Consider the following 54187-nt stretch of genomic DNA (forward strand, 5'->3'; position numbering starts at 1 on the left):
GACGCGGGCACCTCAGGATGATGGGAGAGGGCGGGGCAGGTCACATCAAGACCGTCCCTCCAGGGGATCAATCGATGTCCTCGACGCCTTCGACGCCGCCGTAGACCCGCTGGGCCAGGGAGGCCTCCATGAACGGGTCGATGGCCCCGTCGAGCACCTCGTCCGGGTCGGTGGACTGGGTGCCCGTCCGGAGATCCTTCACCAGCTGGTACGGCTGCAGCACGTAGGAGCGGATCTGGTGGCCCCAGCCGATATCGGTCTTGGCGGCGGCCTCCGCGTTGGCCTTCTCCTCGCGCTTCTTCAACTCCGCCTCGTACAGGCGGGCGCGGAGCATGTTCCAGGCGGTGGCCCGGTTCTTGTGCTGCGAGCGCTCCTGCTGACACGCCACCACGATCCCCGTGGGGTTGTGGGTGATGCGCACCGCCGAGTCGGTGGTGTTGACGTGCTGGCCGCCGGCGCCGGACGAGCGGTAGGTGTCGATCCGGCAGTCGGATTCCTTGATCTCGATCTCGATCCGGTCGTCGATCACCGGATAGACCCAGACGCTGGCGAAGCTCGTATGCCGCCGGGCATTGGAATCGTAGGGCGAGATCCGCACGAGGCGGTGGACGCCGGATTCGGTCTTGAGCCAGCCATAGGCGTTGTGGCCCTTGATCAGGAGCGTCGCGCCCTTGATCCCGGCCTCTTCGCCGTCGGTCATCTCGACCACGTCGACCTTGAACTTCCGCCGCTCGGCCCAGCGCGCGTACATGCGCTGGAGCATGTTGGCCCAGTCCTGGCTCTCGGTGCCGCCCGCGCCGGCATGGACTTCCAGATAGGTGTCGAACCCGTCCGCCTCGCCCGACAGCAGGGTCTCGACCTGCCGGCTCGCGGCCTCCTTCTCGACGGCGAGGATCTGCTGCTCGCCCTCGGTGATGGAGGCGGAATCGCCCTCCATCTCGCCGAGTTCGATCAGCGTCGCCGCGTCTTCAAGGTCGCGCTCCAGCTTGCGGATGGCCTGGACGGATTCATCGAGCTGCTGGCGCTCGCGCATCACCGCCTGGGCGGCTTCGGCGTCGTTCCACAGGTCCGGGTCCTCGGAGCGGGCGTTCAGCTCCGCGAGGCGTTTGTCGACTGTGTCCCAGTCAAAGATGCCTCCTCAGCAGTCCTATAGACTGCTTGGCGGCATCCGAGGCTTGCTCGATCTCGGCGCGCATCTGGTGTTTCGGAAGAGAGGAAAGTCAGGGCCGGGGTGATACCGGCGGCGTTGGGCGGTGTAAATGGGCGAAGGCGGCGGCGCCGTCTTTGCGAGCGCAGCGAAGCTACCCAGGGCAGCGGGCCGTGTCCGCACTTGGCGGATCCCTGGATTGCTTCGCTGCGCTCGCAAAGACGAGGTGGCCGGGCTTCCCGCGTTACGCCCCGTCCGGCGCCCATTGCATGAACACCGTGCTGTCGAAGGCGAAGACCGGCTCGTCGCGCTGGTTCACCCCCGTGTTCCGGGAGAACGCGATGCCCCAGCCCGGGCGGGAGCCGGAGGCGCGCTTGTCGGTGAGGCGTGTGGCGAAGCGGATCGTGTCGCCGGCATAGACGGGCCTTATCCAGCGCATGTTGCGGAAGCCCGGCGAGGGCCCGGATTCGGGCACGGGGCCCCGCGCGGCGGTGAAGGCCGCGTCCCGGGCGCGGGTGGTGAGCAGGCGGTTCATGTAGGCCGCCGCCGTGTGCCAGCCCGAGGCACAGAGCCCGCCGAAATGCGTCCGCCGGGCCGCCCCGTCATCGAGGTGGAAGGCCTGCGGATCGTAGGCCCGGGCGAAGGCGACGACGGACTCCGCGTCGAACGTATATGACCCGAGCTCCCGGGTCAGGCCGATCGCGGCCTCGCCCAGAAAGGGAATCGCCTCGGCATCGTTGGTCTCCGGCAGCGGATGCGGCGCGGCGAGGGTGACGGGCCGGGGCGGCAGGGGGTCCGTGCCGGCGCGGGCGAGCATGAATGTGAAGCGCTGGGTCATCACGCTCTCCCCCCGGCCGTTTTCCAGGCCGAGGAGGGCACTCACGAAGCCGAGGCCGGGCTTGGTCGCGGAATCCCGCAGGCCGGTGATCTCCAGCCGCACCCGCAACGTGTCGCCGGGCAGGACAGGCGCCAGCCAGCGCAACTCGTCGATCCCCGGGGCACCCAGCGACGAGCCTCCCTGGAACGGCCCCTGCTGCAACAGGCGCATCCCGAGCGAGGCCGTGTGCCACCCGGAGGCGATGAGGCGCCCGGCGAAGGTCTTCTCCGCCGCCGCCTCGTCGAGGTGGAAGGGTTGGAAGTCGAACGCCCTGGCGAAGCCGACGATGTCCTCGCGGGTCACCGCCAGCGGCTCGCCGGTCAGAACGTCGCCGACGGAGAAGTCGTCGAAGGTCAGGTCGGGCATTCGGTGTCCGGCTGTGATGGGAGGTCAGTTCGCGAAGCGGAAATGCAAGACGTCGCCGTCCTGCACCACGTATTCCTTCCCCTCAAGCCTCAACTTGCCGGCATCCCGCGCGCCGGACTCGCCCTTCAGGCTGGTATAGTCCTTGAAGGCGATGGTCTCGGCGCGGATGAAGCCCTTCTCGAAATCCGAGTGGATCACCCCGGCGGCGCCCGGCGCGCGGGTGCCCTTGGTGATGGTCCAGGCCCGGGCCTCCTTCGGGCCGACGGTGAAGTAGGTGACGAGGCCGAGCAGGTCGTAGCCCGCACGGATCACCCGGTTGAGGCCGGGCTCGGTCAGGCCCACCGCCTCCAGGAAGTCGCCCTGGTCGGCGGCCGGCATCACGGCGATCTCGCTCTCGATCTTGGCCGAGACCACCACCGCCACGGCGCCCTCCGCCTTGGCCCGGGCGAAGACGGCATCCGAATGGGCGTTGCCCTTGTCGGCGTCGCCCTCGTCCACGTTGCAGACGTAGAGGACGGGCTTGGCGGTCATCAGGCCCAGCGACTGGAACAGGCGCTCCTCCTCGGGCTTGCGCTCCACGAGGCGGGCGGGCTTGCCCTCGCGCAGCAAGGGCAGGGCGCGGTTCACGAGGTCCAGCGCCTCCTTGGCCTCCTTGTCGGAGCCCTTGGCCTTCTTCTCCAGGGCGACGGCCCGGCGCTCCAGGCTGTCGAGGTCGGCCAGCATCAGCTCGGTTTCGATGGTCTCGATGTCCGCGGCCGGGTCGACCTTGCCGTCGACATGGGTGACGTCCCCGTCCTCGAAGCAGCGCACCACGTGGGCGATGGCATCGACCTCGCGGATGTTGGCCAGGAACTGGTTGCCGAGCCCCTCCCCCTTCGAGGCGCCGCGCACGAGGCCGGCGATGTCCACGAAGGTCAGCCGCGTCGGGATGATCTCCTTCGAGCCGGCGATGCGGGCGAGGTCATCGAGGCGCGGATCGGGCACCGCCACCTCGCCGACATTGGGCTCGATGGTGCAGAACGGATAGTTCGCCGCCTGCGCCGCCGCGGTCTGCGTCAGCGCGTTGAAGAGGGTCGACTTGCCGACGTTCGGCAGGCCGACGATGCCGCATTTGAAGCCCATGACGTGTCCTAGTGTTCTGCGCCGACGGCTTCAGGGCCGACAGTGAAGGGGTTGAGGATCGTGACGCCGTGAAGCGTGCGACCGTGTTGAAAGTCCTCGGTCAGCAGATACCGGCAGCCGGCGCGAAGGGCTGCGCCGAGGATGGCACAATCCCACCATTGGAACGCGGTCTCCCGCCGGAGTGACCACGCGATCCGAATCAATTCAAGGTCGACGGCACCTTGGGAGTAGGCTTCAAGTTCGAGGGTCGCTTGCCGGGCCGCGTCGGCCGTGATCGGCAGCTTCCCCCTGAGGGTGACGTGGAGAAACTCGCCGAGCACCTGAGGGCTCACCACAAGGGCACCCCGGTCCGCCAGCACTGACAGCCAGCGAGCCGCAGCGGCTTGCTTCGAAGGTTCACGGTCGTCACGGGCGTACAGGAAGACGTTCGTCTCGACGAAGACCGACTCAGTCGTCATCGTACATCTGATCGCGGGTCGGTGCCTTTCCGTTCGCATCCAGAACGTGCAGCGGCGGCCCGGCGAGGAACCGCTTCATCGCCTCGGACTGTGGCAGCGTCGGACGCCCGACGCGCTGCTCGACCGTCTTGGCGATGAATTCGGACAGGCTCGTCCCCTCGCGGGCCGCATCCTCCTGCGCCCGCTGGAGCACCACATCGTCCAGGCTCACGGTGATGGTCAGCATCGTTCCGGCTCCGCTACCCCGGATATCGTGTCCCCGTGTTTTCGTGTCAATTTTTCGCGCCGAGCGTCTTCACCTCGTCCCAGCCGCGACCGGCCATGGCGAGGTGGACCTTGTTCTGGAAGCTCGCATCCTCGCCCGCCGCGAGCACGGCGGCGTGGTCGGCCACCGCCCGGCAGAGGTCCTCGACCCAGGGCATCTCGGCCTTGCCGAAATCGTTGAGCACGTAGGCGTGGACCAGCGCCTTGTCGCCGGGGTGCCCGATGCCGAGCCGCACCCGGCGGTACTCGTTGCCGCATTGGGCGGTGATCGAGCGCAGGCCGTTATGCCCGGCATTGCCGCCGCCCTGCTTCACCCGCAGCTTGGCCGGGGGCAGGTCGAGTTCGTCGTGGAGCACGATCACGTCCGACAGGGCGATCTTGTAGAAGCGCTGTGCCTCGGCGACCGCGCGGCCCGATTCGTTCATGAAGGTCTGTGGCTTGAGCAGGATCGCGCGCTCGGAGCCGAGCGCCACCTCCGCCGCCTCGCCCTGGAACCGCCGCCGGAACGGGGCCGCCCGGTGGATGCGGGCGATCTCGTCGATGGCGAGGAAGCCGATATTGTGCCGGTTGGCGGCGTAGCGGGGGCCCGGATTGCCCAGGCCGACGATCAGACGCATCCTGTCCCGGAGCGTCCCCGCGGGCCGCCCCGTCCTCCTATGGGGCGCTCACCGGAACCGGGAGCGCGCGGCGGGAAAGGCCCGCGCATAGCAGATCGCCGGGGGCGCCGACAGCCGCGCCGTCCCTGCCCCCGCCAATCACCCAGCAGCTCCCGAGGGCGCGTTCCCCCGCGGGTCAGGCGGTAGCGAATTGGCGGCGCAGGAAGCCGCGGAGCATCCGGAAGGGCAGGAGCGGCAGCTTGACCAAGCCTCCGACGGCGACGACGGCGAGGACGGTCAGGATCGCGACGACGGTCTTGAACACGGGGGGCTCCGTGGCTATGCGGCCACAGTGAACCGCAGAACGACACAGGGCGCCTCAAAGCGGGCAACAGTGTGGAGTTCCCAACACGGTGCCTGCGGCGAAGGTGATCTTGTGCGCCGCGGCAGAAGCATGGGCGTGCCGGCGGGGGCGCCGAGATCTGCGCCATGCTCATGCCATCGTCGGGAGGCATCCGCATCGCCGCCGCCGGGTTTCAGCCCCGGCGACGTGGTGAAGCGTAAAGGGAAGTTCGATGTCCAAGACCCTGGCGGCCCTGCTGGCCCTCGCCATCGGCGCGGCCCCCGCCGCGACCCTCGCCGAGTCCTCGCCCGCGCGGAATGCGCTCAAGCGGGCCTGCACCGGCGACTACATGGAGCTCTGCAGCGCCTATTCCCCGGGCGGCCCGGAGGTGGAGGCCTGCTTCCGCACCAACATGAAGAAGCTGTCCGCCGACTGCGCCACGGCGATCACCGCCTACAAGCGCGAGCAGAAGGCCACCCGCCGGGTCAGCGAGGCCCGCTGACGGGCTCCGCCCCCGACGGGCCGCGGGTCACGAGGCCCGCGCCAGAGTGACGAAGGCTCCCTTCGGGACCCCGTCCTTGTCAGTGCCGCCCTTGGGAACGCCCCCCTCCGGAACGGCGACCCTGTCGGGGCCGACGAGCAGGTCCGGGATCGGGGCCCCCGCGGTCATCCCGGACAGGATCCCGTCCATCTCGAATTTCGGCATGGCCCGGCCGAACAGGTAGCCCTGTCCGAAATTGCAGCCCTGGTCGGACAGCCAATCGACGCTGGCGTCGGTCTCGATGCCCTCGGCGGTCGTGGCGAGGCCGAGGCTAGAGCCGAGCTTGATGATCGCGTCCACCAGCTTGGCGCGCTCGTCGCTCATGGTGATCGCATCGACGTAGCTCCGGTCGATCTTGAGCTTGTCGAACTTCAGTTCGCGCAGGTGGTACAGGCTGGAATAGCCGGTGCCGAAATCGTCGAGCGCGATGCGCACGCCGAGGCGCTGGAGGGAGGTCAGCGTCGCCCGCGTGGCCTCCAAATCCTGGATCAGGGCGCTCTCGGTGATCTCGACCTCAAGACGTCCCGGCGGGAAGCCGGTTTCGGTGAGGATCGCGAGGATGCGCTCGGCGAGCCACGCGTCCTGGAACTGGTGCGGGGCGATGTTGACGGCCAGGACCAGGTCGCCCGGCCAGTCCCGCGCATCGATGCAGGCCCGGCGGATCAGGTTGTAGCTGAGTTCGGAGATCATCCCCGTCTCCTCGGCCACGGGGATGAACTCGTTGGGGCTGACGAGGCCGCGCTCCGGGTGGCGCCACCGGGCGAGAACCTCCACGCCAACGATCTTCTTGTCGGGCAGGGCCACCACCGGCTGGTAGAAGGGCTCGATCGCCCCCTGCTCGATGGCGGTCCGCAATTCGCCTTCCAGGCGTGCGCGGGCACGAAGCTCCTCGTCCATGGCGCTGCGGAAGAAGCGGTAGGTCCCGCGGCCTTCCTTCTTGCCCTGGTACATGGCCAGATCCGCCGCATGGAGGATCGCGTCGGCATCCGCGTAATCCGCCGTGGCGGCCGCGACGCCGACCGTGGCCCCGACCTTCAGCTCGTTCTGGCTCCACTCGATCGGCGCGGCGATGGCCGCGATGACACCCTGGGCGAGGCGGGTCAGCCCCTCGCTGCCGTGGGTGAGGGGGACAAGAAGGGCGAACTCGTCGCCGCCGAGGCGCGCGGCGACGCCGCCCTGCGGCAGAAGGGCCGTCAGGCGTTCCGCCACGGCGCACAGCACGGCGTTGCCCGCGGCATGGCCGTAGAGATCGTTGACTGGCTTGAACCGGTCGAGGTCGATCAGCAGCACCGCCGACAGGTCCGACGGCGATTGCCTGCGGACGCGCTCGACCTCTTCGAGGAACCGGCGGCGGTTGGCGAGGCCGGTGAGGCCGTCGTGCCGGGCCACCGCCTCGGCATGGGCGGCGGCGGCGTCCCGCTCCAGCATGAGGTGGCGCATGAGGATCGACTTCCGGACGCTCGCCCCGCAGATCGCCACGCCCATGCAGGCGCCGAGGATCATGAAGTCACCGAGGCGGTAGGTCTGCACGACCTCGTGGAGGACGTCGAAGGAGCCGAGGGTGATCCCCACGAACCAGATCCCCGCCCCGATCAGCAGGAGGCAGAGCGTCTCGTACAGCTCCCCCTTTCGCCACCGTTTGATGGTCGCTTTGGTCATGTCGCCCGCCTTTCGGATGGGGATCAAAGCACCGATCACCTAAGGTGTGGTGAAGCCGGTCACAGAAACATGCAGTTGTGTGCTCCACTCAAGCGGTATTGAGAGCTTCCTCCGCCCATATGGATGCCGGCTCTGCGTTATAAAACGCAGCAAAAACAACGAAATGGAGCGCGTTCTGTCATATTTGGATCACGTCCTCTCCGCTGTCATTGCGAGCGAAGCGAAGCAACCCAGGGATCCGGTTTGGCCTGAGACGTCCCGATGCCCTGGATTGCCTCGCTCCGTTCGCACTGACGGAGAACGCTGGCGCGTGAAAGGATATAAATTCGGTCATCTCCCGGGATGTGTTGAACTTGACTCCACGGGGCGAAGGCGCTGGAAGCGCCTACCAAATCAGCCACTCCATGATGGCGTCCGGCCGGACGGCTTGCCGGGACAGCCACTCGGCCACGTCGCCGAGGCGGTGGTGCTCCGCCGAGACGCCGAGTTCCTCCGCGTGGATCCCCCGGGCGACGAGGAGGCTCGCGATGCCGAAGCCGCCGGCCCCGGTGATGTCGGTGCGGATGGCGTCCCCGATGGCGAGCACCCGCCCCTTGTCGTCCGGTGCACCCCCGTCGAGGGCGGCGGCGGCGGAGAGTGCGGCCTCGTAGACCGGCCGGTGGGGCTTGCCGGCATAGATCACCTCGCCGCCGAGATCCGCATAGGCCGCGGCCAGCAGCCCGGCACAGGGAATGAGCCGGTTGCCGCTCTCGACGACGAGGTCGGGGTTGGCGCAGATCATCGTCAGGCCCCGCCGGGCGAGGCGGCTCAGCTCGTCGCGATAGTCGTCGGGCGATTCCGCTCGGTCGTCGAACAGGCCGGTGCAGACGACGAGGTCGGCTTCCTCTTCGGGCACCAACGTCAGGTTGAGACCGGCGAAGACGCCAAGGTCGCGCTCCGGCCCAACATGGCGCACCCGGGCGCCGGGCCGGGCCGCGATCAGATCGCGGGTGAGGTCGCCTGAGGTGAGGATCCCGTCGTAGGCTTCCCGCGGGACGCCGAACCGGTCGAGGATGCGCTGTACGCCGTCGCCCGGCCGGGGGGCGTTCGAAACCAGCACCACCCGCCGCCTGCGCGGGCCGGGGAGGGCGCGGAACCGGATCAGCGCCTCGCCCGCGGCACGGTGCGCCTTCTGCCCGTCATGGAGCACGCCCCAGACGTCGCAGAGGATCAGGTCGCGCCCCTCGGCGATCTCCGACAGGCCGGACAAGGTGGGGATGGGCGCGGTCATCGGTTCGGGTCCTGGTCTCTGCATCGTGGCGGACGTCAGCGGGATTTCGGCAGCCGGTGCCCGGCGAAGAAGTCGAGCATCGCCCGGGAGGCGTCCGGTCCCCCGGGATCGGTATAGCTGCCCTCCGGCCTGCCGCCCGACCACGCATGGCCGGCGCCCCGGATGCGCCAGTCCTCCAGGACGACGCACCCGGCGCGGTCGGTATAACGCGTCCGCGTGAAGGCGTGGCCGCCGAAGCGCGCATCCGTGCCCTCGAAGCTCTCGGCGCTCGCCGTGAGACCGGAGGCCTCGGCCTGGGCCAGGATCTGGTCGGCGTTGCGCACGCTCACCGTGTTGTCGTCGCTCCCGTGGAAGACGATCGTCGGGATTCGCTTGGGTGTGACGGCAGCGCCGAAATGCGGCCCCGTCCCGAGGCCCGGCGCCCCGACCTGCATCGCCACCAGGGCCGAGCCGAGATCCCGGGCGCAACCCGCCGCGAGACCCGAATGGACGCCGACGGCGGCATAGAGGTCCGGATAGGCGTGGGCGATGTTCAGGGCCGCCGCGCCCCCCGCCGACATGCCCGCGATGTAGACCTGGCCCGGATCAATGGGGAATTCGGCCATCACGGCGCGGGTGATCGCGGCCACGATGGCGGGCTCCCCGGTCTCCCGGCCCTGGTCGCCGGGATCGTACCACTTCCAGCACTTCTGCGGATGCGCCGACCGGCTCTGGGCCGGGTAGGCCACGAAGATCCCGGCCCGCTCGGCCAGGGCATTCATGCCGGTGCCGGCGGCGAAGTCGTCGGGGTTCTGCGTGCAGCCGTGGAGCATCACCACGAGGGGGGCCCCCTCCTGCGGCGCGCTCGGGATGAAGAGCTTGTAGTCCCGCGAGCCGGCGGCGACCGAGAGGCTACGGCCGACGAAGGATCCCGGCGTGGCCTCACCATCCGCCTCGGGCGCCGGGGCGCGCAGGGGATGGCCGAGGCCCTTCAGCACCGGCCCGATCCCGCGCACCACGGTCTCGACCACCTCCCGCATCCGCAGGCCCGGGGACGGCTCGGCGCCCTGGCGCGGCAGTCCGCCCTTGCCGGACAGGGAGCGCTGGATGAGGGCGGTCGCCTCCTCCAGGCGTCCGAGACCCGTCAGCCGGGTGGCCTCCGCCAGATCCCCCAGGGGATCCCCCGGAGACCGGGTCCCGGACTTCGGGTCGAATTTGCCGAATAGGTCGGACATGGGTGTCCCTCGTCTCGGGATTGCGGTCAGCGCAGGCGGTCGGCGAGGGCGGCGCGGACGGCCGGGCTCGCCTGGAGGCTGCCCAGGACTGTCAGGGTGCCGATGGTGTCGCGGGCGAGTTCGGGGGTGACGTCCGGCCCGATGGTGGCGAGGCCGAGCACCCGGATGTCGAGCATCCGGCCCTCGGCCCGGGCCGCCTCGAGCTCAGCCCGGCCGATCCGGCACAGCCCGAGTTCGATGCTGCGCCGCTCCACCGATTGCTTAGTGATGTCCGCGTGCCGACCGATCTGGTTGCGGATCGCCGTGCGGATGAAATCGCTGCGGTTGGCGTAGACGCCCTCGGCCACGAGCAGATCCACGTAGCCGAGATCGACGTGACCAAGATTGATGGTGATCTTCTCGCTCTCGGGGACCCGCGAACCCGGCCCCGCTTGGCTCTGCAACACTTGGGCTCGCGCCACGACCCGTCTCCTACCATCCAGCTGGATGGCATATAGAGGGTCATTTTTGCATTGCAATAGGCGCTTGTTGCAATGCAGCGCAGGAAGGATAGGGCAGGCGGATGGGTCCGATCGCGCAGCATGGCGCGATCGGACGGATTGGATCAGGCGGGTTCCGTGCCGCCGATGTAGTCCGACCAGATCGCCCCCGCGCCAAAGCTCCCGCGGAACGCATCGTGACGCTCCCGTTCGGCATCGGTCAGGCGGCTGCGGAAGGCCCTCGGTGCCACGGGCACAGCGCCGGGCGTGTCGGAGGCGGCGGGGGCGGCGGCTTCCGCCATGAGGAGGCCGAGGCTCGTCTGCTTGCCGCCGAGCAATTCGACATAGACCTCGGCCAGGATCTGCGCGTCGAGGAGCGCCCCGTGCTTGGTGCGGCGGGAATTGTCGATCCCGTAGCGGGAGCAGAGGGCGTCGAGATTGTTGGCTGCGCCGGGATGCTTGCGCCGGGCCATGGGCAGGGTGTCGACGACATCCTCCAGCCGGATCGGCGGGGGGGCCTTCGCACCGAGCCGGGCATATTCCATGTTGAGGAAGCCCACGTCGAACGGGGCATTGTGGATGACGAGGCGGGCATCCCCCAGGAAGTCCAGCAGGTCGGGCAGGATCGCGGCGAAGACCGGCTTGTCGAACAGGAACGCGTCGGACAGCCCGTGCACGGCGAAGGCGCCCTCCGACACCGCCCGCTGCGGGTTGACGTAGCGGTGGAAGTCCCGGCCCGTCGGGATGTGGTTGAACAGCTCGATGGCACCGATCTCGATCAGCCGGTCGCCGTTCTGGGCCTCGGTGCCGGTGGTCTCGGTATCGAGGACGATCTCACGCAGCATTCTGTCGGGTCCTGCCGGTCCGTGGGGCGATGGCCGCCGAACCTACGCCCTTAGCGCGTCTTCGGGAACCGTGGGATCGGCTCCCCTCCGTCCCAGCCTCGTCGTCATTGCGAGCACGGCGAAGCAATCCAGGGCCGCGGGACGTCTCGGAGTGTGGCGGATCCCTGGGTTGCTCCGCCGCGCTCGCAATGACCGCGGGGATGACCTGATCCAAGGATGATAAAAATGCTTCAGCCCACTGGTTTTGCCGCGTTCGACCGCGGCAGGGGGTGGGCGCCGAGCACCGCCACGATCCGCGCCACCTCCGCCTCGGCGTAGGAAAAGCCCCTGCCGGTGTCGATGACGTAGTCGGCCCGGGCCCGCTTCTCGGCATCGGGCATCTGCTTGGCGAGGATCGCCGCGAAGGCGGCCTCGGTCATGCCCGGTCGGGCGAGGACGCGTTCGCGCTGGACGGCGGCCGGTGCGCTCACCACTGCCACGGCATCGCAGCGGCCCTCGCCGCCGGTCTCGTAGAGGAGGGGGATGTCGAGGACGACGAGGGGCGCGTCCCGGTGCGCCAGCAGGAAGGCATCCGATTCGATCCGCACCAGGGGATGGACCAGGGCCTCGAGCCGGGCGAGCCGGTCCGGCTGCCCGAGCACCGCCGCCCGCAGCGCCCCCCGATCGACGCCACCCTGCGGATCGATCACCCCCGGGAACTCCCGGCCGATGCCCCTGGCGGCCGCGCCCCCCGGCCCATAGAGGGCGTGGACCGCCGCATCCGCGTCGTGGACGGGCACACCCAAAGCCCGGAACATGGTGGCGGTCGCCGACTTGCCCATCCCGATGGAGCCGGTGAGGCCGAGGATGCAGGGCCGGCGCCGCCCCGCCGCGCTCATCGGAGGAGGTCCGCGACGATCACGTCGCGCAAGGCGGGCGTCACCTCCGGCCGCACGCCGAACCACGCTTCGAAGCCGGGTACGGCCTGGTGCAGCAGCATCCCGAGCCCGTCCACCGCAGCGAGCCCCCGGGCACGGGCCGCGGCAAGAAGGTCCGTCTCCAGGGGCGCGTAGACGATGTCGGCCACGGCCGCGCCGGCCGGGAGCGGGGCGAGGTCGAGGGCCAGGGGCAGCTGCCCCTTCATGCCTAGCGACGTGGTGTTCACCAGGAGGCCCGCCCGCGCCATCGCCGCCGGAAGGTCCGCCCAGGCGAGGGGCTCAGCGACGCCCGGAGCCAGGGCGGCGACCGCCTCGGCCCGCGCCTTCGTGCGGTTCGCCACCCGGATGCGCGAGACGCCCCGCTCGGCGAGGCCAACCACGATGGCCCGCGCCGCGCCGCCGGCACCCAGGATCACCGCCTCGCCGCGCACCGGCCAATCCGCCCCGAGGCTCCGGTCGAGATGGGCGCAGAAGCCCGGCGCGTCGGTGTTGTCCCCGTGGAGGCGGCCGTCTGCGCCGACGACGAGGGTGTTCACCGCGCCGATCGCCTCCGCCCGGGGGGTCAGGGTGTCGGAGAGGGCGAAGGCGGCCTCCTTGTGCGGGAGGGTGACGTTGCCCCCGGCAAAGCCCGACTCCGACAGGCCCCGCAGGAACGCCTGGATGTCGGCCGGAGGCACGTCGATGCGCTCGTAGCTGCCGTCGATCCCGTGGGCGGCGAGCCAGTGACCATGAATCAGCGGCGAGCGGGAATGGGCGATGGGATGCCCGACGACGAAGGCCCTGATCATGCCGCGCAGGCTCCCGCGAGGCGGCAATCGGGGCCGCCCGCCTCCTCGATCTGGAGGGTGGCGTGTCCGATGCCGAACCGTTCACGCAGGCCGTCGGCCGTCTCGAGGAGGAAGCCGTTGCCGGGATGCCCTTCCCCCATCACCAGATGCGCGGTGAGGGCCACGCTCGTCGTGCTCATCGACCAGATGTGCAGGTCGTGCAGATCGGACACCCCGGGCCGGTCGCGCAGGAACCCTTCCACCGCCGTGGGGGAAATCTCCGGTGGCACGGCGTCGAGGGACATGGCCACGCTGTCGCGGAGCAGCCCCCAGGTCGCCCAGACGACGAGGCCCGCCACCACGAGGCTCACGGCCGGATCGATCCATTCGAGACCGGTCGCCCAGATGGCGAGGCCCGCCAGCACCACCCCCGCCGAGACGGCGGCGTCGGCGGCCATGTGCAGGTAGGCGCCCCGGATGTTGATGTCTCCCTTGGCGCCGCTGGCGAACAGCCACGCCGTCACCCCGTTCACGAGGATGCCGATGGCGGCCACCACCATCACCGTGCCGCCCGCGACGGGCTCCGGGTGGACGAGGCGCACCGCCGCCTCCCACATCACGGCGCCCATGGCGATGAGCAGGAACACGGCGTTGAACAGGGCCGCGAGGATCGACGAGCCGCGCAAGCCATAGGTGAACCGCGCCGTCCTCTGCCGCCGGACGAGGACCGAGGCAACCCAGGCGGCGAGGAGGCCGAGAACGTCGGACAGGTTGTGGCCCGCATCCGCCACCAGGGACATGGCGTTGGCGGCGTAGCCGTAGCCGGCCTCGATCACCACGAAGGCGGTGTTCAGGGCGATGCCCACGGCGAAGGCCGTGCCGAACCGTTTGGGCGCATGGGAATGGCCGCCATGGGAATGGCTGCCGTGGCTATGGCCACCATGTCCGTGATCGTGTCCGGCGCCCATGCTGTTCACCCTTGCCTCGGAAGGCCCGTCATACCTCACCCGGCGCCGTCTGTTACCCTTCGATCTGCCCGTCGGGCGACCGGTGCGGGCGGCGGACGAGGCACCCAATGGCGGGTCCGGCCAACGGGGACGCTCAGGAACGCCATCCGTCATCCCCACCCGCTGCCTCATCCCTCATCCTGAGGTGCCGCGTCTGCGGCCTCGAAGGAGGGCTCCAGGGATCGCGCGGAAGCTGGAGCCCTCCTTCGAGGCCGACGCTTCGCGACGGCACCTCAGGATGAGGGACAGGGTGGGGCGAATCGCGGTTCACAGTCTCCCTGCCTGGCGTGCCCCGGCCGGACGCGGCTTCAGAACCGCAGCAGGCCCGCCGCCCGGAGGCGGGCGAGCAGGGGCGTGAGGGGCAGGCCCAGGATCGTGCTGTGGGCGCCCTCCACCGCCTCGAACAGATGGATGCCCGGCCCTTCCAGCTGGTAGCCGCCGACGCTGCTGCAGATGCGGGCTTCCCCGGCGCAGGCGACATAGGCTTCGATCGCATCCGCGGAGAGGGGGCGCATGGTCATCCGCGCCGTATCCGTGAAAAGGTCGCTCACCCCGTCATGGACCAGGGCCACGGCGGAATGGAGCGCATGGGTCCGGCCCGCGAGCCGGGCGAGGTGCTCCCGTGCCGCCAGCCCGTCCGCGGGCTTGTGGAAGACGGTCCCGTCGAGGGCGAGCACCTGATCGGCCCCCACCACGACCCGTCCGGGGTGGCGAGCGACCACGGCCTCCGCCTTGGCCCGGGCCAGGGCGAGGGCAAGATCTTGAGGCGACAGGTTCTCGGACGCCGCCTCCACCGCCCGTTCGTCCACGCCGGGGGAAGTTGTCTCGACGGGTAGGGCCGCGCTTTCCAGAAGCAGGCGGCGCGTGGCGCTGGTCGAAGCGAGGAGAAGCGGCGCCGGGCCGAGCCAGGGAGACGTCATCGCCCCAGTGTCACGGTTCGCGGCGATCCTGCAAGGGAATCGGCTCGCTGTGCGACGCGCCCCACCGCCGGCTCCGGGCCGGTCGGCAGGGCTGTCGCCGGGGCCGCTACGCCACCTGACCCCTGCCGGGACACTCGCAGAAATCGGTTAGCCGAATGTCAACGCAGGGGCTTGGAAATGCCGGGAATGGCCTTGGTGAGGCCGGGCACGGCCTTGTCACTCACCGTGTGGCGGGCGGCCATGGCGGTGTTGATCTCCCAGAGGAGGAGGTCGGCGGCGAGACGGAGGGCGCCGTGGCCGCTGCGGCCGAGGGCGGTGCGCACCTCGATGCTGCGCTCGGCAGCTTCCATCAAGGGATCGACCGGCTCGGCGGCCGACACCGGGCGCGGGGATGCGATACAGGTCGCCTCGGCCGAGAGTGCGTCATCGCTGGTAATGTCGATGAACACGCCGCGGCCGATGATTCGGCCATCCTCGCTCCATGCGAACAAGCCCCGTGCCTGGATTCGCCGCAATCCGACCCTGGGGAGGATCGCCCGGAATTCCATCAGGGACGACCCGCCCGACCGCATGCGCTCCCGGCAGTGATTGGTCGCGGCCTGCCTGTCGTCCTCGTGGACCATGGCGAAGGTCCGGGCGAGGGGCACGGCGACGCCCGCCAAGTTCTCGTCGTCGAAGACGTACCTGGCCCCCGCCCGGTCGAGCGTTCCCGTCTCGGCCGCGCCGTCGATCTCCCACTGACCGACGATGCCGGCGGCCGCGAGGGCCGATGGCGGAGAGGCGAGACGTGATCCCATCGACGGACCTTTGCATTGGAGCGCGAGAAGGATCGTATCTCCTGAATCGGCGTCCGCCGGCAACCCTCGAGATTGTTTCTAAACTTTATTTTATGTGTTCATCGAGTCGAAGAAATCAGTGTTTGTCTTTGTCTGGCGCAATTTGTCCAACAAGAACTCAATTGCGTCAGTCACGCCCATCGGATTGAGGATTCGCCGCAGGACATAGGTCTTCTTGAGCGAGTCCGGCGGGACCAGCAGTTCTTCCTTGCGGGTGCCCGACCTCGTGATGTCGATGGCGGGGAAGATTCTCTTATCGGAAACCTTCCGGTCGAGAATGATTTCCGAATTGCCGGTGCCCTTGAACTCCTCGAAGATCACCTCGTCCATGCGGGAGCCGGTGTCGATGAGGGCCGTGGCGATGATCGAGAGCGATCCGCCCTCCTCGATGTTGCGGGCGGCGCCGAAGAAGCGCTTCGGCCGCTGCAGGGCGTTGGCGTCCACGCCGCCGGTCAGCACCTTGCCGGAGGACGGCACCACCGTGTTGTAGGCCCGGCCGAGGCGGGTGATCGAATCGAGCAGGATGACCACGTCGCGGCCGTGCTCCACGAGACGCTTGGCCTTCTCGATGACCATCTCGGCGACCTGCACGTGGCGGGTGGCCGGCTCGTCGAAGGTGGAGGCGATGACCTCGCCCTTCACCGAGCGCTGCATGTCGGTCACCTCCTCCGGGCGCTCGTCGATGAGCAGCACGATGAGGTAGCACTCGGGGTGGTTCAGGGTGATCGACTGGGCGATGTTCTGCATCAGCACGGTCTTGCCCGTGCGCGGCGGCGCCACGATCAGGGCGCGCTGGCCCTTGCCGATCGGGGCCACGATGTCGATGATCCGGGGCGAGAAGTCCTTCTTGGTCGGGTTGTCCAGCTCGAGCTTGAACCGCTTGGTCGGGAACAGCGGCGTCAGGTTGTCGAAGTGGACCTTGTGCTTGATCTTCTCGGGGTTCTCGAAATTGATCGTGTTGACCTTCAGCAGCGCAAAGTAGCGCTCGCCGTCCTTCGGGCCACGGATCGGACCCTCGACCGTGTCGCCGGTCCGCAGGCCGAAGCGGCGGATCTGGGTCGGCGAGATGTAGATGTCGTCCGGACCCGGCAGATAGTTCGAATCGCTGGAGCGCAGGAAGCCGAAGCCGTCCTGGAGCACCTCGACGGTGCCGGCGCCGATGATCTCCACCTCCTTCGAAGCGAGCTGCTTCAGGATGGCGAACATCAACTCCTGCTTGCGCATGGTCGATGCGTTCTCGACCTCCACCTCTTCGGCGAAGGCGGTGAGCTCGGTCGGCGTCTTGGCCTTGAGCTCGGAGAGTTTCACCTCGCGCATGCCGGCGAGGGCGGCCACGGCGGTCTCGGCCGGTTCAACGGTCTCGAGATCGGCGAGGGCGTCGGAGTCTGAAGTCATGGAATGTCTTGAACCGACGAAGGAACGGGACAGGGAGGTCGGTTTCGCGCCAAACGCCCGGGGAAGGGCTCCGGAGGGCGGGCCGCACCGCGGCGTGAAGCCCGTACATCGACTTTGGCGAACCGTCTTGGCAGGACCCTGGGGAGCTCACGGGCGCGCTGCGGCGCGGACCTTGTGAGAAGGGCACCGGATACTTACCCCGTTTCCGCTGGGATCTCAAGACCCTCCCTCGCCCTGCCGGCCGTTAGCGGCGAAGGGGAGGGCGGAACCCGGTCCGCCCGAGCCCGTTGCCCGTCCCGTTCACGGCGTCGCGGCGAAAGGCCGGGCGGGGGCCCCGCGCCGGAGCCGATGCAGACTGTGAGAGACCGTTCCATGCACGACGACGCCACGGGCCGCACCATTGTCGCCCGCGAACCCCGCCGGATCCCCTGGCTCGATATCGTGTTCGGCTTTGGCCCAATGCTGCCCATCGCGGCGGGCGCGGCCGTGGCGTGGTGGCTCCAGGGGCAGCCCCTCGACTACCTCGTGGCCCTGTGCACGCTGCTCTATTCCGCCTCGATCCTGTGCTTCCTCGCCGGCGTCCACCGGGGCGTCAGCTTCCGCACGGAAGGCGGGCCGCGCCTGTCGCAGATGGTGACGATGCTGGTGCTCTACGGTCTCGGCCTCGGGAGCCTGTTCTCCGCGGTGCTGGGCAAGGTGGTGATCGGGCTGGCCATGTTGATCCTCGGCTATGCCCTGGTGGCGGTGCTCGATCCCATCGAGGCACGGTCGGGCTCCGTGCCCCTCGCCCATGCCCGGCTCCGCCCCATCCAGATGCCGATCGCGGTGGTGAGCCTCGCCGTCCTGCTCTGGGTGAAGCTCAACGCGCCGTACTGACGCCCGCTTGCCGCTCCCCGACCGCCTGCGTTAGAGCCCGGGGGAACGGCCGCCTGGGCCAGGATACGACAGCAGCGGCGCCTGCGAAGGCGCCTGCGGGAAGCGAACGATCACACCATGTCGAAGGCCGAGAACCGGGCCGACACCCTCAAGCCCCGCCTGCCCCGGGGCTTCGTCGACCGCCGCGCCGACGAGATCGCCGCGCAGGGCCGGATGCTGGAGACGATCCGGACGAGCTTCGAGCTCTACGGCTTCGAGGCCCTGGAAACGCCCTTCGTGGAATACACCGAGGCGCTGGGCAAGTTCCTGCCGGACCTCGACCGGCCGAATGCGGGCGTCTTCTCCTTCCAGGACGACGACGAGGCGTGGCTGTCGCTCCGCTACGACCTGACCGCGCCGCTCGCCCGGTTCGTGGCCGAGCACTTCGATTCCCTGCCCAAGCCCTACCGGAGCTACCGCGCCGGCTACGTCTTCCGCAACGAGAAGCCGGGGCCGGGCCGCTTCCGCCAGTTCATGCAGTTCGACGCGGATATCGTCGGGGCGCCCACCGTGGCGGGGGATGCCGAGATCTGCATGCTGATGGCAGACACCCTGAACCGCCTCGGCCTCGCCGGGCAGTTCGTGGTGAAGGTCAATAACCGCAAGGTGCTCGACGGGGTGATGGAGGCCGCCGGCCTCGCGGGCGCCGACAAGGCCGCCCAACGCCTCACGGTGCTGCGGGCCATCGACAAGCTCGACCGCCTGGGTGTCGACGGCGTCCGCGACCTGCTCGGCACCGGCCGCAAGGACGAGAGCGGCGATTACACCAAGGGCGCCGGGCTGCCCCCGGAGGCGGCTGAGCGCATCCTGGCCTACGTCTCCCTCCAGGCGGATCCGGGCGAGGGCGCCGACCGGGTGGCGTTCTGGGAGCGCTTCTTCGCGGGCTGGCACGCGGCGGTGGGCGAGTCCGAGACCGGCCGCGAGGGCATCGCCGAATTGCACGCCATGATGCGGCTCTGCGCGGCGGCGGGCTATGGCCACGACGTGATCCGGGCCGACCCGAGCGTGGTCCGCGGCCTCGAATATTACACCGGCCCGGTCTACGAGGCCGAGCTGACCTTCCCGGTCACCAACGAGGACGGGCAGACCGTGCGCTTCGGTTCGGTCGCCGGCGGCGGGCGCTACGACGGGCTGGTCGGACGCTTCCGCTCCGAGCCGGTGCCGGCGGCGGGCTTCTCCATCGGCGTGTCGCGCCTGTTCTCGGCCCTGCAACTGGTGAAGAGCCCCCTGCTCGCCGGCACCACCGCGCCGGGCCCGGTGGTGGTGCTCGTCCTCGACCGGGAGAACATGGCCGACTACCAGCGCCTCGTGGCGCTGCTGCGGGCCGACGGCATCAAGGCCGAGCTCTACCTCGGCACGGCGGGGATGAAGGCCCAGATGAAGTACGCAGACCGCCGCCGGGCGCCGGTGGCGGTGATCCAGGGGTCGAACGAGCGCTTGGCCGGCGAGGTCCAGATCAAGGACCTGATCGAGGGCGCCCGCGCCGCCGAGAACATCGCCAGCAACGCCGAATGGAAGGCCGCCCGCCCGGCCCAGTTCTCCTGCCCCGAACTCGACATGGTCGCCCAGGTGCGGGCCGTCCTGGCCCGGCATTTTTCGGACGAGCGGGAGTGAGCGAGGGGCACGTCCCGTTCGAGGGGTAAGTCGGCGCTTTTTGATTGTAACAACTCATCCAATGGATTAGTCATTCAATGCCGAGGGTCATCCCCATCTGCGTTGTGGAGACCCCTGAATTCCTGTCGGCGACGCGCAAGCTGATGAGCGACGAGGAACGGGCGCTGTTGGTGGATTTTACATCGCCTACAACCCGTTGGCGGGCGATCTCGTGCAGGGCACCGGGGGCATCCGGAAGCTGCGCTGGGGCCTGGAGGCCCGGGGCAAGAGCGGCGGCGCGCGGGTGATCTACTACTACCACGATGCGGGGATGCCGCTCTTCGCTTTGACCGCATACGCAAAGAACGACCGGGACGACCTCACTCAACAGGACCGTAACGATCTGAAGCAGCTGACGGCCCTGCTGACGGCGATGTTCAAGGGGAGGAACCAATGAGCGCGGTGGCCGACAGCATCCGCCGGGGCCTTGAACAGGCCATCGCTTACGTCGATGGCACGGCGGCCGAGGGCGATTATCGCGTTCACATACCCGAACGAATCGACGTGAAGGCGATCCGCGCCAAGCTAGATATGACCCAAGAGGAATTTGCGGGGCGTTTCGGCTTCTCCGTGAACACGTTGCGTCATTGGGAGCAGGGGTCGCGCCAGCCGGAAGGCCCCACGCGCGCTTATCTTCTGGTCATCGACCGGGCGCCGAAGGCCGTCCAAGAGGCATTGCGGCCTGCTTGAACAGGAACGACGAGGAATGAACGACGCGACGCCCTCCGACCGGATGCCGGAACTCCCGGCCGAGGCCTTGACCGAGGCGCAGCAGATCGCCGCCGCGGCGTTCCAGGCCGAGCGGGGCGTGCCGGTCTTCGGGCCGTTCACGCCGCTCCTGCGCAGCCCCGAGCTGATGCAGTGCGCGAGCCGGATGGGGCTGTACCTGCGCTACAACAGCGTCCTTCCCCTCCGGGTGAGCGAGTTCACGATCCTCATCGTCGCCCGGGAATGGAGCCAGCAGGTGGAGTGGCACATCCACCACCCGATCGCCCTCAAGGCCGGCGTCGCCCCCGAGACCGCGCAGGCCATCGCCGAGGGACGCCGCCCCGCCGCGATGAGCGGGGACGAGGCCCTGGCCTACGATTTCTCGATGGAATTGCAGCGCCACCGCGCGGTGAGCGACCCGACCTACGCCGCCGTCGTCACCCGGTTCGGCGAACAGGGTGCCATCGACCTCACCGGCATCAACGGCTACTACGCGTTGCTCGCCATGACGATGAACGTCGCCCGCACGGCCCTGCCGGAGGGGGCACCGCGCCCCCTGCCGCCTCTCACGCCGTGAGGCGGGTATGATGCCGCTGCCGCTTGTGGCGGCGGCCGCTTCGGTCTAACCCCCGCCATCCCTTTCCCCGGCCGGACGAGAGCCATGGTCGCCCATACCCGCGCCGAGCCGGCGCGCCGCCCCGCCGACCCGACGGTCGCCGGAGCCCGCATCCTCGTCGTCGAGGCCCGCTACTACGACGGCCTCGCCGACGAACTCTTGAAGGGCGCCCGCGCCGCCATCGCGGCGGCCGGCGCGGTGGCGGAGGTCGTCACCGTGCCCGGCGCCCTGGAGATCCCCGCCGCCGTGGCGATCCTGTTCGAGACAGGCAGCTACGACGCCGTGGTGACGCTGGGCTGCGTGATCCGCGGCGAGACCGGCCATTACGACATCGTCGCGGGGGAGAGCGCCCGCGCCCTGATGGATCTCTCCGTTCACCGGAAGATCCCCCTGGGCAACGGCATCCTCACCGTCGAGACCGAGGAGCAGGCCTGGGCCCGCGCCCGGGTCGAGGAGATGGACAAGGGCGGCGGCGCGGCCGAGGCGGCGCTCGCCGTCCTCGCCATCAAGCGGGCCGCGGGGGGCACGACGCGATGACGGAGAACCCCATGGCCGAGGCCTCCGAGGGCAAGGCCCCCGCGATCAACCCCCGCAGTGGCGCCCGCCTCGCGGTGGTTCAGGCGCTCTACGAGATGGACATCTCCGGCAAGGGCGTCCTCGACGCGCTTGCCGAGTTCGAGGCCCACTGGATCGGTCGCGAGGTGGACGGCATCCTCCATCCGCCCGCGGAGACGGCCTTCTTCCGGGACCTCCTGCGCGGGGTGGTCGATGAACAGCGCGCGATCGACGTGCAGCTCGATGGCGCCCTGAGCGAAGGCTGGCCCCTGCGGCGGATCGAGACGGTGCTCCGGGCCATCCTGCGGGCGGGCGCCTATGAGCTGATGTTCCGCCCCGACGTGCCGGCCCGGGCGGCGATCTCGCAGTATGTGGACGTGACCCACTCCTTCTACAGCGCCGACGAGCCGGGGCTCGTCAACGCCGTCCTCGACCGCCTTGCCCGGCAGGTGCGGCCGACGGAAGTCGCGGAGAAGGCCGAGTCCGGCAAGCCCGGGCCGAAGCGGGCCTAGGCATGGCCGGGCAGGCGCCCCGGGCCAGCGAGGACGGGCTGATCGCCCGCTACTTCGCGCCCCTGGCGGGGCCGGGCGCCGACGGGATGCGCGACGACGCGGCGACCCTCACCCCCTCGCCGGGCTGCGACCTCGTTCTCACGGCCGACGCGGTCGTGGCGGGTGTCCACTACTTCCCCGACGATCCTCCCGCCTCCATCGCCCGCAAGGCCCTGGGGGTGAACCTGTCGGATCTGGCCGCCAAGGGCGCGGCGCCCCGGGGCTTCCTGCTGACCCTGGCCCTGCCCGACGACTGGACGGAGGGCTGGCTCTCGGCCTTCGCGGAGGGGCTCGGCGTGGCTGCGGCTGCGGCGGCCTGCCCGCTGCTGGGCGGGGACACCGTCCGCTCCGGCGGCCCGGCGCTGATTGGCGTCACGGCTTTCGGCGAGGTGCCCGCGGGCGGCATGGTGCGGCGGACGACCGCCCGGGTCGGCGACCGGCTCTGCGTCGGCGGCACCATCGGCGACGGGGCCCTGGGCCTGCTCCTGCGCCGGGATCCCCCCTGGGCGACCACCCTCGACGGCGGGATGCGTGACCATCTCGCCGACCGCTACCTCCATCCCCGCCCTCGCCTCGCCCTAGCGTTGCTCCTGCGGCGGTACGCCCGCGCGGCGATGGACGTGTCGGACGGGTTCGCGGGCGACCTCGCCAAGATGCTGGGCGAGGGGCGCGGCGCCCTCGTCGAGGCCGGATCCATCCCTCTCTCCCCCGCCGCCGCGGCGGCGCTGGCCACCGAGCCGGAACTGATCGTTCCGATCCTCACCGGGGGCGACGATTACGAAGTGCTCTGCGCGCTTCCGCCGGAGGCCCTGGACGCCTTCCTCGCCGAATGCAGCGGGGCCGGCATCCCCATGACCCCCGTGGGGACGGTGGTGGCAGGCGACCGCACGCCGGTCTTCGCCATGCCCGACGGCACCCATCGCCGCTTCGGGGCGGGCGCGTTCAGTCACTTCTGAGCGACGCCGTCCTCTCAGCGAAGGGGGCCGTCGCCGACCCCGTCTTTGCGAGCGGAGCGAAGCAATTCAGGGGCCCGCCACGGTCGTAAAACGTCCCGCTGCCCTGGATTGCTTCGCCTCGCTCGCAATGACGGCGGGGAGGTGAAGGCACGCCTTGATTTCACGACGATCCCCCCGGGCAGGAGGAGGCTTCTCGAAAACATCCCAAGTCTTAAGACCTCGCATTTGCGAAAACCGCGTGCCGGCAAAGCGGTTTTATTTCGCAACGCACCATAAAGACCACTATCCGAAGGTCTCGTTTGCGCTCTGCGGTGAAGTTTGGCAATCAATGCATGGTTCTGGGAAGGAATCCCCGAAACCGAGCGCCACGTCCCGCGGCCCCTCCGGCCGAGCTCGCCAACGACAAGCCCCAGCCAGGCACCAGACACCCAAGGACGGTCGAATGCTTCCCCTGATTCTGATCATCGTAGGAGGGCTGTGCGCCATCGCCTACGGCATCGTCACGATCACCGACGTGATGAAGCGCGACGCGGGCACACAGCGCATGCAGGAGATCGCGGGGGCGATCGCCGAGGGCGCGCAGGCCTATCTGAAGCGGCAGTACCTCACCATCGGCATCGTCGGCATCGTGCTGTTCGTGGCGCTGGCGGTGTTCCTCGGCCTGAAGGTCGCCATCGGTTTCCTGATCGGCGCCGTGCTCTCGGGGGCGGCGGGCTTCATCGGGATGAACGTTTCGGTGCGCGCCAACGTCCGCACCGCGCAGGCCTCGTCCTTCTCGCTGGGCGCCGGCCTCGACGTGGCGTTCAAGTCCGGGGCGGTGACGGGGATGCTGGTGGCGGGCCTCGCCCTGCTGGGCGTCGCCCTCTACTACCTCGTCCTCACCCGCGGCGCCGGGCTCGACCCGTCGAGCCGTGAGGTGATCGACGCCCTGGTGGCGCTGGGCTTCGGCGCCTCCTTGATCTCGATCTTCGCCCGCCTCGGCGGCGGCATCTTCACCAAGGGCGCGGATGTCGGCGGCGACCTCGTCGGCAAGGTCGAGGCCGGGATCCCGGAGGATGACCCGCGCAACCCCGCCACCATCGCCGACAACGTCGGCGACAACGTGGGTGACTGCGCGGGCATGGCCGCCGACCTGTTCGAAACCTACGCGGTGACGGTGGTCGCCACGATGGTGCTGGCGGCGATCTTCTTCTCCGGCCCCTCCGGAACCGGACGGGCGGTGTTGGAGCCGATGATGCTCTACCCGCTGGCCATCGGCGCGGCCTGCATCGTCACCTCCATCGCCGGCACCTATGCGGTGCGGCTCGGCGCCAACCAGTCGATCATGGGCGCCCTCTACAAGGGGCTGATCACCGCGGGCCTTCTCTCCATCGTCGCCATCGCCGCGGTGACGTGGACCCTGCTCGGCGGGTTCTCCACGGCGTTCACCACCTCGACGGGGGTGACCTTCACGGCGGGCGGCCTGTTCGGCTGCGCGGTGATCGGGCTCGCCATCACCGCGCTGATCGTGGTGATCACCGAATACTACACCGGCACGAACTTCCGGCCGGTGAAGTCCATCGCCGACGCCTCGGTGACCGGTCACGGCACCAACGTGATCCAGGGGCTGGCGATCTCGCTCGAATCGACCGCCCTTCCGGCCATCGTCATCGTGGCCGGCATCATCGGCACCTACGCGCTCGCCGGGCTGTTCGGCATCGCCATCGCGGTCACGGCCATGCTGGCGCTTGCGGGGTTCATCGTGGCGCTGGACGCCTTCGGCCCGGTCACCGACAATGCCGGCGGCATCGCCGAGATGGCCGGCCTGCCCCCGGACGTGCGCAAGTCGACGGACGCGCTGGACGCGGTGGGCAACACCACCAAGGCGGTGACGAAGGGTTACGCCATCGGCTCGGCCGGTCTCGGCGCCCTGGTTCTGTTCGCGGCCTACACCTCGGACCTGAACTACTTCACCGCCAACGCGAGCCCGACCCAGTACCGCTTCTTCCAGGGCGTGAGCGTCGATTTCTCGCTCTCGAACCCCTACGTCGTCGTCGGCCTGCTGCTCGGCGGCCTGATCCCGTTTCTCTTCGCGGGCATCGCCATGACCGCGGTCGGCCGCGCCGCCTCGGCGGTGGTGGAGGAGGTCCGCCGCCAGTTCCGGGAGAAGCCCGGCATCATGCAGGGCATCGACCGGCCGGATTACGGCCGGGCCGTCGACATGCTGACCCGGGCGGCGATCAAGGAGATGATCGTCCCCTCGCTGCTGCCGGTGCTGTCGCCGATCGTGCTGTTCTTCGTGATCCAGCCCATCGCCGGAAAGTCGCAGGCCTTCGCCACGGTCGGCGCGATGCTGCTCGGGGTGATCATCACCGGCCTGTACGTGGCGATCTCGATGACCTCCGGCGGCGGCGCCTGGGACAACGCCAAGAAGTACATCGAGGACGGCCACCACGGCGGCAAGGGCTCCGAGGCCCACAAGGCTGCCGTGACGGGCGACACGGTCGGCGACCCCTACAAGGACACCGCCGGCCCGGCCGTGAACCCAGCGATCAAGATTACCAACATCATCGCCCTGCTGCTGCTGGCGGTGCTGTCGCACGCTTGAGGCAAGGCCGGCGCAAGCTCTTTCGCGCCGGCGCCCCGTCCCTCCCACGCCGTCGTTGCGAGCGAAGCGAAGCAATCCAGGGACGTGCACGGTCGGAATCCGCCCGTTGCCCTGGATTGCTTCACTGCGTTCGCAATGACGGGTTTGGCGACAAGCCAGGCGCCGGCAGCATCGCTAGGGATGTCCGGGCGATGCGCTCCAGTTCCTCCCGGGGGGCGCCGTCCCGGGCTTGCACCGACATGCCCTGGAGCACCGCCGTGAACACCGCGGCGAGCGCCGCGACATCCGCGTCCGGCGGCAAATCGCCGGCGGTCACGGCCTGCTCGAAGCGGCGCTGGAAGCCGGTGCGGCTGGCCTCCCGCAGGGTCTTCATGGCGTCGCAGATGTCCTGGGCCTCCGGCGCGACGTTGGCGGTGGCCAGCACCACCACGCAGCCACAGGGCACGTCCCGCATCGACAGGATCGCCGCCGCCTCGCACAGGAACCGCTCCAGCGCCCGGCGCAGGTCGGGCTCCTCCTTGAGGCGGCGCCAGGGGGCCGCCCAGTAGGTCGTCTCGTAATGCTCCACCGCCTCCAGGAAGAGGGAGGCCTTGTTGCCGAAGGCGGCGTAAAGGCTCGGCGGGTTGATCCCCATCGCCGCGCAAAGCTCCGCCATGGTCGCCGGCCCGTAGCCCCGGGTCCAGAACACCTCCAGCGCCCGGTGAAGGGCCTGCGCCCGGTCGAAGCTGCGGGGGCGGCCCTTGGCCTTCGGGAGAGTCTCATTTTTCGGGGGAATGATGGCGGTCATCGCCTGCTCGGTCTCGTGTCCCGGACCCTGACCCGGCGCCCGGTGTTGTGGCGCACATCCGGCGCGCGAGTGGCCGGGGCAGCCTTGACGCGCTGTAGTGCCCGTTACAGATCTAGTCACCGTAACGGCCGTTACAATAACCGATTCACCGCCCGGCGGCGACCGGGTCCCGGCCCGGCGGGTGCGCCCATTGTGCACTGCGCCCTGGCAGGTCCCCGGCTCGGCCCCATCTCGGCGGGCACACGAACTTCCCCCCGGTCGGCGGTCCGCCGGCCCAGCAGCGAGACGATCCAGCATGCCGTCCTTGTTCGATCCGATCCGTATCGGCGCCATCGAGGCGAAGAACCGGATCTTCATGGCCCCGCTCACCCGCGGCCGGGCGACCCGCGAGCACGTGCCGACGCCGATCATGGCGCAGTACTACACGCAGCGCGCCGGCGCCGGCCTGATCCTCACCGAGGCCACCGGCATCTCGCAGGAAGGCCTCGGCTGGCCCTTCGCGCCGGGCATCTGGTCGGATGCGCAGGTCGATGCGTGGCGCCCGGTGGTGAAGGCCGTCCACGACCACGGCGGAAAGATCGTCTGCCAGATCTGGCACATGGGCCGGATGGTCCATTCGGACTTCCTCGGCGGCAAGCCGCCGGTCTCGTCCTCGGCGACGACAGCGCCGGACCACGCCCACACCTACGACGGCAAGAAGCCCTACTCCCAGGCCCGTGCCCTGGAGGTCTCCGAAATCCCGCGGCTGCTCTCCGACTACGAGACGGCCACCGCCAACGCCCTCGCCGCCGGGTTCGACGGGGTGCAGATCCATGCCGCGAACGGCTACCTGATCGATGAATTCCTCCGGGACGGCACCAACCTCCGCACCGACGAGTATGGCGGCTCCATCGAGAACCGCGTCCGCCTGCTCCGGGAGGTGACGCAGGCGGTGACCAAGGTCGCCGGGGCCGAGCGCACGGGCGTCCGCCTGTCGCCCAACGGCGCCATCCAGGGCACCAACGATTCGAACCCCGAGCCGCTGTTCGTCGCCGCCGCGAAGGCGCTCGACGAGATCGGCATCGCCTTCCTGGAAATGCGCGAGCCCGGGCCCGACGGCACCTTCGGCAAGGCCGACCACCCGCCGATCGCCCCGGCCATGCGCAAGGTGTTCCGCGCGCCCCTGATTCTCAACGCCGACTACGACGGCAAGAGCGGCCAGGAGGCCCTGGACCGGAACGAAGCCGACGCCATCGCCTTTGGCCGGACCTTCATCGCCAACCCGGACCTGCCGGAGCGCTTCGCCAAGGGCGCGCCGCTCACCAAGGACGAGGCCTCGACCTGGTACTCGCAGGGGCCGGAAGGGTACGTCGACTACCCGACGCTGGCCGAATCGAAGGCGGCCTGACGGCCTGCGAGAGCGCCGCGCCCGACCGGTGCGGCGCTCTCTCCAGCGGGAGCAGCCCGAGGCGCGGGCTGCCCGGTTCCGGACGGCCTTCGGGGTCCGGATCGGCCGGGCGATGACTGCGCAGACTCACGGTTAGCCCACGGCCGGACTTCGCTTTTTCGTGTCCCGCCCTAGGCAGGCAGCTTCGCCATGGCTATGTCAGGCGCAGATCATGACTCAGCCGAAGCCCGGCGCCTGCGCCGTCCCAGAATTGGCCGACTCCCGGCGGGAAGCCGCGGATCGGGTGGCGGAGCTCCACGAACTCGGCATCCTCGATACGGCGCCCGAGCGGGCCTACGACGACCTCGCCTCCGTCGCCGCCCATGTCTGCAACGCCCCCATCGCCCTCGTCAGCCTCCTCGATGCCGACCGGCAATGGTTCAAGGCGGAAGTCGGGCTCGGCATCCGGGAACTCGGCCTCGAGCGGACGATCTGCGTCCACACGCTCGCCGAGGGTGGTGAACTCACCATTCCCGATCTCACCCTGGATCCGCGGACCGCGGACGGCCCCCTCGTCACGCAGGACGGCTTCCGGTTCTATGCGGGCGCGGGCATTCCCGGCCGGGGCGGCGTCTTCCTCGGCGCCGTCTGCGTGCTGGACTACAAGCCCCGTCCGGAAGGCCTCACCAGCGCCCAGAAGACGACCCTCGCCGCCCTGGCGCGGCAGGTCTCGACCCTGTTCGAGCACCGCCGGGCGCTCGGCCTCGTGGCCCGGCGCGAGGCCGAACTCGCCGCCAGCGAGCGCCGCTTCCGGGTGATGACCTCGGCCATGCCGCAGATGGTCTGGACCACCCTGCCCGACGGTTTCCACGACTACTACAACGATCGGTGGTACGAGTTCACCGGCGTCCCCCAGGGCTCCACAGACGGCGTGGGCTGGAACGACGTGTTCCACCCGGACGATCAGGAGCGGGCCTGGAGCCGCTGGCGGCATTCCCTGGCCACCGGCGAGCCCTACGAGATCGAGTACCGTCTGCGCCACCACAGCGGCGCCTACCGGTGGACCCTCGGGCGGGCGATACCGCTCCGCGATTCGGAGGGGCGGATCGAACGCTGGTTCGGCACCTGCACCGACATCGACGACCTGAAGCGCGCCGAGGGGGAGGCCCACCAACTCGCGGCGATCGTGGAGGCGTCCAAGGATTTCATCGGCCTCGCCTTCGACGACGGGCGGGTCAGCCACCTGAACGAGGCCGCCCTCGCCCTGATCGGCCTGCCCGACCGCACGGCGGCCCGCGCGGTGACGATGATCGATCTCTTCGCCCCGGAAAGCCGGCGGCTTCTGGCCGACACCGTCATGCCGGCGGTGCGCCGCGACGGCTGGTGGGAAGGGGAGCTCGCCCTCCAACACCGGACGACAGACGAGAGCATCGCCGTGCATTCGGCGATCTTCCCCATCCGCGACGCGGCGGGCACCCTCGCCGGCTACGCCACCGTCAGCCGGGACCTCCGGGACGCGAAACGGTCCGAGGAAGCCCGGGACCTGCTGATCCGTGAATTGTCCCACCGGATCAAGAACATCTTCGCCGTCGTGGGCGGTCTGGCCGCCCTGACCGCCCGGAGCGACCCCGCCGCCAAACCCTTCGCTGCGGCCTTCCGCGAGCGCCTGGGCGCCCTGGCCCGGGCCCACGAATACGTCCGCCCTCATTCGCCCGATAGCGCCCCCTCCGTGGCGGCGCAGACGGTGCTGGGCCTCATGCGCCTCCTGATGGCGGCATATGTCGAGAACGGCCGGGAGCGGGTGGCGATCAGCGGCGACGATGTCGCCATCGGCGAGCGGGCCGCCACGGCGCTCGCGCTCATCATGCACGAGCAGGCCACCAACGCGGTGAAATACGGGGGCCTCTCCCAGGCGGGGGGGCAGGTCGCCCTGACCGGACGCCATGTGGACGGGCGCTATACCCTGATTTGGTCCGAGAGCGGCGGTCCCCCCGTCACGGCGCCCCCCTCGCGAAAAGGCTTCGGCACCGTGCTCGCGGAGCGCAGCGTCGCCGGCCAGCTCGACGGTTTGCTGGACCACGATTGGGCGCCGGAGGGCCTCGTGATGCGCCTCGACGTGCCGGTGGACAATCTCCGGCACTGACGGCAACCCCCTGGACCGCCCGCCGCCCTACGCCCTGGTCGTCCTCGACTTCGACGGGACGCTGGCCGACAGTTTCGGCTGGTTCGGCTCCGTGCTGAACGGCGTCGCCGACCGCTATCGCTTCCGCCGGGTCTCGGCGGACGAGGTCGAGAATTTGCGGCGCCTCGGCGCGCGGGAGATCCTGCGCCATCTCGGCATCCCGCGCTGGAAGGTCCCGCTCATCGCCCGGCACATGCACGGCCTCGCCGCGCGGGACGCCGACAGCCTCCGCCTGTTCCCGGGGATTGGGGCGATGCTCGCAGGCCTCGCCGATGCGGGGGTGGAACTCGCGGTCCTGTCCTCGAACCGGGAGGACGTGGTGCGGCGGGTGCTGGGGCCGGAACAGGCGGGGCGGATCGCCCGGTGGTCCTGCGGCGCCTCGGTCTTCGGCAAGGCGCGGCGGCTGCGGCGGCTCGTGGCGGCCACGCGCCTGCCACCGGGCCGGGTGCTGTGCGTCGGCGACGAGATCCGGGACCACGAGGCTGCCCGGGCGGCCGGCTGCGCCTTCGGGGCCGTGGCCTGGGGCTACACGGACGGGCCGGCGCTGGCTGCCCTGGGCCCGGACCATCTGTTCGGGTCGCCGGACGAGGTGATACCGGCCGCGCTGGGACGAACCCCCGCCTTCGCGGGGGGATCGGGGTCATCCGAAGGCGCCGCGCTCCGCGCGCGGCGATGACGGAGCGCCGGGAGGGCCTTACTGGCCGCGGTTGGCGCCGGGCACGATGCTCGCGCCGGAGCCCGAGCCGAACGGCTCGTAGCGGGTGAGGCCGCGGAAGAGCTGGCTGAGGAAGGCCCGGTCCTGGCCGCTGGTGGGCGTCGTGCGCTCGATGAAGTCGAACACCTTGCCGTCCTGCAAGCCGTAAAGCGCCACGCGCTCGACCTTGAACCCAGGCGTAAAGTAGACCGCGATGACCTTCTGGTCGTCGACCTGCTCGCCGAGGAACATCACCGTCCGGGTGGTGTTCTGCGAGATGTAGTACCAGGACTTGTTGCCGACGGTGGAGACGGTGGAAGGCGTGCCCAGGATCTGGAGCACCTGCTCCGGCGCCATGCCGGGCTTCACCGTGGCCAGGGCCGCCTGATCCACCTGATAGCCGTGGCGCAGCTCCTCGCCGATACAGCCTGACAGACCTGCGCCGACGAGGCCGAGCAGAGCAAGGCGCGCGAAAGACGAGACGAGACGGCGCCGCATCGGCCCCCCAAGCAATCGGTTGACGGCCCGGACGCAGCCGACCACCGGCACGGGAGGTGCGGCAGCGCTTGCGCCCTGGGCGTGGGTTGGCCTACCGCGGTGATATGGCTTTGACAAGGCAAGCTCGGCCACACATCCCCGGCCGACCGCTCTCACTCCGCCAGGAGGCATCCCCGTGATCGCCCGGCTCTTCCGGCGCGGGCCGGACCGCCGCCGTCCCGTCGCGGCCCTGCACGCGGCCATCGCCGCCGCGGCCCGGCAGCCGGGCCTCTACACGGCCCTTCACGTGCCGGACACGGTGGAGGGCCGGTTCGAGGCCCTGTGCCTGCATGTCTACCTCGTCCTGCGGCGGCTCAACCGGCTGCCGCCCCCCGCCGCCGACCTCGCCCAGGAGCTCGTGGACGCGGTCTTCGCGAGCCTCGACGCCAACGTCCGGGAACTCGGCGTCAGCGATGTCGGTGTGGGCAAGCGGATGAAGAAGCTCGCCATGGCTTTCTACGGCCGGGCCCGGAGCTACGATGCGGCCCTCGACTCACCGGCCGGGGAGGGCGACGCGCTCCTGCGGGCGGCCCTCCTGCGCAACCCCCTGGCCACCGTGCCCTCCGCCGACGCGGCGGGGCTTGCCGCCTATGTCCGTGCCGCCGAGGCGGCGCTGGCCCAAGCCGACCTGGCGTCGATCCTCGACCCGGGCCCTCCCTTCCCCGATCCGGGCGCCTTCGGGGCGGCCCGTGCCAACGAAGAACGACCGGTATGAGCGTGTCCCCCGCCTCCCCCCTGTCCCGCCCCATCGAAGTCGGCCGCCTGCCCCGCGGGCGGGCGGAGGTTTCCGTCGAGGCGAGCCCGGAGGAATGCGCTGCCCTCGCCAGGGATTTCGGCATCCCGGAGGTGCGCGACCTCGTCGGCCGTTTTGTGATCACGGGAATGCTGAGCCGGCTCACCGTCACCGGGACGGTGGAGGCGACCGTGACCCAGGTCTGCACGGTGACGCTGGAGCCCTTCGAGTCTGAGGTGAGGGAGCCGGTGGAGGTCGTATACAGCGATGCGCCCCCGCCGGAGGAGCCTGAGGAGGGCACCGTCGAGGGCGCGCCGGAGCCCCCCGATCCGATCGTCAACGGGCGGATCGACCTCGGCACCCTCACCGCGGAGTTCCTGGCGCTCGGCCTCGACCCGTATCCGCGCAAGCCCGGCGTGAGCTTTGAAGTGCCCGCGGCCGGGCCGGAGACGGGGCCCTTCGACGTCCTGCGCCGGCTGCGCGACGGGGACGCCTGACCCGACGGCGCCCCCCGGCCTGCGCGGGGCGGGACCCGAACCCCCACCGAATTCGTTTGCCCATGCGGCGGGCATCGCTATGGTCCGCCGCGCCCGGCGGCCCGTCCTGCGCCGCCGGATCCTTTCCCGCCGAGGCCGCGAACCAGAACCGATGTCCGACCGCGTCCGCATCTCGCTCGACGCCATGGGCGGCGACCACGGCCCCGCCACCGTGGTGCCCGGCGCCGCCATCGCCCGCGAGCGCCATCCCGGCATGACCTTCCTGCTGTTCGGCGACGAGGCCGTCCTCGCGCCGATGGTGGCGAAGGAGCCCCGTCTGAAGGACTGCGTCGAGATCCGCCACACCACCGTCGCCGTGGCCATGGACGACAAGCCCAGCCAGGCGGTGCGCCACGGCCGGGGCAAGTCCTCCATGTGGCAGGCGGTCCAAGCCGTGCGGGACGGGCAGGCCGATGCCTGCGTCTCTGCCGGCAATACCGGCGCGCTGATGGCGATGTCGAAGATCTGCCTGAAGACCATGTCGGGGATCGAGCGGCCGGCCATCGCCTGCCTGTGGCCGACGGTGCGGGGTGAGAGCGTCGTCCTCGATGTCGGCGCGACCATCGGCACCGATGCCGAGCACCTCGTGGAGATGGCGGTGATGGGCTCGGCCATGGCCCGGATCGTCTTCGACCTCGACAAGCCGACGGTGGGCCTGCTCAACGTCGGCACCGAGGAGATGAAGGGCAACGAGGCGGTGAAGGAAGCCGCCCGGATGTTGCGGGAAATGGACGCGGCGGGCCTCGCTTATCACGGGTTCGTGGAGGGCACCGACCTCGGCAAGGGCACCGTGGACGTGGTCGTCACCGAGGGGTTCACGGGCAACATCGCCCTCAAGACCGCCGAGGGCACCGCCAAGCAGATCGGAACCTACCTCCGCTCGGCCATGACGCGGACCCTCTCCGCCAAGATCGGTGCCTTCTTCGCCCGCCACGCCTTCCGGGCGCTCCGGGACAAGATGAACCCGAGCCGGGCCAACGGCGGGGTTTTCCTCGGGCTTGAGGGTATCGTCGTGAAGAGCCACGGTTCGGAGAACGCCGCGGGCTTCGCTGCCGCCATCGACCTCGCCCATGACATGGCGCGCCACGACATGATCCGCACCATCCGCGACATGCTCGACCAGACGCCGGCCCTGGCCCCGGCCTGAGCCGAGCACCGGAGACGGGCGGGCCCTCCGCGGGGCCGCCGGAAAGGACCAAGCGATGTCAGTTCTGCGTTCCGTCGTCGTCGGCACCGGCTCGTGCCTGCCCGAGCGGGCGGTCACCAACGCGATGCTCGCCGAGCGGGTCGAAACGTCGGACGAGTGGATCGTCCAGCGGACCGGCATCCGGCAGCGCCACATCGCTGCCGCGCACGAGACCACCTCGACGCTGGGCACCCGTGCCGCCCAGGCCGCCCTCGACGCGGCAGGGCTCGGCCCGGAGGCGATCGACCTCGTGATCTGCGCGACCTCGACGCCGGACCACACCTTCCCGGCCACGGCCACGGAGATCCAGGCGGCCCTCGGCATCGGCCAGGGGGCGGCCTTCGACCTCCAGGCCGTCTGCGCCGGCTTCGTCTTCGGCGTCACCACCGCCGACAAGTTCATCGCCACCGGGGCGGCGACGCGTGCCCTGGTCATCGGTGCGGAGACCTTCTCCCGCATCCTCGACTGGGAGGACCGGACCACCTGCGTCCTGTTCGGCGACGGGGCGGGGGCGGTCGTGCTGGAGGCCCGGGAGGACGGGGAGCGGGGTGTGCTCTCCTCGTCCCTGCGCTCGGACGGGCGCTACCGGGAAAAGCTCTTCGTGGATGGCGGCCCCGGCTCGACGGGCACCGTGGGCCATCTGCGCATGGAGGGCCGGGAGGTCTTCCGCTTCGCCGTCGGGCAGGTCACCGACGTGATCGCCGACGCCTTCGACAAGGCGGGCCTGACCGCCTCCGACCTCGACTGGTTCGTGCCCCACCAAGCCAACCGACGGATCATCGAGGCCTCCGCCGACAAGCTCGGCATCGCCCGCGAGAAGATCGTGCTGACCGTGGATCGCCACGGCAACACCTCTGCCGCCTCCATCCCCCTGGCCCTCGACGTGGCCGTCCGGGACGGCCGCATCAAGCCGGGCGACCTCGTGATGATCGAAGCCATCGGTGGCGGCTTCAGCTGGGGCGCGGCGCTGATCCGCTGGTAGGCCCTGTCGTAACGAGAGGACGGGTGGCCCGACCGCGGTTGACCGGGCGGTTGCGGCGGATTAGCGTGGCGGATCATAGAGATACGGCTAGACGGGCAGTGCGGTGCAGCCGTGTATCTGTCCGGCTGGGCACGGATTGAGACGGCGAGGGGACCAGGAATGGCGGGGAAGACGGTGACGCGTGCCGACCTGAGTGAGGCCGTCTACCATCAGGTCGGGCTGTCGCGGACCGAGTCGGCCGCTCTCGTCGAGACCGTCCTGTCCGAGATCTGCACCTGTCTCGCCAATGGCGAGACGGTGAAGCTCTCCTCGTTCGGTTCGTTCGTGGTGCGGAGCAAGGGGCGGCGCGTCGGCCGCAACCCGAAGACGGGCGTCGAGGTGGCGATCGAGCCCCGTCAGGTCATGGTGTTCAAGCCGTCGAACGTGCTCAAGGCACGGATCAACGGCCTCAACGGCGAGGCCGATGACGACGACGAGTGAGCCGCGGGCTCAGAGCCGCCGCTCGTAGCGCCACGCCTCCATCCCGTCCTCATAATAGTCCGGCCGCACCGCGAACCGGGTGTAGCCCCGGCGTTCGTAGAGGCGGATGCCGGCCCCGTTGTCAGCGCGGACCTCCAGACGCAGGCGCTCGCAGCCATGTCCGCGGGCGGTCTCCTCCGCCGCATCCAAAAGCTTACCGCCGAGGCCGAGGCCCCCCCGGTTCGGCGCCACGGCAATCGAGGCGAGGCGGGCGATGCGGCTGACCTTGCGCCGCTCCAGGACTGCCGCACCGACGAGCATGTCCCCGTCGATGAGGGCCACGAGCACGTCCATCGTGGCAGAACGGATGGCGTGGCGGATGGCCCGCCGTTCCGCCCGGTCCGTGGCGAAGGCGGCGTGCTCCAGGGCGACCAGGGCGTCGAGGTCGCCGAGGGTGGCCGGCCGCAGCTCCGGCACCGGACGTGCCGGTTGCGGATCACGCGGAGGCGCTTTCACGGGCGCGTTCACGCCGTGGCCCGCGATCGTCTCGACTTCCGTCCTGTCGGCCCTGCCATCGCCCGTCCGTCGGATCCGCCTGCCGGAGGGAGATGCCCCGAACCGGTGCGCTTGGAAAGGGTGAACAGGCTATCTGCTGCGCTTCTGCAACACCGGGGCGGGAGCGAGTTGTATTTTAAGGATAGGGCACAATCCGGTCTTGATGTCCGGGGCGTCTGCCCTTATGTCCGCCCTGCCCAATTTCGCACGTGCCTGTGGCCGCGTGTCGGTTGGTGGGTATCCGGTCAACTGCCGGACAGCCGCCAGGGGTCTTAGGATCGATGGTCGTGGGGGTGGATCCCCCGCTTCCGGCAATCCAGGTGGCAACACCGGACCCCGACAACAACCGGCAGCCGGAGGCGAAACCGGCGAACCCCGCTCTCCACGGGGGACGCAGCTTAAAGCAACGACGAACGGGCTTTTTTGGTCTCGCCGACCCTCCAAAGGTCGGCACCGAAGAGGCTTGTTTCTCTTTGCCCGGCGTGCGGTGGGGATTCTCCCTTCCAATCCACGGCAGCTTCCGGGTGCTCTGCGCCCGCCGGACTGGTGCGTCTCCACAGCACACCGAGTCCGCGCGACGCATCGCCCCCTGACGCCGGCGGCCTGCGAAGCCGCCTGATTTCGATCACGCGCCCCGTGCGAGGGCGCTCTCGAGCCGTGGTGGGAGCCAACCATGACCGACCGGATCCGCGACTTCCTGCGCGTGCGCCGCGACCTCGGCCGCGACGAGGGCCCTGTGATGGTCCTCGACCTTGATGTCGTGCGCGACAACTACACCGCCTTCGCCCGCTCACTGCCGGATACCCGTGTGTTCTACGCCGTGAAGGCGAACCCGGCCCCGGAAGTGCTGCGTCTGCTCGCCGAGATGGGCTCCTGCTTCGACACGGCCTCGGTCGCCGAGATCGAGATGGTGCTCGCCGCCGGCGCCACGCCTGAGCGAATCTCCTTCGGCAACACCATCAAGAAGGAGCGTTGCATCGGCCGCGCCCTGGCCCACGGCATCCGCCTGTTCGCGGTGGATTGCGAGGCCGAGGTGGAGAAGATCGCCCGGGCCGCCACGGCGGCGGGCCTGGAGGTCGGCGCGGTGCAGGTGTTCTGCCGCATCCTCTGCGACGGCGCCGGGGCCGACTGGCCGCTCTCGCGCAAGTTCGGCTGCGTGCCGGAAATGGCGACCGACGTGCTGGAGCATGCTCACCGCCAGGGCCTGTCCGCCTATGGCGTGTCCTTCCACGTCGGCTCGCAGCAGGGCAACACCGAGGCGTGGGACGGGGCGCTGGCCTCGGCCGCCACGATCTTCCGCGAGTGCGCCGAGCGGGGCATCTTCCTGTCGATGGTCAACCTCGGCGGCGGCTTCCCGACCCAGTACCTGAAGGCGGTGCCCGGGGTGGAGAGCTACGGCGACGCGATCTTCCGGGCGCTGACCAAGCATTTCGGCAACCGGATCCCCGAGACGATCATCGAGCCGGGCCGTGGCATGGTCGGCAATGCCGGGATGATCGAGGCCGAGGTGGTGCTGGTCTCGAAGAAGTCCGCGGATGAGGACGAGGTGCGCTGGGTCTACCTGGACATCGGCAAGTTCGGCGGGCTCGCCGAGACGATGGACGAGGCGATCCGCTACCCGATCCGCACCCGCCACGACGGCGAGCGAACCGAGCCCTGCGTGATCGCCGGCCCGACCTGCGATTCGGTGGACGTGCTCTACGAGCGGCAGCACTACCCGCTGCCGGTCTCGCTCTCGATCGGTGACAAGGTGTTGATCGAGGGAACGGGCGCCTACACCACGACTTATGCCGCGGTCGCCTTCAACGGCTTCCCGCCCCTGCAGCAGATCGTGATCTGAGGGGAGTCCAGAGGGCGTTACGCCCTCTGGTGGGGTCCGGGGGTGAAGCCCCTGGGCTTGGCAGGGCTCTGCCCTGCACCCGCAAAAGGACCCGTCCTTTTGAAACCCTGTTCTGTCACCTGGGACGACCCTGGGAGGGCACGTCTGTGATCGAGATCCGCTCGGAATTCCCCCAAGACGTCCCGGCGCGCGAGCGCCTGCTCGACGCGTGCTTTCCCGGCAACCGCCGGGCCAAAACCTCCGAGCGCCTGCGCGAGGGGCGTCTGCCTGCCCGCGGTCTCGCCTTCGCCGCGACCCGCCGGGGCCGGCTCGTCGGCACCTTGCGCCTGTGGCACGTCGAGGCCGGCGAGGGGTGCCCGGCGCTTCTCCTGGGCCCGCTCGCCGTCGATCCGTCGATCCAGGGTCAGGGGCTCGGCTCCGTCATGATGCAGGCCGCCATCGGCCGGGCCGAGGCGCTCGGCCACGGGGCGATCCTGCTGATGGGGGATGCGCCGTACTACGCCCGCTTCGGCTTCCGCGAGGATCCGGCCGCCGGCCTCGCCATGCCCGGCCCGTTCGAGCGCGACCGGTTCCTCGGGCTGGAACTGCGGGAGGGCGCCCTGATGGGGGCGGAGGGTATTCTGCGGCCGACGGGCCTGCCGGAGCCGCTGCCGGCCGCCGTCGGTGTCGGCGGACGACGACGCGCTGCGTGAGGTCTAGGGCCGGGGGATCGGTGCGGCATCCGCCTTCGACCGGTCCTACCCACCCCCCTCATCCTGAGATACCGCCGCGAAGGAGCCCTCCAGACGGCACTGCGATCCCTGGGGCCCTCCTTCGAGGCAGCTTCGCCGCACCTCAGGATGAGGCCTTCGAGGCCCGCTTTCGCGGGCACCTCAGGATGAGGCGGGAGGGTGGGATCATCCCACTTCTCCGACGTCATTGCGAACGAGAGTGAAGCAATCCAGGGCAGCGGGACGCCTGGGAATGGGGCGGTTCCCTGGATTGCTTCGTTGCGCTCGCAATGACGGAGAAGGCCGTCAGCCCCATATCCCCTGGCACCACCGGGAGACCCCTTCGTACAATGGCCGACGACCCGACTGCCCGCCGCTTCATTCCCCTGGGGATCGCGGTGCTCACCGTTTCCGACACCCGCCGCCTGGAGGACGACCGCTCCGGCGACACCCTGGCCGGGCGCCTGACCGAGGCCGGGCACCGCCTCGCCGCCCGGGCCATCGTCCCCGACGACGTGGGGCGGATCCGCGCCCAGGTGGAGGCGTGGCTCGGCGATCCGGCGGTGGACGTGGTGCTCACCACCGGAGGCACGGGCTTCACCGGCCGGGACGTGACGCCGGAGGCGTTAGAACCCCTGTTCGAGAAGCGGATGGACGGCTTCTCGGCGGTGTTCCATCGCATCTCCTACGACAAGATCGGCACCTCGACCCTGCAGTCCCGGGCCACCGCCGGGGTGGCGAAGGCGACCTACATCTTCGTGCTGCCGGGCTCCCCCGGGGCGTGCAAGGACGCCTGGGACGGGATCCTCGCCCAGCAGCTCGACTACCGGCACCGGCCCTGCAACTTCGTGGAGATCATGCCCCGGCTGGACGAGCATCTGCGGCGGGGGTGATCGCGACCGCCTGCCATCATTGAGAGGCGGGGCGGTTACGCGGTCGTCCCGTTGCGCTTGCGCAGCACCGAATGCCGCCGGCTGTAGAAGACATAGATCACGAGGCCGATCGCCATCCAGATCACCAGCCGCAGCCATGTGTCGAGGGGCAGCCCCGCCATCAGCAGCAGGCAGAACAATATGCCGAGGATCGGCACAAGGGGCACGGCCGGCGCCCGGAACGGGCGCTTCATCCCCTTCTCGGAGCGGCGGAGGTGGATGACCGCCCCGCAGACGAGGCAGAAGGCGGCGAGCGTGCCGATGCTCACCATCTCGCCGAGGATGTTGATCGGCACCAGGGCTGCGACCAGGGCGACGCAGGTGCCGATCAGCGCCTGGCTGCGATAGGGCGTCCGGTAGGTTGGGTGGACGTGGGAGAACAGCCGCGGCAGCAGGCCGTCCGAGGCCATGGTGTAGAAGATCCGGCTCTGGCCGTAGAGCAGCACCAGGATCACCGTGGTGAGCCCGGTGAGGGCACCGAGCTTGATGAGCGCCCCGAACCAGCCGATCCCGATGGCGTCGACGCCCTTCGCGATCGGGTCGGGGACGTTCAAATCCTTGAACGGGACGAGCCCGGTGAGCACCGCGGCCACCAGCACGTAGAGGACCGTGCAGACCGCCAGCGAGCCGAGGATGCCGATGGGCATGTCCTTCTGCGGGCGCTTGGCCTCCTGCGCCGCCGTCGAGACCGCATCGAACCCGATGAAGGCGAAGAACACCACGCCGGCCCCCCGTAGGATCCCGCTATAGCCGTAATGGCCGAACGTCCCGTCGTTCGGCGGGATCAGCGGGGACCAGTTCGCGCTGTTGGTGTAGCGCCAGCCCAGCCCGATGAAGGACAGCACGACGGCGAGCTTGATCACCACCATCACGTTGTTGAACCGTGCGGATTCCTTCGTTCCCCGCATCAGCATCAGGGTCAGGGCCGCCACGATCAGTACGGCCGGCAGGTTGAACAGGGCGGTGCCCCCGCCCTCGATCGCCGTCCCCGGCGCGTGGGCGAACTGGGCGGGGATGACGATGCCGACATCCTTCAGGATGCTCGTGACATAGCCGGACCAGCCCACCGCCACGGTGGCCGCTCCCATCGCGTACTCGAGGATCAGGTCCCAGCCGATCAGCCACGCGAAGAATTCGCCGAGCGTCGCATAGGTGTAGGTGTAGCTCGACCCCGCCACCGGGATCAGCGCCGCCAACTCCGAGTAGCACAGGCCGACGAAGGCGCAGGCGATACCGCCGAGCACGAAGGAGAGCATGATTCCCGGCCCGGCATATTGCGCCGCGGCGGTCCCGGTCAGCACGAAGATGCCCGCGCCGATGATGGCGCCGATCCCCATGGCCATGATCGAGAGCGGCCCGAGGGACTTGGACAGGCTTTGGGCTTCCGCTTCCCCGCCCGCCACGATGTCGTCGACGGACTTGCGCGCCATCAGGCCGGTGGATTCCATCACTATCGTCCCATGGTCCGAGCGGGCAAGGCAGCATGTCCTTGCCGGCAAATGAGCATCGTTCCGATCACCGCGCCAGGGTGACCGACTTGAATTGAATGGAAAACAGTTTTCGGGTTTCGGCCGGTGTCGCCTACGAGCGGTCGATCCGTCCATTCAGGGCGCGGATCCGCAGACGCCGGCCTGCGCTCGCCCCGGCCACGAGGTCCTCCCGCCGGACCACATCCCCGGCTCTCACAGTGCGAGCGCCGATCACACCCTCGACCGCTGCCAACAGGCGCGTCCGCAGGGGCGCCGGTCGGGTCAGGCGGCCGATCCCGACGTCCGGCCGCGCCATCCCGACGAACCGGTCCAGGGTGCGGATCCACCCTTCCGCCGGCACGTCGCCGGCCTCCAGGCACAGGATCCAGTCCCGCCGGGCGACGGCCGCCCCCGCCGCATAGGGATTGCCCCCGGCGATCACGACCAGGACGGCGCCGGTAGCCTCGGCCACGGCCGCCACGGCGGCGACCTCCCGGGGGACCACGATGATGGCGTCGCCCACGAGCCCGCCCGCGACGCCGGAGACCAGCACGCTGAGGGTGTCGGCCAGCCGGTCGATCGCGTCCGGATCAGCCGGATCGGCCAAGGAGGTCACGGCGGAGAGCATGCGCGCGCATACCTCATTTTGCGCCGCCGTCCACAGTGCTCCCGCGCAAGGAAGGCCAACCCGTTCGGTTTGCCCGCATTTTCGGCAGACCAGAGGTTATGTTCGTGATATGTTCCAAGCATTGTAAGTGGGGAGGCCGGGGCGCGTGGGGGAGGGCGATCCAGGGCCGGCGGCGCGACTCGCGGACCGGCGCCTCGCGGGAAGCACGGGGCGACCCGAGGGACGCCGCGGTCGCGGCGCCACGGCCAACCCCGCCGGGCGCTACGAGGCCGCCGAGCGGGAAGCGTTCGACGATGGTTGGGAGTCGGACGCCCCGGCCCCTCTCCGAACGGAGGTCCGGCCTGAACGCACGGCATCGGTGATCACGCGCAACACCTCCCCGGACATCCCGTTCGACCGGTCCCTCAACCCGTATCGCGGCTGCGAGCATGGCTGCATCTACTGCTATGCCCGGCCGACCCATGCCTATCTCGGCCTCTCGCCGGGGCTCGATTTCGAATCGCGCCTATTCACCAAGCCCGACGCCGCGCGGCTCCTGGCGCGGGAATTGGGCGCCCGGGGCTACAGGCCGGAAACGATCGCGCTGGGCACCGCCACCGATCCCTACCAGCCCATCGAACGGGAGCATCGCCTGACCCGCGCGGTGCTGGAGGTGTTGGCCGAGGCCCGCCACCCGGTGGGCCTCACCACCAAGTCCGATCTGGTCCTGCGCGACCTCGACCTGCTTGCGGGAATGGCGGAACGGAACCTTATTCTCGTCGCCATCTCCCTCCCGACCCTCGATCCGCGCCTGTCCCGGCGCCTCGACCCCCGGGCGCCCCGACCGGACCGGCGGCTCGCGGCGATGCGGACCCTGTCGGACGCGGGGGTGCCGGTGATGGTCAACGTCTCGCCGATCATCCCGGGCCTCACCGATCACGAGATTGAAGGCCTGCTGGAGGCCGCCCGCGCGCACGGGGCCAGCCGGATCGGCCACGCCCTCCTGCGCCTGCCGGGGGAGGTGAAGGACCTCGTGGCCGACTGGTTCGCGGAGCATTACCCTGAGCGTCGGGAGCGGGCCCTGGCGCTCCTGCGGCAGGCCCGCGGCGGCCAGGAGAACGATTCGCGCTTCACCCACCGTTTCCGGGGCGAGGGCCCCTATGCTGAAATGATCGGCCAGCGGGTCCGCCTCGCCGGACGAAGGCTCGGCTACGAGTTCGGCCGCATGGCCCTCAACACGGAGGATTTCCGGCCGCCGGGGGCGCAGCTCGATCTGTTCTGAATCCCCTCCTCGCCGTCGCAAGCGCGACGATGGGGGATGAACGGGGGCGGGGCGCTACCCGAAGGACTTGGTGAAGCTCACCCGATGGTGGGGGCTGCGGCCCAGGGTGGCGAGGCCGGCGCGGTGGAGTTCCGTGCCGTAGCCGACGTTGCGCTCCCAGCCGTAGCCGGGATGCCGTCTCGCCAGCCGGCGCATGTAGGCATCCCGAAGCACCTTCGCGACGATGGAGGCGGCGGCGATCTGCGGCACCTGCCGCTCGCCCCCGATCACGGCCCGGCCCGGTAGGCCGGGCAGGGCATCCCGCCCGTCGACATAGACCGGGGCGGCAATGCCAAGCTTCGCCACGGCCCGCCCCATGGCGTCGAGGGTGGCGGCGCGGATGTTGATCCGGTCGATCAGCGCCGGCGAGCCGGCGGCGAGGGCGACCCGGCCATGGGCCCGAATCAGCGGGGCCAGCCGGTCGCGGACCGATTCGGGGAGCTTCTTGCTGTCGTCCAGGGCGCCGAGCAAGCTGCCCGGTATGGCCGCCGGGTCGAACCACACGGCGGCGACCATCACAGGGCCGCTCAGGGCCCCCCGGCCGACCTCGTCGCAGCCGATGACGGCAGGGTAGCTGGCGGCGCGGGCGGGATCGAAGGGCGGCATCGCGCCCCTCTGGCATCTCCGGCGGCTCCCGTCACCGCCCCTGCTCAACCTCCCGCCGGCATCGCTTCGCGGCGCTCGCCACGATGGCGGGGTTCGGGCCGGCTTCCCGCTATGCCTGCAAGGACGATGCGGGGGCCTCAGGCCGCCTTGGGCTTCGCCTGTCCCCGGGCGAGGAGGATGTTGCCGAAGAACTGGCGGGCGCTCTCGTCCCAGCCCCGGCGCAGGGCCTCGGACCGGCAGGCGGCGCGGGAGAGGGAGAGGGCGCCGAGCGCCGCCTCGCGTAGATCGGGGTCGAGGACCCCCACGCCGCTGCCGCCGATCACGTCCAGGGGGCCGGGGACCGGCAGGGCCGCGACGGGAAGTCCGCAGGCCAGGGCTTCGAGAAGCACGATGCCGAACGTGTCCGTCATGCTTGGGAACACGAAGGCATCGCAGGCAGCATAGATCGCCGCGAGGTCGCTGCCGGTGCGGGTGCCGAGGAAGCGGGCCTCCGGCGCCAGGGATTGCAGCCGTCCCCGGTCCGGCCCATCGCCGACAACCACCTTCGTGCCGGGCAGGTCGAGGGCGAGGAAGGCGGCAACGTTCTTCTCGATGGCCAGGCGGCCGACGAACAGGAAGAACGGCCGGGGCAACCCGGCGAGGTCGGCGGGCTCCGGCGTGCCCGGGTCCGCGGGCCGGAACAGGTCGGTGTCGACGCCCCGGGTCCAGCGCATGATCCGCCCGAAGCCCCGCGCCTCCAGCTCGCCCTGCAGGCTCGCGGTGCTGACCATCGTGCCGTGGGCGGCCCCGTGGAAGCGGCGCAGATACGCGTAGGACCACGCCTCCGGCACGGGCATGCGGGCGGCGAGGTATTCGGGAAAGCGGGTATGGTAGCTCGTGGTGAAGGGCAGCCTCTGCGCGAGGCAGCGGCGCCGGACGGCGAAGCCCACCGGGCCCTCGGTAGCGATGTGCACATGCGTCGGCGCGAACTCGTCCCAGCGGGCCGACAGCCGCTTCGGCACGGGGCAGGCGAGGCGGATCTCCGGATAGCCCGGCAGGGGCATGGACGGGAATTCCGACGGGCTCAGCACGGAGGCCCGGAAGCCGTGGGCGGGCGCGCGCCGTACCATCTGCTCCAGGGAGCGCACCACGCCGTTGACCTGCGGGTGCCAAGCGTCGCTCGCGATCAGCAGCCTCAAGCGACGGCTCTCCGTCCCGGCGGGAGCGCCTGCTGCGGGGCGGCCTGCGCTTCCTTCGCCCGGAGCAGGGACGGATAGTGCAGCACCTCGATCCGGCCGTCGTAATGCTCGACGATGCCGGTGCAGGATTCCACCCAATCGCCGGTGTTGAGATAGCGCAGGTCACCGATCGACCGGTCGGCCGCATGGTGGATATGGCCGCAGATCACGCCCTGGGCGCCCCGGCGCTTCGCCTCCTCGGCCAGGATCTCCTCGAACTTGCCGATGAAGCTGACGGCGTTCTTCACCTTCAGCTTCGCCCAGGCGGAGAGCGACCAGTAGGACAGGCCGAGCCGGCGGCGGAAGCGGTTGAGGATCGTGTTCAGCCACAGGGCCAGGGTGTAGGCCCCATCCCCGAGATGGGCGAGCCAGCGCTGGTGGCGCATCACCATGTCGAACTGGTCGCCGTGGATCACGAGGTAGCGCCGCCCGTCCGCCGCCTCGTGGATCGCGGTGTCGGCCAGCTCGATGCCGCCGAAGGTCGTGCCCACGAAGTCCCGCAGGAACTCGTCGTGGTTGCCCGGCAGGTAGACGATGTGGGTGCCCTTGCGGACCTTGCGCAGGAGCTTCTGCACCACGTCGTTGTGGGCCTGCGGCCAGTACCAGCCCGATTTCAGCTGCCAGCCGTCGACGATGTCGCCCACGAGGTAGATGGTGTCCGCATCGTAGTCCCTCAGGAAGCCGAGCAGCATCCCCGCCTGGCACCCCCTGGTGCCGAGGTGCAGATCGGACAGGAACAGGGTGCGGACGCGGATCGGCCTGTCGTCGTCTTCTGCCACGGCGTTCTCCCGGCGAAGTTCGCCGGGATCCAGAGCGCGATCCCATCTCATTTTGATGACGCTGCCGGCGGACGGCAGTGTCAGAGGTGTGGTGGAGCCCCCGCCTCAACCTTTGCGGCGGGACGCTGCACTGCACTGCAAATTTTTTTGCCCCTTCTCCGAAGATTTTCCGGTTTTGCTTTCGAGCAACGCCATCCCATAATACATTCGATCCGACGGCCCCGGCCGGGCCGCCGGTGGGGCGAGCGCGGAAGGGAAGGCGGCGCGCGATCCGGCGCCGCGAGGATAGGACGGCACATCGGAGGCGACCGGCGCGGGGACGCGCGCCGCGACGCGAGCGGCCCGAGCCGCCTGCCGCTCCGCAGCGCCCAGGGTCCAGGGCAGTCCCCCGGTCGCCGACGGCGGACGGGTGTCTCCCGCCAATTCCCCGATGCTCCGCCCCGACACGCGACAGATCCCGTGCCGGGCCCAACCCCGTGCGCGATACATTCGGAGGAGACATCATGGCCGCATCCCGGCGTCCCGGTCGCAACCACCTGTTCATCCCCGGTCCGACGACCATCCCGGACCGGGTGATCCGGGCCATGTCCGTCCAGTCCGAGGATCATCGCTCGCCGAGCTTCCCCGAACTCGCCAAGCCCCTGTTCCAGGACGCCAAGATGGTGTTCGGCTCCACCGAGGGCACGGTGATCCTGTTCCCGTCCTCGGGCACCGGCATCTGGGAATCGGCGCTGACCAACACCCTGTGCCGCGGCGACAAGGTGGTCGTGGCCCGCTTCGGCCAGTTCAGCCACCTCTGGACCGACATGGCCATGCGGCTCGGCCTCGACGTGATCGTCCAGGACGAGGAGTGGGGCACCGGCGCCGATCCGCAGAAGATCGAGGAAGCCCTCAGGGCCGACAAGGACCACGCCATCAAGGCGGTGATGATCGTCCACAACGAGACCGCCACCGGCGTGACGAGCGACATCGGCGCCGTCCGCAAGGCGATGGACGCCGCCGGCCACCCGGCGCTGCTGTTCGTGGACGGCATCTCCTCCATCGGCTCCCTGCCGTTCAAGATGGACGAGTGGAAGGTCGATTGCGCGGTGGCGGGCTCGCAGAAGGGCTTCATGCTGCCGGCCGGCCTCGGCCTGATCTGCGTCAGCCAGAAGGCCCTTAAGGTGGCCGAGGGCGGCCAGGGCGGCGGCAGCAACGACCGGCTCGGCCATGTGTACTTCGCCTGGGCCGACCAGCTGAATGCCAACAAGGGCGGCTACTTCCCCTACACCCCGGCCCTGCCGCTCCTCTACGGCCTGCGCGAGGCGCTCGCCGTCATGAAGGAGGAGGGGATGGAGAACATCTACCACCGCCACGCGGTGCTGGGTGAGGCCACCCGCCAGGCGGTGGCGGCCTGGGGCCTCAAGCCCTGCGCCAAGGAGCCGAAGTGGAACTCCGACACCGTCACGGCCATCGTCGTGCCGGAGGGCGTCGATGCGGCCAAGATCATCAGCCACGCCTACGACCGGTACAACCTCTCCCTCGGGGCGGGCCTGTCGAAAGTCGCGGGCAAGGTGTTCCGCATCGGCCACCTCGGCGACCTGAACGAGCTGTCCCTGCTGGGTGCCATCGCCGGCGCCGAGATGGCGATGCTCGATTGCGGGATGAAGCTCACCCCCGGCTCGGGCGTGGCCGCGGCGTCGAGCTACCTGCGCGAGAACCCGCTCCATAAGGCGTGAGTCGCGACCGGCGGGGGGCCACGGCCCTCCGCACCTTGCGAGTTGCCGCCGCGGTGGTGTGAACCTCGCGCACCACCGTCTTTGCGAGCGGAGCGAAGCAATCCAGGGATGCGCCACCTTCGGAGGCGTTCCGCAGCCCTGGGTCGCTTCGCTTCGCTCGCGACGACGGAATGGATAAGAACAAACCGCGGAGCGTAGCCGAGAAGGCGCGCCGCCGGAGAGGGAGCCGACGACCCATGGCGAAACGAATCGTATTCCTCGATCGGGAATCGCTCGATGCCAAGCTGAAGCCGTTCAGCTTCGCGCACGACTACGCCGAGTACGACTCGACCTGGACGCCGGAGGATACGGTCCAGCGCCTCAAGGGCGCGGAGATCGCTCTCATCAACAAGGTGCCGATGCGCGCCGAGGTGCTGAAGCAGCTCCCCGACCTCAAGCTCATCGCGGTCGCCGCGACCGGCACGGACGTGGTCGACAAGGCCCAGGCGAAGGCCCAAGGCATCACCGTCGTCAACATCCGCAACTATGCGTTCAATACCGTGCCGGAGCATGTGGTCGGCCTGATGTTCGCCCTCCGGCGGGCCATCGTGCCCTACGCGAATTCGGTGAAGCGGGGCGATTGGGCGAAGTCCTCGCAGTTCTGCTACTTCGACTACCCGATCTACGACATCGCCGGCTCGACGCTCGGCATCGTCGGCTACGGGGCGCTCGGCAAGTCCATCGCCAAGCGGGCCGAGGCCCTCGGCATGAAGGTGCTGGCCTACGACACCTTCCCTCAGGACGGCCTGTCCGACTTCGAGACGGTGCTCACCCAGTCCGACGTCATCACCCTGCACGTCCCGCTCACGCCGGAGACGAAGGGTCTGATCGGCGCCGCCGAACTCAAGCGCATGAAGAAGAACGCCATCCTCATCAACACCGCCCGGGGCGGCCTCGTGGACGAGGCGGCCCTGTTGGAGGCCCTCAAGGACGGCACCATCGCGGGCGCCGGCTTCGACGTGGTGGCCCAGGAGCCCCCGCGGGATGGCAACATCCTCTGCGAGGCCGACCTTCCGAACCTCATCGTCACCCCGCACGTCGCCTGGGCGAGCAAGGAGGCGATGCAGATCCTCGCCGACCAGCTCGTCGATAACGTGGAGGCGTTCGTCGCCGGCAAGCCGCAGAACGTGGTGGAAGGTTAGGGGGCGCCCGCCCGCCGTCAGCGCATCCCCATCCGTCATCGCGAACGCAGTGAAGCGATCCAGGGATGCGGGACGCCTCAGGACGAGGCGCCGCCCTGGATTGCTTCGCTCCGCTCGCAAAGACGGGGAGCGGATAAGTTCATCGACCCGACACAGCCTTGATTTGATAGCAGGATCCGCACACTCATGAAAAAGCTGCTGTTCCAGTTCGACACCGATGCCGCCCCGAGCGTCTTCGACGTGGTGGTGGGCTACGATGGCGGGGCCGACCACATCACCGGCTACGGCAACGTCACGCCGGACAATGTCGGCGCCTATGTCGACGGGACGATCTACACCCGCGGCGGTTCGGAGAAGAAGTCGACGGCGATCTTCGTCGGCGGCGGCTCCATGGCCGAGGGCGAGGCCGTGTTCGAGGCGGTGAAGAAGCGCTTCTTCGGCCCGTTCCGCGTCTCCTGCATGCTCGATTCCAACGGCTCCAACACCACCGCCGCCGCAGGCGTCGCCCTGGTGGCCAAGGCCGCCGGCTCCCTGCAGGGCAAGACCGCCGTGGTGCTCGCCGGCACCGGGCCGGTTGGCATGCGCTCGGCCGCGCTCCTGGCGGGCGAGGGCGCGCAGGTCACCATCGCCGGCCGCAGCCTCGACAAGACCCAGGCCGCCGCGGACGCCATCAACAAGCGCTTCAACGTCAACGTCCAGGCCGCCGCGACGCCGGACGAGGCGTCTCGCATCGCGCTGGCCAAGGGCAAGAACCTGATCTTCTCGGCCGGCGCCATCGGCGTCGAGCTGCTGCCGGAAGGGGCCTGGGCCGAGGATTCGGCGGTGGAGTTCCTGGCCGATTACAACGCCCAGCCCCCGACGGGCATCGGCGGCCTCGACGCCATGGACAAGGGCAAGGAGCGCCACGGCAAGTCGGCCTTCGGCGCGCTCGGTATCGGCGGCCTGAAGCTCAAGCTGCACCGGGCCTGCATCGGCAAGCTCTTCGAGAGCACCGACACGATGTTCGACGCCGAGGAGATCTACGCCCTCGCCAAGGAGATGGCATGATGGGCGACAAGACCCGGCCCGAGTCCGACTCGATCGAGACGTTCCTGACGGAACTCGCCAGCGCTGCGCCGACCCCCGGCGGCGGCGGCGCGGCGGCCATCTCCGGCGCCATGGGCGCGGCGCTGGTGTCGATGGTCTGCAACCTGACCATCGGCAAGAAGAAGTATGTCGAGGTGGAGGCTGAGCTGAAGGACGTGCTGGCCCGCTCCGAGGGCCTGCGCGCCGGCCTCACCGGCATGATCGCCCAGGACGTCGCCGCCTTCGATGCGGTGATGGGGGCCTACGGCCTGCCCAAGGGCACCGAGGAGGAAAAGGAGGCCCGCGCCAAGGCGATCCAGGCAGCCCTCAAGGAGGCGACCGACGTGCCGCTCTCCTGCTGCCGGGCCTGCCGGGCGGTGATCGACCTCGCGGCGATCACGGCGGAGAAGGGCAACCTCAACGTCGTGTCGGATGCGGGCGTGGCGGTGCTGTCGGCCTATGCCGGGCTCCGCAGCGCGGCGCTCAACGTCTACGTCAACGCCAAGGGCATCGAGGACCGGGACTTCGCCCAGGAGCGCCTCGACGAACTGGAAGACATCCTCGCGCAAGCTGGGCCGCTGACCGAGAAGGTCTACGAGGTGGTCAAGGGCAAGGTGAACTGAGCGGACCTCTCCGCTCGGTCCCCCTCCCATCCCTCCACCTCATCCTGAGGTGCCCGCCGTGGCGGGCCTCGAAGGAGGGCTCCAGGGAGCGCAGCGCGTTCTGGAGCCCTCCTTCGAGGCTGCTTCGCAGCACCTCAGGATGAGGGAGCGGATGGAGCGGTGGGACGACTACTCCCCGTCCACCCGCCGCAATCCCTTGGCGTACCGTCGGCCGTTCTCGACGTAGCGCCGCGCGGACTCGCGCAGGCCTTCGATCGCCGCCTCGTCGAGGATCCGGATCGCCTTGGCCGGGGCGCCGACGATCAGGCTGTGATCGGGAAATTCCTTCCCCTCGGTGACCAGGGCGTTGGCGCCGACGAGGCTGCCCTTCCCGATCTTCGCCCCGTTGAGGATCGTCGCGCCCATGCCGATGAGCGTGCCGTCGCCGATGGTGCAGCCGTGGACGATGGCCCCGTGGCCGATGGTGACGTCCTCGCCCAGGGTCAGGGGGAAGCCCGGATCGACGTGCATCACCACGCCCTCCTGCACGTTGCTGCGGTCGCCGATGCGGATCGGCTCGTTGTCGCTGCGCAGGGAGGCCCCGAACCAGATGCTGACATCGACTCCGAGATGCACCTGCCCGATCACCTGCGCATCGGGGGCGATCCAGGTGCGGTCCGGGTCGGCGAGCTGCGGGACATGCATGTCGAGGGCGTAGAGGGGCACGGCGTCTCTCCGGATGCGGTGGCGGCTACCACCAGTTGGCATTGATCGGCGCGGCATCAGCCCGGGCCGGCGCCGGCTTCAGGGAGCGGTCCAGGGCCCCGAGGATCCCACGCACCGCCGCCTCGCTCTGGGCCGAGGCCGGATCCCGGGGGCGGGGCAGGCCGATCCGGAGGGTCTCGTCCAGCCGGCCGGGACGGGGGCGCATCACCACCGCCCGGTCGGCGAGCGCCACCGCCTCGCCGACATCGTGGGTGACCAGAACCACCGTCGGCCGGTGTTCCGCCCACAGGGCGAGGAGGTGGCCGTGGAGATCCTTGCGGGTGAAGGCGTCGAGCGCCGAGAACGGCTCGTCCAGAAGCAGCACCCGCGGCTCGGCCACGAAAGCCCGGGCGATGGAAACCCGCTGCTGCTGGCCTCCCGAGAGGTCCCGGGGCCACCGCCCGGCGTGGTCGGCGAGCCCGACCCGCTCCAGGGCGTGCATCACGCGCGTCCGACGCTCACCCCGCGACAGGGCGGACAGGCCGAAGCCGACATTGGCGGCGACGTCGAGCCACGGCAGCAGGCGCGGCTCCTGGAAGACGAGACCGACGCCGGGATGGGGGCCGGTGATCGCCTCGCCGTCGAGGGAGATCGCCCCCGCGCTTGGCCGGTCGAGGCCGGCGATCAGGCGCAACAGGGTGGTTTTCCCGCAGCCCGAACCGCCGACCAGGGCGAGGATCTCCCCGGCCGGTACCGCGAGGGCGATGTCCGTCAACGCCTGCGTGCCGTCGGCATAGGTCTTGGACAGGTCGCTGATGGCGAGCACGCCGCGCTCCGATCTCGGGGGGGCATCGAAGGCCATGCCTTCCCTGTCGCGGGAATGGCACAGGTCTCTCTGCCCTGCCAATGGTAAGTCACGGCCGCACGGAGATGCGCGATGACCCGATTCACCCTCGCCGCCAGCCTCGCGGTTCTTCTCGTGACCCCGGCGGTCCAGGCCGCCGATCTGGGGGCGCCGTTGCCGCTGGGCCGGTTCCGGGCGACCTGCGAGGATCTCGGCAAGCTGTGCTTCGCTGACGCCTGCGGCTTGGACCAGATCGATGCCGCCCAGGGCTGCCGGGCCCAGTGCCCGAGCGCGGTGGTGATGTCGGTGGTGCCCGAGAGATGTCCGCTGCCATCCCGGCCCGGCGAAGTGGTCCTGCGCCGCCGCGGATGATCTCTTCTCGATCAACACTCGTGATGATCCAAGAAGCATGATCGAATAGGTATCTTCTCTGAGAAATATTCGATTTGCCGTGCAACGAACTCAGGCGCGTCGCATTGGACTGATTGAAATTCCATCCGCTTCAGAGGGCCGGCGCCCGCCCCGCCGAGGGATCCGGACCAGTTCCAATGCTCCAGAGCAATCTCTATCCGCCCCTCGACGGGCCGAATGCCGATCCGATCCTGTACGGTGTCGCCGCGGGTCTCGCCGAGCTATTCCCGCTGATCGATCCGCCCCAGCAGATCGCCTCGTCCCACCGGGACATGGAGGGAGGCCGCGACAGGTCGGACGAGACGGCGGGCCAAGAGTAGACCGCCGCCGGGTCCGGCCTGCGAATTACAGGGTTTCGCGGGCGGTATCCTGCCAGCGCACCAGGGGGGTGGTCAGCGCCACGAGGAGCGCGTCGGCCAGCTTGCCCACCACGGCGAAAGCGATGATCGCGGCCATGATCTGGTCGGGCTTGCCGAATTGCTGCCCGTCTACGAGCAGGTAGCCGAGGCCCTCCGAGGCGCCCATCAGCTCTGCCGCCACCACGAACAGGAAGCCGAGCCCCAGCCCCGTGCGCAAGGCCGTTAGCGTCGCCGGCAGCACGGCGGGGAGCAGGATGCGGCGGACCTGGGCGGCCTTCGACAGCCGGAATACCCGTCCGACCTCCACGAGCTTCCGGTCGACGGAGGCAATGGCCCCCGCGACGCCCACATAGACCGGGAAGAACACGCCGACGGCGATCAACAATACCTTCGGCGTCTCCAGGATGCCGAACCACAGGATGAAAAGCGGTACCCAGGCCAGAGACGGAACGGCCCGGAGGGCCTGCAGGCTCGGGTCCACGAGCCACCGCAGCCGCGGCAGGGTGGCGACGAGGGCACCGGCGAGGATGCCTGCCAGGGCACCGAAGGCGAAGCCGAGGCCGACGCGGACGAGTGTCGCCTCCACATGCATGGCGAGGTCGCCCGAGCGGGCCAGCGCCCACAGGGTTCCGATGATTCGGCTCGGCGGCGGCAGCAGGCGGCCGGAAAGTAGCCCCGTGTCGACACCGATCTCCCAGGCCAGGGCGAGGACGACCGGCGGCAGGAGCCCGAGCCACAGGCGGGTGCCACGCCGCGGCGCGGCCGACTTCATGGGCGAATCGGGGATTGGGGTCACCGCAGGTCAGGCCGCCACGACGGCGGGCAAGGGAAGCGCCCCAAGGGCGGCCCCGATTCGTCGGCCGTATCGGCGGCGGAAGGCGTCAGGCCGCGAGGCGCAACAGGAGGAGCAGGGTCGCCGCCACGGGGGAGGCGGCGGCGATCCATAGGGCGAGGGGATGGAATCCGGTCGGCCCGGCGGCCACGCGCCCGGACAGATCCGCCCGTCCCGAACCCAAACCGACCGACATGCACCGTCTCCCTGTCGCCGGGGGAGATGATACCCGAAGCTCTGAAAGGCGCCTGAACTTCGGTGGCCTTTCGCGAGCGTCGTGAACAGATTCTTACAGGGCCCGGTCGAACCGGAGTTCGCCGTTCGGGCTCTTCAACACGAGCTGCGAGCCGACGATGTCCCAGGCGGCCGCCGTCCGCAGGGCGATGAAGAAGGCCTGCTCCGTGGCGGTCAACGCCTTGTCGCAGGACTTCTTGGTCAGGGCCAGGGGCCCGACGGCAAGGTGCTGTTCCTTCAACGGGAAGGCCGTAGCCGCGAAGGTGTTGCAGCCGCCATAGCCGCGGGCGCGGTATTGCTTGTCGAGGATGAAGCTCGGGCGGTCCGCGCCGCCGAAAGGTTTGCCGTTCAGGCTCACCGCCGTCCACGTGGAGTCGAGGGGGAAGTTCTTCTCCTGCGCCTTGTTGCCCGGCACGTACTGGGGCGGCTTCTTGTCCTCGCCGCCCGGCCGGCGATAGCCCTTGCCGTAGCCTACCTGAGCCTGCGCCTGGCTCGTCGCGACCACGCTTACGGCCGTCGCGGTGAAGGCCAGCGCGGCGATCAGCACCGCTCTCATCGTTCTGCCCCTTTTATCGCGCGTTCGCGCTTGTCGTCGTCCCCGCACCGGTGGTGCGGGCTCGCGATGCGCTCGATGGCGCGGAATTTCAGCACAATTATGATCATGAATGACGTCGGCGGAAACGTTGCCGGGCCGACGCCGTTGTGGACCACTGGCATGGGAGACACGGTGTGACGGGATCAGACGAAGGCGGCCAGAGCGGTGCGGTGCCTCCGGCGATGAGTCCGGCCCAGTCGCGGGCGGCGCGGGGGCTGCTGGGCTGGTCCGAGGCGGACCTCGCCGGCAAGGCGGGATGCGACCCGTCCCTGGTGCAGAATTTTGAGGCCGGCTACGGCGATTCGCCCTCCGGCCAGATCGAGGCCCTGCGCGGCGTCCTCACGGCGGCGGGCATCGTCTTCACCGAATCACCGACGCCGGGGGTGAGCCTGGGCGAGGCGCGGGGCGTCGATGAGGGCACCCGCCTCGGCAACCTCACGACGGAGAACGACCGGTAGGGCGCGCCCGCGAGCCTGATCGGAGGCAGCGGTACTCAGGCCGCGTTCAGCCGGGCTGCCCGATGGTCCGCCGGAGTCCGGAGACCCGTTCCCCATGCGCGCCGACGCCTTCCTTGCCGCC

Annotated in this window: 61 protein-coding genes (1 of these 61 cut by a window edge); 30 read left to right on the top strand and 31 right to left on the bottom strand. The window is 69.8% G+C overall.

Features of this window, described 5'->3' with window-relative positions; all coding sequences use genetic code 11:
- Positions 1-67: 67 nt before the first annotated feature.
- The 7 genes from prfB to MFF22_RS24730 form a co-directional block, all read right to left on the bottom strand.
- Positions 68-1196 (bottom strand): peptide chain release factor 2 gene (gene prfB, locus MFF22_RS23165; protein WP_238253037.1). Its coding sequence is split into 2 segments (ribosomal slippage): positions 68-1126 and positions 1128-1196, totalling 1128 coding nucleotides; the frame shifts between segments, so codons are not numbered across the junction.
- A gap of 195 nt (positions 1197-1391) precedes the next feature.
- Positions 1392-2390: a MaoC family dehydratase gene (locus MFF22_RS23170; protein ID WP_238253038.1), complete on the bottom strand. Its 999-nt coding sequence runs from the start codon at positions 2388-2390 to the stop codon at positions 1392-1394.
- A 24-nt stretch (positions 2391-2414) separates the two neighbouring features.
- The gene (ychF, locus tag MFF22_RS23175; protein ID WP_238253039.1) at positions 2415-3512 is read right to left on the bottom strand and encodes a redox-regulated ATPase YchF; all 1098 of its coding nucleotides are present in this window, start codon (positions 3510-3512) and stop codon (positions 2415-2417) included.
- Between the two features lie 8 nt (positions 3513-3520).
- Positions 3521-3970 (bottom strand): PIN domain-containing protein, encoded by a 450-nt coding sequence (locus tag MFF22_RS23180; protein WP_238253040.1) that lies wholly within the window; start codon positions 3968-3970, stop codon positions 3521-3523.
- Positions 3960-4196, bottom strand: a complete 237-nt coding sequence (locus tag MFF22_RS23185; protein WP_238253041.1) for a hypothetical protein — start codon at positions 4194-4196, stop codon at positions 3960-3962. The genes MFF22_RS23180 and MFF22_RS23185 overlap by 11 nt, the downstream gene beginning before the upstream one ends.
- A 46-nt stretch (positions 4197-4242) precedes the next feature.
- Complete coding sequence (pth, locus tag MFF22_RS23190; RefSeq protein ID WP_238253043.1) at positions 4243-4851, bottom strand: aminoacyl-tRNA hydrolase; 609 nt, start codon at positions 4849-4851, stop codon at positions 4243-4245.
- A gap of 175 nt (positions 4852-5026) precedes the next feature.
- Complete coding sequence (locus tag MFF22_RS24730; protein WP_283206207.1) at positions 5027-5155, bottom strand: hypothetical protein; 129 nt, start codon at positions 5153-5155, stop codon at positions 5027-5029.
- A gap of 250 nt (positions 5156-5405) precedes the next feature.
- On the opposite strand from MFF22_RS24730, the gene MFF22_RS23195 reads away from it, so the two are divergent.
- On the top strand, positions 5406-5675 hold the full coding sequence (locus tag MFF22_RS23195; protein ID WP_238253045.1) for a hypothetical protein: 270 nt from the start codon (positions 5406-5408) through the stop codon (positions 5673-5675).
- Positions 5676-5702: 27 nt separating this feature from the next.
- Here the strand turns inward: MFF22_RS23195 and MFF22_RS23200 are convergent, their stop codons facing one another.
- From MFF22_RS23200 to rho, 11 genes are all read right to left on the bottom strand, one after another.
- Positions 5703-7373: a putative bifunctional diguanylate cyclase/phosphodiesterase gene (locus MFF22_RS23200; RefSeq protein ID WP_238253047.1), complete on the bottom strand. Its 1671-nt coding sequence runs from the start codon at positions 7371-7373 to the stop codon at positions 5703-5705.
- Between the two features lie 385 nt (positions 7374-7758).
- Positions 7759-8643 (bottom strand): TIGR01459 family HAD-type hydrolase, encoded by an 885-nt coding sequence (locus tag MFF22_RS23205; RefSeq protein ID WP_238253048.1) that lies wholly within the window; start codon positions 8641-8643, stop codon positions 7759-7761.
- A gap of 35 nt (positions 8644-8678) precedes the next feature.
- Positions 8679-9857, bottom strand: a complete 1179-nt coding sequence (locus MFF22_RS23210; protein WP_238253049.1) for an extracellular catalytic domain type 1 short-chain-length polyhydroxyalkanoate depolymerase — start codon at positions 9855-9857, stop codon at positions 8679-8681.
- A gap of 26 nt (positions 9858-9883) precedes the next feature.
- Positions 9884-10318, bottom strand: coding sequence for a ribbon-helix-helix domain-containing protein (locus MFF22_RS23215; RefSeq protein ID WP_238253050.1), 435 nt, complete (start codon positions 10316-10318; stop codon positions 9884-9886).
- A gap of 143 nt (positions 10319-10461) precedes the next feature.
- Positions 10462-11181, bottom strand: coding sequence for a DNA polymerase III subunit epsilon (gene dnaQ, locus MFF22_RS23220; RefSeq protein WP_238253051.1), 720 nt, complete (start codon positions 11179-11181; stop codon positions 10462-10464).
- A gap of 230 nt (positions 11182-11411) precedes the next feature.
- Positions 11412-12059 (bottom strand): dephospho-CoA kinase, encoded by a 648-nt coding sequence (gene coaE, locus MFF22_RS23225; protein ID WP_238253052.1) that lies wholly within the window; start codon positions 12057-12059, stop codon positions 11412-11414.
- Positions 12056-12886, bottom strand: a complete 831-nt coding sequence (locus MFF22_RS23230; RefSeq protein WP_238253053.1) for a shikimate dehydrogenase — start codon at positions 12884-12886, stop codon at positions 12056-12058. The genes coaE and MFF22_RS23230 overlap by 4 nt, the downstream gene beginning before the upstream one ends.
- Positions 12883-13833: a cation diffusion facilitator family transporter gene (locus MFF22_RS23235; protein ID WP_238253054.1), complete on the bottom strand. Its 951-nt coding sequence runs from the start codon at positions 13831-13833 to the stop codon at positions 12883-12885. Before MFF22_RS23235 ends, MFF22_RS23230 begins: the two co-directional genes overlap by 4 nt.
- Positions 13834-14180: 347 nt before the next feature.
- The gene (locus MFF22_RS23240; RefSeq protein WP_238253055.1) at positions 14181-14792 is read right to left on the bottom strand and encodes a Maf family nucleotide pyrophosphatase; all 612 of its coding nucleotides are present in this window, start codon (positions 14790-14792) and stop codon (positions 14181-14183) included.
- Between the two features lie 158 nt (positions 14793-14950).
- Positions 14951-15589 carry a hypothetical protein gene (locus MFF22_RS23245; protein ID WP_238253057.1) on the bottom strand — a complete coding sequence of 213 codons (639 nt, stop codon included), beginning with the start codon at positions 15587-15589 and terminating at the stop codon, positions 14951-14953.
- Positions 15590-15679: 90 nt separating this feature from the next.
- The gene (rho, locus tag MFF22_RS23250) at positions 15680-17023 is read right to left on the bottom strand and encodes a transcription termination factor Rho (RefSeq protein WP_238253059.1); all 1344 of its coding nucleotides are present in this window, start codon (positions 17021-17023) and stop codon (positions 15680-15682) included.
- Positions 17024-17395: 372 nt separating this feature from the next.
- On the opposite strand from rho, the gene MFF22_RS23255 reads away from it, so the two are divergent.
- The 9 genes from MFF22_RS23255 to MFF22_RS23295 all read left to right on the top strand — a co-directional run bounded on the left by MFF22_RS23255 (position 17396) and on the right by MFF22_RS23295 (position 25564).
- Positions 17396-17899: a DUF3429 domain-containing protein gene (locus MFF22_RS23255; protein WP_238253060.1), complete on the top strand. Its 504-nt coding sequence runs from the start codon at positions 17396-17398 to the stop codon at positions 17897-17899.
- 117 nt (positions 17900-18016) lie between these two features.
- On the top strand, positions 18017-19552 hold the full coding sequence (gene hisS / locus MFF22_RS23260) for a histidine--tRNA ligase (RefSeq protein WP_238253061.1): 1536 nt from the start codon (positions 18017-18019) through the stop codon (positions 19550-19552).
- Positions 19553-19748: 196 nt separating this feature from the next.
- A complete protein-coding gene (locus tag MFF22_RS23265; RefSeq protein WP_238253062.1) occupies positions 19749-19988 on the top strand; it encodes a type II toxin-antitoxin system RelE/ParE family toxin in 240 nt (79 codons plus the stop codon).
- Entirely contained in the window at positions 19985-20281 is a 297-nt protein-coding gene (locus MFF22_RS23270) for a helix-turn-helix domain-containing protein (protein ID WP_238253063.1), read from the top strand. The genes MFF22_RS23265 and MFF22_RS23270 overlap by 4 nt, the downstream gene beginning before the upstream one ends.
- Before the next feature lie 16 nt (positions 20282-20297).
- Positions 20298-20876 carry a carboxymuconolactone decarboxylase family protein gene (locus MFF22_RS23275; protein WP_238253064.1) on the top strand — a complete coding sequence of 193 codons (579 nt, stop codon included), beginning with the start codon at positions 20298-20300 and terminating at the stop codon, positions 20874-20876.
- Positions 20877-20960: 84 nt separating this feature from the next.
- The gene (gene ribH / locus MFF22_RS23280; RefSeq protein WP_238253065.1) at positions 20961-21452 is read left to right on the top strand and encodes a 6,7-dimethyl-8-ribityllumazine synthase; all 492 of its coding nucleotides are present in this window, start codon (positions 20961-20963) and stop codon (positions 21450-21452) included.
- An 11-nt stretch (positions 21453-21463) separates the two neighbouring features.
- Positions 21464-21982: a transcription antitermination factor NusB gene (gene nusB, locus MFF22_RS23285; protein ID WP_370877493.1), complete on the top strand. Its 519-nt coding sequence runs from the start codon at positions 21464-21466 to the stop codon at positions 21980-21982.
- 2 nt (positions 21983-21984) lie between these two features.
- Complete coding sequence (gene thiL / locus MFF22_RS23290; RefSeq protein ID WP_238253068.1) at positions 21985-22977, top strand: thiamine-phosphate kinase; 993 nt, start codon at positions 21985-21987, stop codon at positions 22975-22977.
- A gap of 442 nt (positions 22978-23419) precedes the next feature.
- A complete protein-coding gene (locus tag MFF22_RS23295; RefSeq protein ID WP_238253070.1) occupies positions 23420-25564 on the top strand; it encodes a sodium-translocating pyrophosphatase in 2145 nt (714 codons plus the stop codon).
- Between the two features lie 121 nt (positions 25565-25685).
- Here MFF22_RS23295 and MFF22_RS23300 read toward each other — a convergent pair whose 3' ends face one another.
- Positions 25686-26351: a TetR/AcrR family transcriptional regulator gene (locus MFF22_RS23300; protein ID WP_238253071.1), complete on the bottom strand. Its 666-nt coding sequence runs from the start codon at positions 26349-26351 to the stop codon at positions 25686-25688.
- Positions 26352-26646: 295 nt separating this feature from the next.
- On the opposite strand from MFF22_RS23300, the gene MFF22_RS23305 reads away from it, so the two are divergent.
- From MFF22_RS23305 to MFF22_RS23315, 3 genes are all read left to right on the top strand, one after another.
- Complete coding sequence (locus MFF22_RS23305; protein WP_238253072.1) at positions 26647-27738, top strand: alkene reductase; 1092 nt, start codon at positions 26647-26649, stop codon at positions 27736-27738.
- Positions 27739-27949: 211 nt separating this feature from the next.
- The gene (locus tag MFF22_RS23310) at positions 27950-29860 is read left to right on the top strand and encodes a PAS domain-containing protein (protein WP_238253073.1); all 1911 of its coding nucleotides are present in this window, start codon (positions 27950-27952) and stop codon (positions 29858-29860) included.
- 91 nt (positions 29861-29951) lie between these two features.
- A complete protein-coding gene (locus MFF22_RS23315) occupies positions 29952-30575 on the top strand; it encodes an HAD hydrolase-like protein (RefSeq protein WP_370877492.1) in 624 nt (207 codons plus the stop codon).
- 18 nt (positions 30576-30593) lie between these two features.
- On the opposite strand, the gene MFF22_RS23320 is transcribed toward MFF22_RS23315, so the two are convergent.
- Positions 30594-31091 (bottom strand): outer membrane protein assembly factor BamE, encoded by a 498-nt coding sequence (locus tag MFF22_RS23320; RefSeq protein WP_238253074.1) that lies wholly within the window; start codon positions 31089-31091, stop codon positions 30594-30596.
- 175 nt (positions 31092-31266) lie between these two features.
- Here MFF22_RS23320 and MFF22_RS23325 point away from each other — a divergent pair, with 175 nt between their 5' ends.
- From MFF22_RS23325 to MFF22_RS23345, 5 genes are all read left to right on the top strand, one after another.
- The gene (locus tag MFF22_RS23325; RefSeq protein ID WP_238253075.1) at positions 31267-31845 is read left to right on the top strand and encodes a ubiquinol-cytochrome C chaperone family protein; all 579 of its coding nucleotides are present in this window, start codon (positions 31267-31269) and stop codon (positions 31843-31845) included.
- A complete protein-coding gene (locus tag MFF22_RS23330; RefSeq protein ID WP_238253076.1) occupies positions 31842-32360 on the top strand; it encodes a YceD family protein in 519 nt (172 codons plus the stop codon). The genes MFF22_RS23325 and MFF22_RS23330 overlap by 4 nt, the downstream gene beginning before the upstream one ends.
- A 151-nt stretch (positions 32361-32511) precedes the next feature.
- Positions 32512-33546: a phosphate acyltransferase PlsX gene (gene plsX / locus MFF22_RS23335; protein WP_238253077.1), complete on the top strand. Its 1035-nt coding sequence runs from the start codon at positions 32512-32514 to the stop codon at positions 33544-33546.
- A gap of 55 nt (positions 33547-33601) precedes the next feature.
- The gene (locus MFF22_RS23340; protein WP_238253078.1) at positions 33602-34567 is read left to right on the top strand and encodes a beta-ketoacyl-ACP synthase III; all 966 of its coding nucleotides are present in this window, start codon (positions 33602-33604) and stop codon (positions 34565-34567) included.
- 159 nt (positions 34568-34726) lie between these two features.
- Entirely contained in the window at positions 34727-35047 is a 321-nt protein-coding gene (locus tag MFF22_RS23345; protein WP_238253079.1) for an integration host factor subunit alpha, read from the top strand.
- Between the two features lie 9 nt (positions 35048-35056).
- Here MFF22_RS23345 and MFF22_RS23350 read toward each other — a convergent pair whose 3' ends face one another.
- Entirely contained in the window at positions 35057-35503 is a 447-nt protein-coding gene (locus MFF22_RS23350) for a GNAT family N-acetyltransferase (protein WP_238253080.1), read from the bottom strand.
- 751 nt (positions 35504-36254) lie between these two features.
- On the opposite strand from MFF22_RS23350, the gene MFF22_RS23355 reads away from it, so the two are divergent.
- From MFF22_RS23355 to moaB, 3 genes are all read left to right on the top strand, one after another.
- Positions 36255-37421, top strand: coding sequence for a type III PLP-dependent enzyme (locus MFF22_RS23355; protein WP_238253081.1), 1167 nt, complete (start codon positions 36255-36257; stop codon positions 37419-37421).
- Positions 37422-37567: 146 nt separating this feature from the next.
- Positions 37568-38113 (top strand): GNAT family N-acetyltransferase, encoded by a 546-nt coding sequence (locus MFF22_RS23360; RefSeq protein WP_238253082.1) that lies wholly within the window; start codon positions 37568-37570, stop codon positions 38111-38113.
- Between the two features lie 368 nt (positions 38114-38481).
- Entirely contained in the window at positions 38482-39024 is a 543-nt protein-coding gene (moaB, locus tag MFF22_RS23365; protein WP_238253083.1) for a molybdenum cofactor biosynthesis protein B, read from the top strand.
- 35 nt (positions 39025-39059) lie between these two features.
- Here moaB and MFF22_RS23370 read toward each other — a convergent pair whose 3' ends face one another.
- Together MFF22_RS23370 and MFF22_RS23375 are read right to left on the bottom strand one after the other, a co-directional pair.
- Complete coding sequence (locus tag MFF22_RS23370) at positions 39060-40511, bottom strand: amino acid permease (RefSeq protein ID WP_238253084.1); 1452 nt, start codon at positions 40509-40511, stop codon at positions 39060-39062.
- A 133-nt stretch (positions 40512-40644) separates the two neighbouring features.
- A complete protein-coding gene (locus MFF22_RS23375; protein ID WP_238253085.1) occupies positions 40645-41160 on the bottom strand; it encodes a hypothetical protein in 516 nt (171 codons plus the stop codon).
- A 145-nt stretch (positions 41161-41305) separates the two neighbouring features.
- On the opposite strand from MFF22_RS23375, the gene MFF22_RS23380 reads away from it, so the two are divergent.
- Positions 41306-42421 (top strand): PA0069 family radical SAM protein, encoded by a 1116-nt coding sequence (locus MFF22_RS23380; RefSeq protein WP_238253087.1) that lies wholly within the window; start codon positions 41306-41308, stop codon positions 42419-42421.
- Between the two features lie 54 nt (positions 42422-42475).
- Here MFF22_RS23380 and rnhB read toward each other — a convergent pair whose 3' ends face one another.
- The 3 genes from rnhB to MFF22_RS23395 form a co-directional block, all read right to left on the bottom strand.
- A complete protein-coding gene (rnhB, locus tag MFF22_RS23385) occupies positions 42476-43066 on the bottom strand; it encodes a ribonuclease HII (RefSeq protein WP_238253089.1) in 591 nt (196 codons plus the stop codon).
- Positions 43067-43203: 137 nt separating this feature from the next.
- Entirely contained in the window at positions 43204-44244 is a 1041-nt protein-coding gene (locus MFF22_RS23390; protein WP_238253091.1) for a glycosyltransferase family 4 protein, read from the bottom strand.
- Complete coding sequence (locus tag MFF22_RS23395; RefSeq protein ID WP_238253093.1) at positions 44241-45062, bottom strand: UDP-2,3-diacylglucosamine diphosphatase; 822 nt, start codon at positions 45060-45062, stop codon at positions 44241-44243. Before MFF22_RS23395 ends, MFF22_RS23390 begins: the two co-directional genes overlap by 4 nt.
- A 503-nt stretch (positions 45063-45565) precedes the next feature.
- Between MFF22_RS23395 and MFF22_RS23400 the strand changes: the two genes are divergently transcribed.
- The 4 genes from MFF22_RS23400 to fchA all read left to right on the top strand — a co-directional run bounded on the left by MFF22_RS23400 (position 45566) and on the right by fchA (position 49649).
- Entirely contained in the window at positions 45566-46780 is a 1215-nt protein-coding gene (locus MFF22_RS23400; RefSeq protein ID WP_238253094.1) for an aminotransferase class V-fold PLP-dependent enzyme, read from the top strand.
- A gap of 236 nt (positions 46781-47016) precedes the next feature.
- Entirely contained in the window at positions 47017-47961 is a 945-nt protein-coding gene (locus MFF22_RS23405) for a D-2-hydroxyacid dehydrogenase (protein WP_238253095.1), read from the top strand.
- A 186-nt stretch (positions 47962-48147) separates the two neighbouring features.
- The gene (locus tag MFF22_RS23410; RefSeq protein WP_238253096.1) at positions 48148-49008 is read left to right on the top strand and encodes an NADP-dependent methylenetetrahydromethanopterin/methylenetetrahydrofolate dehydrogenase; all 861 of its coding nucleotides are present in this window, start codon (positions 48148-48150) and stop codon (positions 49006-49008) included.
- The gene (gene fchA, locus MFF22_RS23415; protein ID WP_370877504.1) at positions 49008-49649 is read left to right on the top strand and encodes a methenyltetrahydrofolate cyclohydrolase; all 642 of its coding nucleotides are present in this window, start codon (positions 49008-49010) and stop codon (positions 49647-49649) included. Before MFF22_RS23410 ends, fchA begins: the two co-directional genes overlap by 1 nt.
- 168 nt (positions 49650-49817) lie before the next feature.
- Here the strand turns inward: fchA and MFF22_RS23420 are convergent, their stop codons facing one another.
- Positions 49818-50354 carry a gamma carbonic anhydrase family protein gene (locus tag MFF22_RS23420; protein ID WP_370877491.1) on the bottom strand — a complete coding sequence of 179 codons (537 nt, stop codon included), beginning with the start codon at positions 50352-50354 and terminating at the stop codon, positions 49818-49820.
- 25 nt (positions 50355-50379) lie between these two features.
- Positions 50380-51159, bottom strand: a complete 780-nt coding sequence (locus MFF22_RS23425; protein WP_238253098.1) for an ABC transporter ATP-binding protein — start codon at positions 51157-51159, stop codon at positions 50380-50382.
- Between the two features lie 111 nt (positions 51160-51270).
- On the opposite strand from MFF22_RS23425, the gene MFF22_RS23430 reads away from it, so the two are divergent.
- A complete protein-coding gene (locus tag MFF22_RS23430) occupies positions 51271-51549 on the top strand; it encodes a hypothetical protein (RefSeq protein ID WP_238253100.1) in 279 nt (92 codons plus the stop codon).
- Between the two features lie 176 nt (positions 51550-51725).
- Positions 51726-51908, top strand: a complete 183-nt coding sequence (locus tag MFF22_RS23435) for a hypothetical protein (protein WP_238253101.1) — start codon at positions 51726-51728, stop codon at positions 51906-51908.
- Positions 51909-51933: 25 nt separating this feature from the next.
- Here the strand turns inward: MFF22_RS23435 and MFF22_RS23440 are convergent, their stop codons facing one another.
- From MFF22_RS23440 to MFF22_RS23450, 3 genes are all read right to left on the bottom strand, one after another.
- Positions 51934-52719, bottom strand: coding sequence for an ABC transporter permease (locus tag MFF22_RS23440; RefSeq protein ID WP_238253103.1), 786 nt, complete (start codon positions 52717-52719; stop codon positions 51934-51936).
- A gap of 109 nt (positions 52720-52828) precedes the next feature.
- Entirely contained in the window at positions 52829-52975 is a 147-nt protein-coding gene (locus tag MFF22_RS23445; protein WP_238253105.1) for a hypothetical protein, read from the bottom strand.
- A gap of 93 nt (positions 52976-53068) precedes the next feature.
- The gene (locus tag MFF22_RS23450; protein WP_238253106.1) at positions 53069-53569 is read right to left on the bottom strand and encodes an META domain-containing protein; all 501 of its coding nucleotides are present in this window, start codon (positions 53567-53569) and stop codon (positions 53069-53071) included.
- 173 nt (positions 53570-53742) lie between these two features.
- Between MFF22_RS23450 and MFF22_RS23455 the strand changes: the two genes are divergently transcribed.
- The gene (locus tag MFF22_RS23455; RefSeq protein WP_238253108.1) at positions 53743-54066 is read left to right on the top strand and encodes a helix-turn-helix domain-containing protein; all 324 of its coding nucleotides are present in this window, start codon (positions 53743-53745) and stop codon (positions 54064-54066) included.
- A 94-nt stretch (positions 54067-54160) separates the two neighbouring features.
- Positions 54161-54187 carry the start of a PIG-L deacetylase family protein gene (locus MFF22_RS23460; RefSeq protein ID WP_238253110.1) on the top strand. Its footprint extends 711 nt past the window's final position, so the window shows 27 of its 738 coding nt (coding positions 1-27); its start codon is at positions 54161-54163; its stop codon lies off the right edge, out of view.

It is taken from the genome of Methylobacterium persicinum, assembly GCF_022179525.1.
GTDB lineage: Bacteria > Pseudomonadota > Alphaproteobacteria > Rhizobiales > Beijerinckiaceae > Methylobacterium > Methylobacterium persicinum.

What these genes read in the sequence shown, in the direction of transcription:
- MFF22_RS23170 (WP_238253038.1), bottom strand. Translation starts at nt 2,390, where the DNA reads ATGCCCGACCTGACCTTCGACGACTTCTCCGTCGGCGACGTTCTGACC.
- ychF (WP_238253039.1), bottom strand. Translation starts at nt 3,512, where the DNA reads ATGGGCTTCAAATGCGGCATCGTCGGCCTGCCGAACGTCGGCAAGTCG.
- MFF22_RS23180 (WP_238253040.1), bottom strand. Translation starts at nt 3,970, where the DNA reads ATGACGACTGAGTCGGTCTTCGTCGAGACGAACGTCTTCCTGTACGCC.
- MFF22_RS23185 (WP_238253041.1), bottom strand. Translation starts at nt 4,196, where the DNA reads ATGCTGACCATCACCGTGAGCCTGGACGATGTGGTGCTCCAGCGGGCG.
- pth (WP_238253043.1), bottom strand. Translation starts at nt 4,851, where the DNA reads ATGCGTCTGATCGTCGGCCTGGGCAATCCGGGCCCCCGCTACGCCGCC.
- MFF22_RS23195 (WP_238253045.1), top strand. Translation starts at nt 5,406, where the DNA reads ATGTCCAAGACCCTGGCGGCCCTGCTGGCCCTCGCCATCGGCGCGGCC.
- MFF22_RS23200 (WP_238253047.1), bottom strand. Translation starts at nt 7,373, where the DNA reads ATGACCAAAGCGACCATCAAACGGTGGCGAAAGGGGGAGCTGTACGAG.
- MFF22_RS23205 (WP_238253048.1), bottom strand. Translation starts at nt 8,643, where the DNA reads ATGACCGCGCCCATCCCCACCTTGTCCGGCCTGTCGGAGATCGCCGAG.
- MFF22_RS23210 (WP_238253049.1), bottom strand. Translation starts at nt 9,857, where the DNA reads ATGTCCGACCTATTCGGCAAATTCGACCCGAAGTCCGGGACCCGGTCT.
- dnaQ (WP_238253051.1), bottom strand. Translation starts at nt 11,181, where the DNA reads ATGCTGCGTGAGATCGTCCTCGATACCGAGACCACCGGCACCGAGGCC.
- coaE (WP_238253052.1), bottom strand. Translation starts at nt 12,059, where the DNA reads ATGAGCGCGGCGGGGCGGCGCCGGCCCTGCATCCTCGGCCTCACCGGC.
- MFF22_RS23230 (WP_238253053.1), bottom strand. Translation starts at nt 12,886, where the DNA reads ATGATCAGGGCCTTCGTCGTCGGGCATCCCATCGCCCATTCCCGCTCG.
- MFF22_RS23235 (WP_238253054.1), bottom strand. Translation starts at nt 13,833, where the DNA reads ATGGGCGCCGGACACGATCACGGACATGGTGGCCATAGCCACGGCAGC.
- MFF22_RS23240 (WP_238253055.1), bottom strand. Translation starts at nt 14,792, where the DNA reads ATGACGTCTCCCTGGCTCGGCCCGGCGCCGCTTCTCCTCGCTTCGACC.
- MFF22_RS23245 (WP_238253057.1), bottom strand. Translation starts at nt 15,589, where the DNA reads ATGGGATCACGTCTCGCCTCTCCGCCATCGGCCCTCGCGGCCGCCGGC.
- rho (WP_238253059.1), bottom strand. Translation starts at nt 17,023, where the DNA reads ATGACTTCAGACTCCGACGCCCTCGCCGATCTCGAGACCGTTGAACCG.
- MFF22_RS23255 (WP_238253060.1), top strand. Translation starts at nt 17,396, where the DNA reads ATGCACGACGACGCCACGGGCCGCACCATTGTCGCCCGCGAACCCCGC.
- hisS (WP_238253061.1), top strand. Translation starts at nt 18,017, where the DNA reads ATGTCGAAGGCCGAGAACCGGGCCGACACCCTCAAGCCCCGCCTGCCC.
- MFF22_RS23270 (WP_238253063.1), top strand. Translation starts at nt 19,985, where the DNA reads ATGAGCGCGGTGGCCGACAGCATCCGCCGGGGCCTTGAACAGGCCATC.
- MFF22_RS23275 (WP_238253064.1), top strand. Translation starts at nt 20,298, where the DNA reads ATGAACGACGCGACGCCCTCCGACCGGATGCCGGAACTCCCGGCCGAG.
- ribH (WP_238253065.1), top strand. Translation starts at nt 20,961, where the DNA reads ATGGTCGCCCATACCCGCGCCGAGCCGGCGCGCCGCCCCGCCGACCCG.
- nusB (WP_370877493.1), top strand. Translation starts at nt 21,464, where the DNA reads ATGGCCGAGGCCTCCGAGGGCAAGGCCCCCGCGATCAACCCCCGCAGT.
- thiL (WP_238253068.1), top strand. Translation starts at nt 21,985, where the DNA reads ATGGCCGGGCAGGCGCCCCGGGCCAGCGAGGACGGGCTGATCGCCCGC.
- MFF22_RS23295 (WP_238253070.1), top strand. Translation starts at nt 23,420, where the DNA reads ATGCTTCCCCTGATTCTGATCATCGTAGGAGGGCTGTGCGCCATCGCC.
- MFF22_RS23300 (WP_238253071.1), bottom strand. Translation starts at nt 26,351, where the DNA reads ATGACCGCCATCATTCCCCCGAAAAATGAGACTCTCCCGAAGGCCAAG.
- MFF22_RS23305 (WP_238253072.1), top strand. Translation starts at nt 26,647, where the DNA reads ATGCCGTCCTTGTTCGATCCGATCCGTATCGGCGCCATCGAGGCGAAG.
- MFF22_RS23310 (WP_238253073.1), top strand. Translation starts at nt 27,950, where the DNA reads ATGACTCAGCCGAAGCCCGGCGCCTGCGCCGTCCCAGAATTGGCCGAC.
- MFF22_RS23320 (WP_238253074.1), bottom strand. Translation starts at nt 31,091, where the DNA reads ATGCGGCGCCGTCTCGTCTCGTCTTTCGCGCGCCTTGCTCTGCTCGGC.
- MFF22_RS23330 (WP_238253076.1), top strand. Translation starts at nt 31,842, where the DNA reads ATGAGCGTGTCCCCCGCCTCCCCCCTGTCCCGCCCCATCGAAGTCGGC.
- plsX (WP_238253077.1), top strand. Translation starts at nt 32,512, where the DNA reads ATGTCCGACCGCGTCCGCATCTCGCTCGACGCCATGGGCGGCGACCAC.
- MFF22_RS23340 (WP_238253078.1), top strand. Translation starts at nt 33,602, where the DNA reads ATGTCAGTTCTGCGTTCCGTCGTCGTCGGCACCGGCTCGTGCCTGCCC.
- MFF22_RS23345 (WP_238253079.1), top strand. Translation starts at nt 34,727, where the DNA reads ATGGCGGGGAAGACGGTGACGCGTGCCGACCTGAGTGAGGCCGTCTAC.
- MFF22_RS23355 (WP_238253081.1), top strand. Translation starts at nt 36,255, where the DNA reads ATGACCGACCGGATCCGCGACTTCCTGCGCGTGCGCCGCGACCTCGGC.
- moaB (WP_238253083.1), top strand. Translation starts at nt 38,482, where the DNA reads ATGGCCGACGACCCGACTGCCCGCCGCTTCATTCCCCTGGGGATCGCG.
- MFF22_RS23370 (WP_238253084.1), bottom strand. Translation starts at nt 40,511, where the DNA reads ATGGAATCCACCGGCCTGATGGCGCGCAAGTCCGTCGACGACATCGTG.
- MFF22_RS23375 (WP_238253085.1), bottom strand. Translation starts at nt 41,160, where the DNA reads ATGCTCTCCGCCGTGACCTCCTTGGCCGATCCGGCTGATCCGGACGCG.
- rnhB (WP_238253089.1), bottom strand. Translation starts at nt 43,066, where the DNA reads ATGCCGCCCTTCGATCCCGCCCGCGCCGCCAGCTACCCTGCCGTCATC.
- MFF22_RS23400 (WP_238253094.1), top strand. Translation starts at nt 45,566, where the DNA reads ATGGCCGCATCCCGGCGTCCCGGTCGCAACCACCTGTTCATCCCCGGT.
- MFF22_RS23405 (WP_238253095.1), top strand. Translation starts at nt 47,017, where the DNA reads ATGGCGAAACGAATCGTATTCCTCGATCGGGAATCGCTCGATGCCAAG.
- MFF22_RS23410 (WP_238253096.1), top strand. Translation starts at nt 48,148, where the DNA reads ATGAAAAAGCTGCTGTTCCAGTTCGACACCGATGCCGCCCCGAGCGTC.
- fchA (WP_370877504.1), top strand. Translation starts at nt 49,008, where the DNA reads ATGGGCGACAAGACCCGGCCCGAGTCCGACTCGATCGAGACGTTCCTG.
- MFF22_RS23430 (WP_238253100.1), top strand. Translation starts at nt 51,271, where the DNA reads ATGACCCGATTCACCCTCGCCGCCAGCCTCGCGGTTCTTCTCGTGACC.
- MFF22_RS23435 (WP_238253101.1), top strand. Translation starts at nt 51,726, where the DNA reads ATGCTCCAGAGCAATCTCTATCCGCCCCTCGACGGGCCGAATGCCGAT.
- MFF22_RS23440 (WP_238253103.1), bottom strand. Translation starts at nt 52,719, where the DNA reads ATGAAGTCGGCCGCGCCGCGGCGTGGCACCCGCCTGTGGCTCGGGCTC.
- MFF22_RS23445 (WP_238253105.1), bottom strand. Translation starts at nt 52,975, where the DNA reads ATGTCGGTCGGTTTGGGTTCGGGACGGGCGGATCTGTCCGGGCGCGTG.
- MFF22_RS23450 (WP_238253106.1), bottom strand. Translation starts at nt 53,569, where the DNA reads ATGAGAGCGGTGCTGATCGCCGCGCTGGCCTTCACCGCGACGGCCGTA.